Origin of the sequence: Streptomyces sp. NPDC006743 (assembly GCF_040703815.1) — a bacterium.
Lineage (GTDB): Bacteria > Actinomycetota > Actinomycetes > Streptomycetales > Streptomycetaceae > Streptomyces.
The window spans coordinates 1-42,058 of record NZ_JBEYJA010000058.1 but is presented as its reverse complement, the minus strand read 5'-3'; the positions used below and the strand labels follow the sequence as shown (position 1 = coordinate 42,058).

The 42,058-nt window shown below is 72.2% G+C and carries 36 protein-coding genes and 1 tRNA gene; 20 read left to right on the top strand and 17 right to left on the bottom strand.

All coding sequences use genetic code 11. The features are described 5' to 3' along the window. Positions 1 to 125: 125 nt before the first annotated feature. From ABZ719_RS32135 to fasR, 5 genes are all read right to left on the bottom strand, one after another. Complete coding sequence (locus ABZ719_RS32135; RefSeq protein WP_366728669.1) at positions 126 to 1,406, bottom strand: beta-ketoacyl-[acyl-carrier-protein] synthase family protein; 1,281 nt, start codon at positions 1,404 to 1,406, stop codon at positions 126 to 128. Positions 1,407 to 1,493: 87 nt separating this feature from the next. Further along, entirely contained in the window at positions 1,494 to 1,742 is a 249-nt protein-coding gene (locus tag ABZ719_RS32130; protein ID WP_037854199.1) for an acyl carrier protein, read from the bottom strand. Between the two features lie 98 nt (positions 1,743 to 1,840). After that, positions 1,841 to 2,872, bottom strand: coding sequence for a ketoacyl-ACP synthase III (locus tag ABZ719_RS32125; RefSeq protein WP_366728674.1), 1,032 nt, complete (start codon positions 2,870 to 2,872; stop codon positions 1,841 to 1,843). Between the two features lie 28 nt (positions 2,873 to 2,900). After that, positions 2,901 to 3,818, bottom strand: a complete 918-nt coding sequence (locus tag ABZ719_RS32120) for an ACP S-malonyltransferase (protein ID WP_366728668.1) — start codon at positions 3,816 to 3,818, stop codon at positions 2,901 to 2,903. Between the two features lie 89 nt (positions 3,819 to 3,907). After that, positions 3,908 to 5,113 carry a fatty acid biosynthesis transcriptional regulator FasR gene (gene fasR / locus ABZ719_RS32115; RefSeq protein ID WP_366728667.1) on the bottom strand — a complete coding sequence of 402 codons (1,206 nt, stop codon included), beginning with the start codon at positions 5,111 to 5,113 and terminating at the stop codon, positions 3,908 to 3,910. A 140-nt stretch (positions 5,114 to 5,253) separates the two neighbouring features. On the opposite strand from fasR, the gene ABZ719_RS32110 reads away from it, so the two are divergent. Continuing rightward, a complete protein-coding gene (locus ABZ719_RS32110) occupies positions 5,254 to 5,913 on the top strand; it encodes a pirin family protein (protein WP_366728673.1) in 660 nt (219 codons plus the stop codon). 156 nt (positions 5,914 to 6,069) lie between these two features. On the opposite strand, the gene ABZ719_RS32105 is transcribed toward ABZ719_RS32110, so the two are convergent. Both ABZ719_RS32105 and ABZ719_RS32100 read right to left on the bottom strand, forming a co-directional pair. Then, a complete protein-coding gene (locus tag ABZ719_RS32105) occupies positions 6,070 to 6,894 on the bottom strand; it encodes a serine hydrolase domain-containing protein (protein ID WP_366728666.1) in 825 nt (274 codons plus the stop codon). Between the two features lie 104 nt (positions 6,895 to 6,998). Then, positions 6,999 to 7,469 carry a GNAT family N-acetyltransferase gene (locus ABZ719_RS32100; protein WP_366728665.1) on the bottom strand — a complete coding sequence of 157 codons (471 nt, stop codon included), beginning with the start codon at positions 7,467 to 7,469 and terminating at the stop codon, positions 6,999 to 7,001. Positions 7,470 to 7,576: 107 nt separating this feature from the next. Here ABZ719_RS32100 and ABZ719_RS32095 point away from each other — a divergent pair, with 107 nt between their 5' ends. Then, complete coding sequence (locus ABZ719_RS32095; RefSeq protein ID WP_366728664.1) at positions 7,577 to 8,077, top strand: MerR family transcriptional regulator; 501 nt, start codon at positions 7,577 to 7,579, stop codon at positions 8,075 to 8,077. 77 nt (positions 8,078 to 8,154) lie between these two features. Here the strand turns inward: ABZ719_RS32095 and ABZ719_RS32090 are convergent, their stop codons facing one another. The 3 genes from ABZ719_RS32090 to ABZ719_RS32080 form a co-directional block, all read right to left on the bottom strand. Continuing rightward, positions 8,155 to 9,006: a DUF4429 domain-containing protein gene (locus ABZ719_RS32090; protein ID WP_366728663.1), complete on the bottom strand. Its 852-nt coding sequence runs from the start codon at positions 9,004 to 9,006 to the stop codon at positions 8,155 to 8,157. A gap of 66 nt (positions 9,007 to 9,072) precedes the next feature. Then, a complete protein-coding gene (locus ABZ719_RS32085) occupies positions 9,073 to 10,290 on the bottom strand; it encodes an alpha/beta hydrolase (protein ID WP_366728662.1) in 1,218 nt (405 codons plus the stop codon). 138 nt (positions 10,291 to 10,428) lie between these two features. Then, on the bottom strand, positions 10,429 to 11,109 hold the full coding sequence (locus tag ABZ719_RS32080) for a TetR family transcriptional regulator (RefSeq protein WP_366728661.1): 681 nt from the start codon (positions 11,107 to 11,109) through the stop codon (positions 10,429 to 10,431). Positions 11,110 to 11,232: 123 nt separating this feature from the next. Here ABZ719_RS32080 and ABZ719_RS32075 point away from each other — a divergent pair, with 123 nt between their 5' ends. Together ABZ719_RS32075 and ABZ719_RS32070 are read left to right on the top strand one after the other, a co-directional pair. Continuing rightward, on the top strand, positions 11,233 to 12,849 hold the full coding sequence (locus ABZ719_RS32075) for an MFS transporter (RefSeq protein WP_366728660.1): 1,617 nt from the start codon (positions 11,233 to 11,235) through the stop codon (positions 12,847 to 12,849). A 285-nt stretch (positions 12,850 to 13,134) separates the two neighbouring features. Continuing rightward, entirely contained in the window at positions 13,135 to 13,443 is a 309-nt protein-coding gene (locus ABZ719_RS32070) for a small hydrophobic protein (RefSeq protein ID WP_366728672.1), read from the top strand. An 89-nt stretch (positions 13,444 to 13,532) separates the two neighbouring features. Here ABZ719_RS32070 and aceE read toward each other — a convergent pair whose 3' ends face one another. Then, entirely contained in the window at positions 13,533 to 16,280 is a 2,748-nt protein-coding gene (aceE, locus tag ABZ719_RS32065) for a pyruvate dehydrogenase (acetyl-transferring), homodimeric type (protein WP_366728659.1), read from the bottom strand. A gap of 443 nt (positions 16,281 to 16,723) precedes the next feature. On the opposite strand from aceE, the gene ABZ719_RS32060 reads away from it, so the two are divergent. From ABZ719_RS32060 to ABZ719_RS32025, 8 genes are all read left to right on the top strand, one after another. Next, a complete protein-coding gene (locus tag ABZ719_RS32060) occupies positions 16,724 to 17,161 on the top strand; it encodes a DUF3052 domain-containing protein (protein WP_037854185.1) in 438 nt (145 codons plus the stop codon). A gap of 147 nt (positions 17,162 to 17,308) precedes the next feature. Further along, on the top strand, positions 17,309 to 17,767 hold the full coding sequence (locus tag ABZ719_RS32055; protein WP_366728658.1) for a peroxiredoxin: 459 nt from the start codon (positions 17,309 to 17,311) through the stop codon (positions 17,765 to 17,767). Positions 17,768 to 17,927: 160 nt separating this feature from the next. Next, the gene (locus ABZ719_RS32050) at positions 17,928 to 18,503 is read left to right on the top strand and encodes a TerD family protein (protein ID WP_366728657.1); all 576 of its coding nucleotides are present in this window, start codon (positions 17,928 to 17,930) and stop codon (positions 18,501 to 18,503) included. A gap of 97 nt (positions 18,504 to 18,600) precedes the next feature. Further along, positions 18,601 to 19,179 (top strand): TerD family protein, encoded by a 579-nt coding sequence (locus ABZ719_RS32045; RefSeq protein ID WP_037854182.1) that lies wholly within the window; start codon positions 18,601 to 18,603, stop codon positions 19,177 to 19,179. Positions 19,180 to 19,229: 50 nt separating this feature from the next. After that, positions 19,230 to 20,378, top strand: a complete 1,149-nt coding sequence (locus ABZ719_RS32040; protein WP_366728656.1) for a DUF475 domain-containing protein — start codon at positions 19,230 to 19,232, stop codon at positions 20,376 to 20,378. Between the two features lie 139 nt (positions 20,379 to 20,517). Further along, complete coding sequence (locus ABZ719_RS32035) at positions 20,518 to 21,255, top strand: Tellurium resistance (protein ID WP_366728655.1); 738 nt, start codon at positions 20,518 to 20,520, stop codon at positions 21,253 to 21,255. Between the two features lie 428 nt (positions 21,256 to 21,683). Further along, positions 21,684 to 25,556 carry a polymorphic toxin-type HINT domain-containing protein gene (locus tag ABZ719_RS32030; RefSeq protein ID WP_366728654.1) on the top strand — a complete coding sequence of 1,291 codons (3,873 nt, stop codon included), beginning with the start codon at positions 21,684 to 21,686 and terminating at the stop codon, positions 25,554 to 25,556. Next, a complete protein-coding gene (locus ABZ719_RS32025) occupies positions 25,549 to 25,896 on the top strand; it encodes a hypothetical protein (protein WP_366728653.1) in 348 nt (115 codons plus the stop codon). The genes ABZ719_RS32030 and ABZ719_RS32025 overlap by 8 nt, the downstream gene beginning before the upstream one ends. Before the next feature lie 27 nt (positions 25,897 to 25,923). Here the strand turns inward: ABZ719_RS32025 and ABZ719_RS32020 are convergent, their stop codons facing one another. After that, positions 25,924 to 26,757, bottom strand: a complete 834-nt coding sequence (locus ABZ719_RS32020; RefSeq protein ID WP_366728652.1) for a TerD family protein — start codon at positions 26,755 to 26,757, stop codon at positions 25,924 to 25,926. A gap of 170 nt (positions 26,758 to 26,927) precedes the next feature. Here ABZ719_RS32020 and ABZ719_RS32015 point away from each other — a divergent pair, with 170 nt between their 5' ends. From ABZ719_RS32015 to ABZ719_RS32005, 3 genes are read left to right on the top strand one after another with little or no spacing between them, the layout of a single operon-like run. Next, positions 26,928 to 28,112 carry an HpcH/HpaI aldolase/citrate lyase family protein gene (locus tag ABZ719_RS32015; protein WP_366728651.1) on the top strand — a complete coding sequence of 395 codons (1,185 nt, stop codon included), beginning with the start codon at positions 26,928 to 26,930 and terminating at the stop codon, positions 28,110 to 28,112. A gap of 49 nt (positions 28,113 to 28,161) precedes the next feature. After that, positions 28,162 to 30,663, top strand: coding sequence for a phosphoribosyltransferase (locus ABZ719_RS32010; protein ID WP_366728650.1), 2,502 nt, complete (start codon positions 28,162 to 28,164; stop codon positions 30,661 to 30,663). Continuing rightward, positions 30,663 to 31,475, top strand: a complete 813-nt coding sequence (locus ABZ719_RS32005; protein ID WP_366728649.1) for an HAD family hydrolase — start codon at positions 30,663 to 30,665, stop codon at positions 31,473 to 31,475. The genes ABZ719_RS32010 and ABZ719_RS32005 overlap by 1 nt, the downstream gene beginning before the upstream one ends. 44 nt (positions 31,476 to 31,519) lie before the next feature. Here ABZ719_RS32005 and ABZ719_RS32000 read toward each other — a convergent pair whose 3' ends face one another. Continuing rightward, the gene (locus ABZ719_RS32000; RefSeq protein ID WP_366728648.1) at positions 31,520 to 31,735 is read right to left on the bottom strand and encodes a zinc ribbon domain-containing protein; all 216 of its coding nucleotides are present in this window, start codon (positions 31,733 to 31,735) and stop codon (positions 31,520 to 31,522) included. Positions 31,736 to 32,392: 657 nt separating this feature from the next. Between ABZ719_RS32000 and ABZ719_RS31995 the strand changes: the two genes are divergently transcribed. The 3 genes from ABZ719_RS31995 to ABZ719_RS31985 all read left to right on the top strand — a co-directional run bounded on the left by ABZ719_RS31995 (position 32,393) and on the right by ABZ719_RS31985 (position 37,288). Beyond that, entirely contained in the window at positions 32,393 to 34,582 is a 2,190-nt protein-coding gene (locus ABZ719_RS31995) for a transglycosylase domain-containing protein (RefSeq protein WP_366728671.1), read from the top strand. Between the two features lie 95 nt (positions 34,583 to 34,677). Next, positions 34,678 to 35,979 carry a hypothetical protein gene (locus ABZ719_RS31990; protein WP_366728647.1) on the top strand — a complete coding sequence of 434 codons (1,302 nt, stop codon included), beginning with the start codon at positions 34,678 to 34,680 and terminating at the stop codon, positions 35,977 to 35,979. 175 nt (positions 35,980 to 36,154) lie between these two features. Beyond that, the gene (locus ABZ719_RS31985; RefSeq protein WP_366728670.1) at positions 36,155 to 37,288 is read left to right on the top strand and encodes an amidase domain-containing protein; all 1,134 of its coding nucleotides are present in this window, start codon (positions 36,155 to 36,157) and stop codon (positions 37,286 to 37,288) included. A gap of 52 nt (positions 37,289 to 37,340) precedes the next feature. On the opposite strand, the gene ABZ719_RS31980 is transcribed toward ABZ719_RS31985, so the two are convergent. From ABZ719_RS31980 to ABZ719_RS31965, 4 genes are all read right to left on the bottom strand, one after another. Beyond that, positions 37,341 to 38,633 carry a hypothetical protein gene (locus ABZ719_RS31980; protein ID WP_366728645.1) on the bottom strand — a complete coding sequence of 431 codons (1,293 nt, stop codon included), beginning with the start codon at positions 38,631 to 38,633 and terminating at the stop codon, positions 37,341 to 37,343. 496 nt (positions 38,634 to 39,129) lie between these two features. After that, positions 39,130 to 39,900: a DUF4097 family beta strand repeat-containing protein gene (locus ABZ719_RS31975; protein WP_366728643.1), complete on the bottom strand. Its 771-nt coding sequence runs from the start codon at positions 39,898 to 39,900 to the stop codon at positions 39,130 to 39,132. A 240-nt stretch (positions 39,901 to 40,140) separates the two neighbouring features. Further along, positions 40,141 to 40,212 (bottom strand) — tRNA-Val (locus tag ABZ719_RS31970). Positions 40,213 to 40,311: 99 nt separating this feature from the next. Continuing rightward, positions 40,312 to 40,674 (bottom strand): hypothetical protein, encoded by a 363-nt coding sequence (locus ABZ719_RS31965; protein ID WP_366728642.1) that lies wholly within the window; start codon positions 40,672 to 40,674, stop codon positions 40,312 to 40,314. Positions 40,675 to 40,787: 113 nt separating this feature from the next. On the opposite strand from ABZ719_RS31965, the gene ABZ719_RS31960 reads away from it, so the two are divergent. Both ABZ719_RS31960 and ABZ719_RS31955 read left to right on the top strand, forming a co-directional pair. Further along, on the top strand, positions 40,788 to 41,336 hold the full coding sequence (locus ABZ719_RS31960; RefSeq protein WP_366728641.1) for a GNAT family N-acetyltransferase: 549 nt from the start codon (positions 40,788 to 40,790) through the stop codon (positions 41,334 to 41,336). Positions 41,337 to 41,349: 13 nt separating this feature from the next. Continuing rightward, complete coding sequence (locus tag ABZ719_RS31955) at positions 41,350 to 41,583, top strand: DUF2277 domain-containing protein (RefSeq protein WP_037854156.1); 234 nt, start codon at positions 41,350 to 41,352, stop codon at positions 41,581 to 41,583. Positions 41,584 to 42,058: the final 475 nt, after the last annotated feature.

Genomic DNA, 42,058 nt, shown 5'->3' with positions numbered 1-42,058 from the left:
GGCTCGGCTATGCGCGCTCGACGGTCACCAGCCACCTGCAGGGGCTCGAACGCAGCCTGGGCGTCTCGCTGCTGGAGCGGGCCCCCGCGGGGGCCCGGGCCGGCGCCGTTCACGGCGACCGGGACTCAGATCGAGCGGAACGCCAGCACGACGTTGTGGCCACCGAACCCGAACGAGTCGTTGAGGGCGGCGATCCGGCCCTCGACGGGCAGCTTCCGCGCCTCCCCGCGGACCACGTCCGCGTTCGCCTCGGCCTCGGGGTCGATGTTGTCCAGGTTGATGGTCGGCGGTGCCACCCGGTGGTACAGGGCCAGCACGGTCGCCACCGACTCCACGCCGCCCGCGCCACCGAGCAGGTGACCGGTCATCGACTTGGTCGCGGAGACCGCCATGTGGTCCGCGTCGTCGCCGAACACCTTCCGCAGCGCCTTCAGCTCGGCGATGTCACCGGCCGGCGTGGAGGTGGCGTGCGCGTTGACGTGCACGATCTCGGCCGGGTCCAGGTCGTTGCGGTCCAGCAGGTTCTGCAGGGCGTGCGAGATGCCGCGGCCCTCGGGCTCCGGCTGCACGATGTCGTGGCTGTCGGCGGAGATGCCCTGGCCGACCGCCTCCGCGTAGACGCGGGCGCCGCGCGCGGCGGCGTGCTCGGCGGACTCCAGGACGAGCACACCCGCGCCCTCGCCGAGGACGAAGCCGTCCCGGTCGACGTCGTAGGGGCGCGAGGCGCCCTGCGGGTTCCCGTTGTTCTTGGACATCGCCATCATGTTGCCGAACGCGGCGATCGGCAGCGGGTGGATCGCCGCCTCCGTGCCGCCGGCGACGACCACGTCGGCGCGGCCGGTGCGGATCATCTCGATGGCGTAACCGATGGCCTCGGCGCCCGACGCGCAGGCGGAGACCGGGGTGTGCACGCCCGCGCGGGCGCCCACGAGCAGGCCGACGTTGGCCGAGGGGCCGTTCGGCATCAGCATGGGAACGGTGTGCGGGGAGACGCGGCGTACGCCCTTCTCCTTGAGCACGTCGTACTGGTCCAGCAGGGTCGTCACGCCGCCGATGCCGGAGGCGATGACCGCACCGAGCCGGTCGGGGTCGACGGCGCCGTCGCTGCCGTCCTCACCGGCCTTGCCGGAGAAACCGGCGTCCTTCCAGGCCTCCTGGGCGGCGATCAGCGCGAACTGCGCCGAACGGTCCAGGCGGCGGGCCTGCGGCCGCGGAATGGTCTCGGACGGCTCCACGGCGACCGGAGCCGCGATGCGGACGGCCTGCTCGGCCGCCCAGTCCTGGGTCAGCGGCTTGACGCCGGACTTGCCGGCGACCAGGCCTTCCCAGGTAGAGGCTGCGTCGCCACCCAGCGGTGTGGTTGCGCCGATACCGGTGACGACCACGGTGCGATTGGTCGGGCTCACGGGAATTCTTTCTCCAACGGAACGAGGATCAAAAACGGCGCCACCGCCGGGTGGCGGGGCAGTCAGCCCACAGCAGTGATCGGTAGATCAGCTCTGGTGCTTGAGGATGTAGTCGGTGGCGTCCCCGACCGTCTTGAGGTTCTTGACGTCCTCGTCCGGGATCTTGACGTCGAAGCGCTCTTCGGCGGCGACGACGACCTCGACCATGGACAGCGAGTCGACGTCCAGGTCATCGGTGAAGGACTTGTCCAGCTGGACGTCCTCGACGGGGATACCGGCGATCTCGTTCACGATCTCGGCGAGACCGTCGACGATCTCCTTCTGAGTGGCGGCCATGTCGGCGCTCCTTCGTAGTGTTCCAGAGGGTGTGGCGCCCGCCGCGGCAGCGGCAGGTGTGGCGGTGCCGTACCGGAGCATGATCCGGCACGGAGTGCCTAGGGGAGGGTAACGACCGTCGCGGCGTAGACGAGACCCGCCCCGAAGCCGATGACGAGCGCGGTGTCGCCGCTCTTCGCCTCGCCGGTCGCCAGGAGCCGCTCCATCGCGAGCGGGATCGAGGCGGCCGAGGTGTTGCCGGTGGTGCGGATGTCACGGGCGACCGTGACGTGCTCCGGCAGTTTCAGCGTCTTCACCATCGAGTCGATGATCCGCACGTTGGCCTGGTGCGGGATGAAGACGTCCAGGTCGTCCGGGCTGATCCCGGCCGCGTCCAGCGCCTGCTGGGCGACCTTCGCCATCTCGAACACGGCCCAGCGGAAGACCGCCTGGCCCTCCTGCGTGATCGCGGGGAACTTGACGTTGCCCTCGCTGTCCACGGGCAGCTCGGACACGTCGCCGATCCTGAAGCGGTCCCAGGGGACGGTCTGCTTGATCGTCTCGGACTTGTCGCCCTCGGAGCCCCACACCGTCGGGCCGATCGCCGGCTCCGGCGAGGGGCCGACCACGACCGCGCCGGCGCCGTCACCGAACAGGAAGGCCGTGGCCCGGTCCTCCAGGTCGGTCAGGTCGCTCAGCCGCTCCACGCCGATGACGAGCACGTACTCGGCGGAACCTTCCACCACCATGCCCTTGGCGAGGGTGAGCCCGTAGCCGAAGCCCGCGCAGCCCGCCGAGATGTCGAACGCGGCGGCCTTGTCCGTGCCCAGCTTGTCGGCGATCTCGGTGGCGACGGCCGGGGTCTGGCTGAAGTGCGAGACGGTGGAGACGACCACCGCGCCGATCTGCGCGGCCTCGATCCCGGCGTCCGCGATCGCCTTGCCCGCCGCCTCGATCGACATCACCGCGACGGTCTCCTCGGGGCCCGCCCAGTGCCGGGTCTCGATGCCGGAGCGCGATCGGATCCACTCGTCGGACGAGTCGATCTTCTCGAGGATCACCTCGTTGGGCACCACCCGGGTGGGCCGGTAGCCGCCCACGCCGAGGATGCGCGCGTACGGGGCGCCCCTGCTCGGCTTGATCTTCGACATCGGCATGTTCGGTGGGCTCCTTCGGTCGTCAGGCGCTCGCGTGCTCGGTGATGAGCGCGCGGGCCGCGTCGAGGTCGTCGGGGGTCTTCAGCGCGAGCGTCTGGACGCCCGGAAGCGCCCGCTTGGCCAGACCGGTCAGGGTGCCGCCCGGGCACACCTCGATCAGTGCGGTGGCGCCCAGCTCCTTGAAGGTCTCCATGCACAGGTCCCAGCGGACCGGGTTGGCCACCTGGCCGACCAGCCGCTCCACGACCTCGGCGCCGCTCGTCACGGTCCGGCCGTCCTTGTTGGAGACGTAGGTGATCTTCGGGTCGCCCGGTTCGAGCGCCTTGGCGGCCTCGGCGAGCTTGTCGACCGCGGGAGCCATGTGGTGGGTGTGGAAGGCGCCGGCCACCTTCAGCGGGACGACCTTGCGCACGCCCTCCGGCTTGTCCTCGTTCAGCGCGGCGAGCTGCTCCATGGTGCCGGCGGCCACGATCTGGCCCGCACCGTTGACGTTCGCCGGGGTCAGGCCCAGCTTCTCCAGGTGCGCCACGGAGACCTCGGGGTCCCCGCCGAGCAGGGCCGACATGCCCGTCTCGGTGACGGCGGCGGCCTCGGCCATCGCCAGACCGCGGCGGCGCACCAGGGTCAGCGCGGCGGTGTCGCCCAGCACGCCCGCGAAGGCGGCGGCGGTGATCTCACCGACGCTGTGGCCGGCGACGGCATCGGGTGCCACGTCACCGAGTGCCGCGGCCGACAGGATCCCGGCGGCGACGAGCAGCGGCTGCGCGACGGCGGTGTCACGGATCGCGTCCGCGTCGGCCTGCGTCCCGTAGTGGACGAGGTCCAGGCCGATGGCGTCCGACCAGGCGGCCACACGATCGGCGGCACCGGGCAGTTCGAGCCAGGGGGTCAGGAAGCCGGGCGTCTGGGCGCCCTGGCCGGGAGCGACGAGTACGAGCACTCTCACACTCTCTCTTGGGGACGGGCATGGCCGCCCGTGGGGACAGGGACGAAGAACACGGAGGGGTTTTGTGGACCCCCGACAAAAAGCTAGGCCTGGGGATCTCCATCGGCCAGACGCCCCAGGATCAGCGCGATCCGCAGGGTGAACGCGGATCGTACATCGGAGGGCGACCATCCGGTGACGTCAGTCACACGTCGGAGCCGGTAGCGCACGGTGTTCGGGTGAACGAAGAGCATCCGGGCCGCGCCCTCCAGGCTGCTCGCCTGCTCCAGATAGACACTCAGCGTCTCCAGGAGCGCGGACCCGGCCTCCTCCAGCGGTCTGTAGATCTCCTCTACCAACTGGTCCCGCGCGCCCGGATCACCGGCGATGGCGCGCTCCGGCAGGAGATCGTCCGCGAGCACCGGGCGCGGCGCGTCCTGCCAGGCGTAACAGGCTTTCAGGCCCGCCGCGGCGGCCTGCGCGGAGCGGGTGGCGGCCAGCAGGTCGGGCACGATCGGCCCGGCCACCACCGGGCCCGCCGCGTACGGGCCGATCAGCGACTTCGCGACGGCCAGCGGATTGTCGTTCCCGCCCGCGATCACCACCAGGCGGTCCCCGAGGACCCCGGTGAGCACCTGGAGCTTGGCGTGCCGGGCGGCCCGCCGGATGGCCTCCACGGTCAGCTCGGAGTCCCCGTCGGGCGCGGTGCCCAGCACCACGCAGACGTGCTCGGGCGAGTTCCAGCCGAGGGCGGCGGCCCGGGACACGGCGCCCTCGTCGGCCTCCCCGCTCAGCACCGCGTTCACCACCAGCGACTCCAGCCGCGCGTCCCAGGCACCGCGTGCCTCGGCGGCCTGGGCGTAGACCTGCGCGGTGGCGAAGGCGATCTCCCGGGCGTACACGAGCAGCGCCTCGCGCAGCACGGACTCGTCGCCGGGCGCCGCCACCTCGTCGATGGCGGACTCCATGACCTCGATGGTGGTCCGCACCATCTCCACGGTCTGCCGCAGCGTGATCGCCCGCGTCAGCTCGCGCGGAGCCGTCCCGAACACGTCGGTGGAGATCGCCTGCGGGGCGTCCGGGCGCCGGAACCACTCGGTGAACGCGGCGATCCCCGCCTGGGCCACCAGCCCGATCCAGGACCGGTTCTCCGGTGGCATGGCCCGGTACCACGGCAGTGTCTCGTCCATCCGTGCGATCGCCTGCGCGGCGAGCGACCCGGAGGACTTCTCCAGCCGTTTCAGGGTCGCGGAGTGCGAATGGGCGGGGCGGGCTGCGGCTTCGTGGCTGCGGGATTCGGGTTCGGGCACGGGACAAGACTGCCTTATCCGGACGTGCGTGCGTGCCGCGGGTCGCACTGGGGGCCCGCGGCCCGGCCGGCAGGGGCCGGACCGGCCGTCGCGGGCCGAGCGGGAACCGGCCGGCAGGGCCTACGGTGGGGCCCGTGAGGATCGACGTACGACGCGCGGCGGACCGCTACCGGGGCGGCGAGGAGAGCGCCGGGATCACCACCCGGCACGCCTTCTCCTTCGGCCCCCACTACGACCCGGACAACCTCCGCTTCGGCGCCCTGATCGCCTGCAACGAGGAACACCTGGCCCCCGGCGCCGGCTTCGCCGAACACCCGCACAGCCACACCGAGATCGTGACGTGGGTGGTGGAGGGGGAACTGACCCACCAGGACTCCACGGGCCGGCGCACGGTGATCCGCCCCGGCGACCTCCAGCACCTGTCGGCGGCGGCCGGCGTCCGCCACAGCGAACGCAACGACGGCACCGCCCCGCTGGCCTTCGTCCAGATGTGGCTGGCCCCCCGGGAGCCCGGCGGCGAGCCCCGCTACGAGGTGGTACGCGCCCTCGCGGACGCCACGCCGTACCCGGTCCCGGCGGCGGGAGCGGCCCTCCACGTCCACCGCCCGGCCCCCGGCGAGCACACGGCCCTGCCCCCGGCCGCGTCCCTCCACGTCCACGTCGTACGCGGCGAAGTGGAGCTGGCCGGTGAGCGGTTGGGCCCGGGGGACGCGGCCCGGATCACGGCCGCCGACGGGGAGCTGGAGGCGGTGGCGGTGAGCGCGGCGGAGGTGCTGGTGTGGGAGATGCCGGCGGGGTAGGCGCGGACCGTCAGTCCCCGGCCGGGCCCAGGACGTCCGCCGCCGCCGGAGGCCGGACCCCCAGCGGCTCGCCGAAGGCGCTGAAGGACGTCGCCCTTCACGCCGGCGACGGCCTCACGCGCATGCGTGTCCCCTGCCCTTCCCCGCGGCCGGGGTTCAGGCCGCGCGCAGCTCGCTCAGCACCGCGTCCGTGAAGACCGGCCACGCCTCGATCGCCCACGGTCCGAAGGCGCGGTCGGTCAGGGCCACGCAGGCCGCGCCCGCGTCCGGGTCGGTCCACAGGAACGTACCGGACTGGCCGAAGTGGCCGAACGTGCGGGGGGAGGAGGAAGTCCCCGTCCAGTGCGGGGACTTGGCGTCGCGGATCTCGAAGCCGAGGCCCCAGTCGTTGGGGTTCTGGTGGCCGTAGCCCGGCAGGACGCCCTTGGTGCCGGGGTACTGGACGGTCATCGCCTCGGCGACCGTGCGCGGGTCGAGCAGGCGCGGGGCCTGGAGTTCGGCGGCGAAGCGGAGGAGGTCGTCGACGGTGGAGACGCCGTCCTTCGCGGGGGAGCCGTCCAGCGAGGTGTCCGCCATGCCCAGCGGCTCCAGCACCGCCTGACGCAGGTACTCGGCGAAGGGGATGTCCGTCGCCTTGGCCACGTGGTCGCCGAGCTGCTCGAAACCCGCGTTGGAGTACAGCCGCCGCTCACCGGGCGGGGCCGTCACCCGGTGCTCGTCGAAGGCCAGTCCGGAGGTGTGGGCGAGGAGGTGGCGGACCGTGGCCCCGGGCGGGCCGGCCGGTTCGTCCAGCTCGACGGCGCCCTCCTCGTACGCGACCAGCACCGCGTAGGCCGCCAGCGGCTTGGTCACCGAGGCCAGCGGGAAGCGGTGCCCGGCCGGGCCGTGGGTGCCGGCGACCGTGCCGTCCGCGCGGACCACGCCCGCCGCGGCGGTGGGAACGGGCCAGTTCTCGATCGACGCCAGGCTGTTCAACGACATGGCCCGAGCCTACGACGAGGAGCGGGCGACGCCTCGGGTGGGGCGCCGGGCAGGGCCCGCGGCGAGGCGGTGCCCGGCCCGGCGGCGCTACCGGCCGCAAGCTCTCAGAGCCGCAGCTCCAGCAGCGGGTCCGGCTTCGGGAGGAAACCGAGCGAGGCGTACAGGGGCGCGGCCTCCGCGGACGCGGTGAGCTGGATCCGCAGCGCGCCGCGCGCGCGGAACCACTCCAGGAGCGTCTCCATGCACGCGCGCGCGTAGCCGCGCCTGCGGGCGGTGGGGTCGGTGGCGACGCTGAAGACGAAGCCGACCGCGCCGGTGGGGTTGCCGGCCCTGCCGATCCGGTACTCGATCGTCCCGGCCACCAGCGCCGCGAGCGTCCCCGGCCGCTCGGGGTGGTCGATGACGAAGGCCGCGAAGTCGCCCTCCATATCACCCAGGCGTGAGCGCAGGGTGGGCAGCGACTCCGTGTGCCAGCCGGTGGACCGGTCGGCCTGGAACAGCGAGTCGATCATCACCTGGCGCAGACGCAGCACTTCCTCGGCGTCCGCGGGTTCGGCACGTCGTACGAGACTCATGACTGCGCACGCTAGCCACTGCGGCCGGGCCCTGTCCTGCGCTTTCTCCACGGACTTGACGGGTTCTCCTTGCCTGGAGTGCACTCGAAGGCCATAGCGTGGAGGGCATGACGGTGACGCAGACCACGGCCGTGGACATCCGGGACGCGCAGGAGCCCGAGAACGTGCCCGCGAGCGCGCGCAGCCGCGCCGACCTCTGCTCCGGCCCGCCCCGGCGGCATCCGCGCCCCGACGGGCAGGACAGCTACACGATCAGCGAGGTCGTCGCCTTCACCGGGCTGACGGCCCACACGCTGCGCTGGTACGAGCGGATCGGGCTGATGGCGCACGTCGACCGCTCGCACACCGGGCAGCGCCGCTACAGCAACCGCGACCTGGACTGGCTCGACCTCGTCGGCAAACTGCGGCTGACCGGCATGCCGGTGGCCGACATGGTCAGGTACGCGGAGCTGGTGCGCGAGGGCGAGAGCACGTACCCGGAGCGGTTCGAGCTGCTGGAGGCGACCCGCCGGGACGTCCTGGCCCGGATCGCCGAACTCCAGGACACGCTCTCCGTGCTGGACCGCAAGATCATGTTCTACGGAGAGGCCGGGCGCCGGGCGCGCTGAGCATGCGGGCCCCCTGAGCGCCGGCCCGCTGAGCGCGCCGGCCCGTCTCCCCGGACCCGCCGGCGGCGCAGGGGCGTTCACAGCTCGGCGAGCAGTTCCGCCTTCTTCACCGAGAACTCCTCGTCCGTCACCAGCCCCGCCTGGTGCAGCTCCCCGAGGTGGCGGATCCGCTCGGCGATGTCGGCGGGGTCGCGGCGGCCCGCCGTGAGGGACATCGCAGGGGCGGGCGCGGCCACGCGCACCGCCGCCAGCACCGCCGCCGCGAACGGCAGCGATTCGTGCACCGGCCCGTACCCGAGCCCGAAGACGACCGCGGCCGGGTCCTGGTCCGGCTGCGGCGCCGGTGCCCCGTCCGCCTCGCGCGGCAGCAGCCGCAGGTGCCCCTCCAGCACCTCCGGCGAGCGCCAGCGGACCCCGCCCAGCTCGTCGACGGGGAAGCTCTGGTCGCCGGCCTTCCACTTCGTCGACGACGCGCCCGTCCACGACCAGCGGAAACGGACCGCGCCGCCGTCGAAGGACGCCTTGCCGTCGTACGCCTTGAACTGCAGCGGCGGCTCGGGCGCGGCCACCAGGTGGCGGTCGGCCGGGCCGCTCCCGCCGAGCCGGGGGCGCAGCTCGCCGGCGTAGTGCCCGGCGAGCGCCTCCTGTTCGGCGGGCAGCACCAGCCGGTAGGGGTCGCTGCCCTCCTTGAGCTGGCCGTCGGCCGCGTCCATCAGCGGGTCGGCGCCCGGCCGCGGCTCGGCGCGCAGGACCACGGTTCCGCGCCGGCCCGGCGTGAGGGTCACCGACGCGAGCGCGGCCAGCGGAACGCGGCGCTCGCCGAGCGCCTGGAAGAGCTTCGGTGTCCGTATCCCCCGTTCGTAGCGGATGAGCACGGAATCGGACTCGAACTCCCAGGCAGCGTGAAATCCGGTCAGTACGTCACCCATGCGGCTCATCGTAGGCGGCACGAGCTGCTTCGTCCCTCCCCGCGCGGAGCGCACTTCCTGCTGTCTCTACGCGCGTTGGCCCGTCGTCGTGGCGGGCAGACCCGCCCGGCAACCGTCATCGTCATGGGCGCACTGCACCGACCCGTACGCCCCCACACCGATGTCGGCGAGGTTGACGAGGCTGTCGGTGCCCGGCTCGAAGTAGCCGGCGTGGCCCTGGGCCGCCTCGGCCGACACCACCCGGGCGCCGAACGCCGGGGAGACCGGGTCGGCACCGTGGCCGAGGCCGCCGAGTTCCAGGTAGGGCACGTCCCGGATCCAGTCGGTGGCGTCCCGCATCGCCCACACGTTCGCCGAGGTGCGCAGGCGGGCGGCGCTCGCCGCGCGCATGCCGGGGCTCGCGGCGACCGCCAGGTCGGAGACCCGGCCGGGCAGCGCGCGCGCCGCGACGCCGCAGAGCACCGAGCCGTAGCTGTGGCAGAACAGGGCGACGGGCGAGGTGCCGGGCAGCCCGCGCAGCAGTCCGTTCAGCCGGACGGCGCCCTCCTCGGCGCGCATCGCGGTGGCCGCGTCCACGCCGATCCCGCTGGGCGCGGTGTAGTCGGCCCAGGCGATGACGGCCGTCCGGGTGCCGGGGGCGGCGGTGCGCTCGGCGGCGAACAGCGACTGCGCCATGCCGTACGGCGCCGAGTACGGGCGGTACGTCTTGCGGAAGGTGACCAGGTCGGTGTCGACGCCGGGGACGACGACCGAGATCCGCTGGGCCCGGGGCAGGTCCCCGAAGACCTCGGCGATGCGGCCGGAGCCGGCCGGGTCGAAGGCGAGGATCTGGCGGCCCGCCGTCATCAGGTTGCCGAAGCGGTGCATCCGCCGGCCGGCGGCCTGCTGTCCGGCGGGGGAGAGCCTGCTGTCGTGCGTGCGCTCCCGCTCGGCGTCGCGCGCCTGGCCGAGCGCGATGCGGTTGGCCAGGTAGCGCAGCGGGACCGGTGCGCCGTTCATGTTGCCGACCGCGAGCGGGTAGCGGTGGGCGAGCCGGGCGCGGTCCTGGGCGGTGAGCGAGGCGAAGAAGCGGGTCAGCCGGGCGGGGTCGGCGTCCGGGTCCGGCAGCCGGTGCCCGTGCAGGCGGCCGGTGTCCCAGGCGGACAGGGAGGCCTGGAGGGCGGTGGTCCCGCGGTGGTGGCGCACGGCGGTCCAGCCGGTGGTCGCCAGCATCACGAAGACCACGGCCAGCGCGAGCAGCGCGCGCCAGACGTTGAGCTGCGGGGAGGTCTCGAAGGAAGTCACTGGGAGGACACACTAGGAGAACGAGGCGGTCTCGCGTTAACCGAGTGACGGGGATCACGTTTCGCGTGGCGTGACGAAGTCCTCGACCGTACACACGTTCAAGATCGGTGGTGTGTACGGAAGTTCATGATCCGGTGTTCAAGTACCGCAGGGCCGTGCGCCGGTGGTACGCCAGTTCCCGGTCAGCGCCGGTCCCACCTGATCGAGGTACGCGGCCGTGAGCGCGCGGATCGCCTCCAGGCTGAGGTCCGGGCCCGTGCTCCACTGACGGCCCGTCACCCGCATCGCGCCGCCGAAGACGGCCACCAGCAGTCGCGGGCGCGGATCGGCGTCCACGTCGAGCCCCTCGCGGGCGGCGAGCAGCCGGGCGATCTGCTCCTCGGTCTCCACCGAACGGCGCAGGTGGGAGGCGAGCAGGGCGGGGGTCGACTCGATCACCTGGAACATGCGCAGGTACAGCGCGACGGGGACGACGCTCAGCACGGCGTCGCTGATCGTGTCCCAGCCCTCCAGGACGGCGCGGCGCAGCGCCTCCAGCGGGGCCTCCTGGGGCGGACGGGCGCGCAGCGACTCGACGAAGTGCGCCTCGACCATGTCCTGCACGGCGAAGGCGGCCTCCTCCTTGCCGGGGAAATAGCGGAAGAAGGTGCGCTGGGAGACGCCCACGGCCTCCGCGATGTCGTCCACGGTCGTGCGCTCGTAGCCGACGGTGGTGAACAGCTCCAGCGCGGCCCGCAGCAGGGCGTCCCGGGTGCGCTGCTTCTTGCGCTCGCGCAGCCCCGGGCGTGGTGCCGCCTCGGCGGAACCCGCCGTCTCCATGTACCTCTCCGGACCTCTCCAGCGAACTGTTTCCCCAGTTCAGCCTATAGGAGGGTGACGTGTCAGTTACCGACTTGTGAATTGGTTTGTCATTTGTCAGCGGCTGACATTAGCCTCGAATGTATGACTAGTCAGACCACCGTCGACACGACAGGGCCGGGGGACAAGGCGTCAGCCCTGTCGGACCCCGCACCGGCCAAGGGGATGCGCGGACACCCGTGGTTCACGCTGATCACCGTCGCCGTAGGGGTCATGATGGTGGCCCTCGACGGGACCATCGTGGCCATCGCCAACCCGGCCATCCAGAAGGACCTGAAGGCCAGCTTCGCCGACGTCCAGTGGATCACCAACGGCTACTTCCTCGCGCTCGCGGTCTCGCTGATCACCGCGGGCAAGCTCGGTGACCGCTTCGGGCACCGCCAGACCTTCCTGATCGGCGTGACCGGCTTCGCCGCCGCCTCCGGCGCCATCGGCCTGTCCGACAGCATCGCCATGGTCGTCACCTTCCGCGTCTTCCAGGGACTGTTCGGCGCGCTGCTGATGCCGGCCGCGCTCGGCCTGCTGCGGGCCACCTTCCCGGCCGAGAAGCTCAACATGGCCATCGGCATCTGGGGCATGGTCATCGGTGCCTCCACCGCGGGCGGCCCGATCCTCGGCGGCGTCCTCGTCGAGCACGTCAACTGGCAGTCGGTGTTCTTCATCAACGTGCCGGTCGGCGCCCTCGCCCTCGTCCTGGGCACGCTGATCCTGCTCGACCACCGCGCCCAGAACGCGCCGCGCTCCTTCGACATCCTCGGCATCGTGCTGCTCTCCGCCGCGATGTTCTGCCTGGTGTGGGCGCTCATCAAGGCGCCGGCCTGGGGCTGGGGCGACGGCAGGACGTGGGCGTTCCTCGCCGGGTCCGTCCTCGGCTTCGCGCTCTTCGCCGTCTGGGAGACGAAGGTCAAGGAACCGCTGATCCCCCTCGGCCTCTTCCGTTCGGTGCCGCTGTCCGCGGGCGTCGTGCTGATGGTCCTCATGGCCATCGCGTTCCTCGGCGGCCTGTTCTTCGTCACCTTCTACCTGCAGAACGTGCACGGGCTGAGCCCGATCAGCGCCGGCCTGCACCTGCTGCCGCTCACCGGCATGATGATCGTCGGCTCGCCGCTCGCGGGCGCGATGATCACCAAGGCGGGTCCGCGCATCCCGCTGGCCGGCGGCATGGCCCTGACCGCCGTCGCCATGTTCGGCATGTCCACCCTGGACACGGGGACGGGCAGCGCCACCATGTCGCTCTGGTTCGCCCTGCTCGGTCTCGGTCTCGCCCCCGTCATGGTGGGCGCCACCGAGGTCATCGTCGGCAACGCCCCCATGGAGCTGTCCGGCGTGGCGGGCGGTCTCCAGCAGGCCGCCATGCAGATCGGCGGCAGCCTCGGTACGGCCGTGCTGGGCGCCGTGATGGCCTCCAAGGTCGACAACGACCTCGCCGGCAACTGGAAGGACGCGGGTCTCCCGCCGCTGACCCCCGCCCAGTCGGCCCAGGCCTCCGAGGCGGTCCAGGTCGGCGTCGCGCCGGTGCCGAAGGGCGTTCCGGCGGAGGTCGCCGCGAAGATCACCTCCGTCGCGCACGACACGTTCATCTCCGGCATGAGCCTCGCTTCGCTGGTCGCCGCCGGGGTCGCGGTGGTGGCCGTCCTGGTGGCCCTGCTCACCAAGCGCGGGGCCAACGCCGAGGCGGGCGCGGGCGTCGGGCACATCTGACCGGCGCGGTCCGGGGCGTGCGGCCGAGGCGGCGCGGGCCGGTGCGGTTCCCCTATCAGGGTGACCGCACCCCGGAAGCGTCGCCTCCGGTCCGTGCCGCAGGTGACAGTGGGTCAAGTCCTCCGCAGGGGAACGGAGGCGACGGCTGCGGCGCGCTGCTGGAGGGGGGCAGCGCGCCGGGCAGCCCGACGCGGACGGCGGTGCGATAGTCCGCCCGGACCCGGGTACCCGCAGAGACGAACCCCGATGGAACTCCAACCCGACCCGGGGTTCAGGGAGTTGATGATGGCGGGCTTCGGACACGGAACGCGCGGGTACCCCCGTTCACGGGGTCGGATGTGGCGTCGGGAAGGGCCGGACCGCGCGACGCTCGGAATCATCGGAACCGTCTGCGCGGTCGCGGGCTTCTTCGCCCTGGGTATCGTGCTCGGCCCGGTGGCGGTGGTCTGCGGCTGGCTGGCCATGGGCCGCAGCTGGGCGGGCGCGAGCCGCTCGGTCCCGGCGCTGGTCGCCGTGGCGCTCGGCGCCGTCGACACGCTCCTGGCCCTGGTCGCGCTCGCCGGAGCGGCGGCCTGGGGCCACGGCGTGCTCTGAGGCGGCCGGCCGGTCCCCGCGCGCATCGGGTGAACACGCGGGGGCGGTGGAGCGGCAGCTCCACCGCCCCCGCGGCCTTTCCGGAACCCCTACGCGTCGCCCCCGGCCGCTCCGGGATCCGCTGCCGTGACGTCGAGCAGCCGGTAGCGGTCGACGGCCTGCTTGAGGGCCGAGCGGTCCACCTTGCCCGCGCGGGCCAGCTCGGTCAGTACGGCCACCACGACCGACTGGGCGTCGATGTGGAAGAACCGCCGGGCCGCCCCACGGGTGTCGGCGAAGCCGAAGCCGTCGGCGCCCAGCGACTGGTACGGGCCCGGCACCCAGCGCGCGATCTGGTCCGGTACCGACCGCATCCAGTCCGAGACGGCCACGAACGGCCCCTGCGCGCCGCTCAGCTTCCGCGTCACCCACGGCACCCGCTGCTCCTCCTCCGGATGCAGCAGGTTGTGCTCCTCGCAGGCCACCGCCTCGCGCCGCAGCTCGTTCCAGGAGGTGGCGGACCACACGTCCGCCTTGACGTTCCACTCCTCGGCGAGGATCTTCTGCGCTTCCAGCGCCCAGGGCACGGCCACGCCCGAGGCCATGATCTGGGCCGGGATCTCACCGCCGGTGCCCTCGCTGATCCGGTGGACGCCCTTGAGGATGCCCTCGACGTCCACGTCCTGCGGCTCGGCGGGCTGACGGATCGGCTCGTTGTAGACGGTGAGGTAGTAGAAGACGTCCTCGCCGTGCGGGTGCCGCTCGTCGCCGCCGTACATCCGGCGCAGGCCGTCCTGCACGATGTGCGCGATCTCGTACCCGTACGCGGGGTCGTAGGCCACGCACGCCGGGTTGGTGGAGGCGAGCAGCTGCGAGTGGCCGTCCGCGTGCTGGAGGCCCTCGCCCGTCAGTGTCGTGCGCCCGGCGGTGGCACCCAGGACGAAACCGCGCGCCAGCTGGTCGGCCATCTGCCAGAACTGGTCGCCGGTGCGCTGGAAACCGAACATCGAGTAGAAGACGTAGACCGGGATCAGCGGCTCGCCGTGCGTGGCGTACGCCGAACCGGCCGCGATGGCGGAGGCCGTGCAGCCCGCCTCGGAGATGCCGTCGTGCAGCATCTGGCCGGTCGGGGACTCCTTGTAGGCGAGCAGCAGCTCGCGGTCGACGGACTCGTACTGCTGGCCGAGCGGGTTGTAGATCTTCGCGCTCGGGAAGAACGAGTCCATGCCGAATGTGCGGTACTCGTCCGGCGCGATCAGCACGAACCGGCGGCCGATCTCCTTGTCCCGCATGAGGTCCTTCAGCAGCCGCACGAAGGCCATGGTGGTCGCGATCGACTGCTGGCCCGAGCCCTTCTTCACGGACGCGTACGCCTTGTCGTCGGGCAGTGCGAGCGGCTTCGCGCGCACTATCCGGGTCGGGACGTAGCCGCCGCAGCCCCTGCGGCGGTCGTGCATGTACTGGATCTCGTCCGAGTCGCGGCCCGGGTGGTAGTACGGCGGCGCGCCGGACTCCAGCTCCCTGTCGGAGATCGGCAGGTGCAGGCGGTCCCGGAAGCGCTTGAGGTCGTCGACCGTCAGCTTCTTCATCTGGTGGGTGGCGTTGCGGCCCTCGAAGTTGGGGCCCAGCGTCCAGCCCTTGACCGTCTTGGCCAGGATCACCGTCGGCTGGCCCTTGTGGTCCAGGGCCGCCTTGTACGCCGCGTAGATCTTCCGGTGGTCGTGACCGCCGCGGCCCAGGTGCAGGATCTGCTGGTCGGTCATGTTCTCGACCATCTTGCGCAGCCGGTGGTCGTCGCCGAAGAAGTGCTCGCGGATGTAGGCCCCGGACTCGGTGGCGTACGTCTGGAACGCGCCGTCCGGCGTGGTGTTCATCTTGTTGACCAGCACGCCGTCGCGGTCCTGGGCGAGCAGCGGGTCCCAGGTGCGGTCCCAGATGAGCTTGATCACGTTCCAGCCGGCGCCGCGGAAGACGGACTCCAGCTCCTGGATGATCTTGCCGTTGCCGCGCACCGGGCCGTCCAGGCGCTGGAGGTTGCAGTTGACCACGAAGGTCAGGTTGTCCAGGCCCTCGCGGGCGGCGATGGACAGCTGGCCGAGCGACTCCGGCTCGTCCATCTCGCCGTCCCCCAGGAACGCCCACACGTGCGAGCCGGAGGTGTCCGCGATGCCGCGCGCCTGCATGTACCGGTTCATCCGGGCCTGGAAGATCGCCCCGATCGGGCCGAGGCCCATGGAGACCGTGGGGAACTCCCAGAAGTCCGGCATGGAGCGCGGGTGCGGGTAGCTGGAGAGGGCGTACGGGGCCTTGGACTTCTCCTGGCGGAAGCCGTCCAGGTGCTGTTCGCCGAGCCGGTCCAGCAGGTACGCGCGCGCGTAGATGCCCGGTGAGGCGTGGCCCTGGAAGAAGACCTGGTCCCCGCCGCGGCCGTCGTCCTTGCCGCGGAAGAAGTGGTTGAAGCCGACGTCGTAGAGCGAGGCGGAGGAGGCGAAGGTCGCGATGTGGCCGCCGACCCCGATGCCGGGGCGCTGGGCGCGGGAGACCATCACCGCGGCGTTCCAGCGGGTGGCGTTGAGGATCTTGCGCTCGATCTCCTCGTTGCCCGGGAAGAACGGCTCGCTCTTGGTGGGGATCGTGTTGACGTAGTCCGTGCTGCGCATCTCCGGCACGGCCACGCGCCGCTCACGCGCGCGTTCGATCAGCCGGAGCATGAGGTAGCGGGCCCGTTCGCGGCCCCGCTCGTCGACGGCGGCGTCGAGCGAGTCGAGCCACTCCTGGGTCTCCTCGGGATCGAAGTCAGGAACCTGACTCGGAAGGCCGCCAATGATGATCGGGTTTCGATCGGATCCGGAAGCCACGCTGTTCCTTACCTGTCAGAGGGATGACATGTCTCGGGCGTTCTGGGGCGTTTCCTGCTGATTTCCTGGGATTTGCGTCGGTCTGCCAGTGTGTGCCTGCACCGTTCCCCATCGTGTACCTCGGGTGAGGCAAACGTCATCTTTACTCACCGGTAACAGGGGTCGCGGGCGCCGCCGGGCCCCGATTCGGGGGTTCTCTTCCTGATCTCCTGCCGGGGGAGGGTTCCCAAACACGCAAAAGCGGGCAGAAGGGTGTGGTGTGTGTCACCGCTGATCGCGATACCGTGTCAGGAGTTGGGGCGACACAGCCGGGAACGTCACCGTTTCGGCGGTCCGGACCGCCGGGTACTTGCGCGATCCGGCCCGCCCGTGTGGACTACGGCCAACGCTTCGCGCACGCGCGGGGCTGAAGACCCAATCGCAACACCATCAGGAGGCAACCCGTGAGCGCGACCGCGGACCACGCGGAGGAGCGGACTAACCCGGCCGCCAGGCTGGGATTCCAGCCCGGGCAGGTGGTCCAGGAGATCGGCTACGACGAAGACGTCGACCAGGAGCTCCGCGAGTCCATCGAGGAAGTCATCGGCAGCGAACTCGTCGACGAGGACTACGACGACGTGGCCGACGCCGCGGTGCTCTGGTTCCGCGACGAGGACGGCGACCTGACGGACGCGCTGGTCGACGCCCTCGGGTTCCTCGAGGAGGGCGGCGTGATCCTGCTCCTGACGCCGAAGACCGGCCGGGACGGGTACGTCGAGCCCAGTGACATCGGCGAGGCCGCGACGACGGCCGGCCTGTCGCAGACCAAGAGCGTCAGCGTCGGCAAGGACTGGAACGGCACCAGGCTGCTGACGCCCAAGGTCGCCAAGCCCAAGAAGTAGCCCTCGCCCGCCCGCCCCGGACCCCGTGTCCGGGGCCCGGGCGCGCCTCCGGACGGGCCGGCCGCGTGTCGGCCCGTCCGCAGGCCCGCGGTGGTCGCTGCGTAGGGTGGTCTCACCCGAACAGCCCCACCGAAGGGAAGCAGCACGATGGCGATCCAGGTCGGCGACAAGGCACCCGACTTCGAGCTGAAGGACAACCACGGCCGCACCGTGCGGCTGTCCGACTTCCGCGACGAGAAGAACGTGGTGCTGCTCTTCTACCCCTTCGCCTTCACCGGCGTGTGCACCGGCGAGCTGTGCGCACTGCGCGACAACCTGCCCGAGTTCGTCAACGACGACACCCAGCTGCTCGCCGTCTCCAACGACTCCATCCACACCCTGCGTGTCTTCGCCGAGCAGGAGGGCCTGGAGTACCCCCTGCTGAGCGACTTCTGGCCGCACGGCGACACGTCGCGCGCCTACGGCGTCTTCGACGAGGACAAGGGCTGCGCCGTGCGCGGGACCTTCATCGTCGACAAGGAGGGTGTCGTGCGGTGGACCGTGGTCAACGCACTGCCGGACGCGCGCGACCTGAACGAGTACGTGAAGGCGCTCGGCAGCCTGTGAGCCGTCCTGTGCGCCGGCCGGGGGTTCGGGAGACCCGACACCTGGGAATCTTCGGCCACAGGGCCTGCGTGGGGCGGGAACCCGTCACTAGGATCGAAACGTTGATCCCATATCCGATGCACGACGGGGCTCCCCGCCCCCGGACACCAATGGAGGACTCGTGGGAGTCAGCCTCAGCAAGGGCGGCAACGTTTCGCTTTCGAAGGAGGCGCCGGGCCTGACCGCGGTCCTCGTCGGTCTGGGCTGGGACGCCCGCACGACGACCGGCACCGACTTCGACCTCGACGCCAGCGCCCTGCTGCTGAACAACGCGGGCAAGGTCGGCAACGACCAGAACTTCGTCTTCTTCAACAACCTCAAGAGCCCCGACGGCTCGGTCGAGCACACCGGTGACAACCTCACCGGTGAGGGCGAGGGCGACGACGAGGTGATCAAGGTCAACCTCGCGGGCGTCCCCGCCGACGTGGACAAGATCGTCTTCCCGGTCTCCATCTACGACGCAGAGAACCGCCAGCAGTCCTTCGGCCAGGTCCGCAACGCCTACATCCGCGTGGTGAACCAGGCCGGCGGCGCGGAGATCGCCCGGTACGACCTCAGCGAGGACGCCTCCACCGAGACCGCCATGGTCTTCGGCGAGCTGTACCGGCACGGCGCGGAGTGGAAGTTCCGCGCCATCGGCCAGGGGTACGCCTCGGGCCTGCGCGGCATCGCCCAGGACTTCGGCGTCAACGTCTGAGCGAGGAAGCACCCCCGCCGTCCGGCGCCGCGCGTTCTCGCGCGGCGCCGGACGCGCAGGAACCCACACACGCACCATCCACGGGGAGGACCAGATCATGGGCGTCACGCTCGCCAAGGGAGGCAACGTCTCCCTGTCCAAGGCCGCACCCAACCTGACCAACGTCATGGTCGGGCTCGGCTGGGACGCGCGCTCCACCACCGGAGCCCCCTTCGACCTCGACGCGAGCGCGCTGCTGTGCGGCGCCGGCAACCGGGTGCTGGGCGACGAGTGGTTCGTCTTCTACAACCAGCTCACCAGCCCCGACGGCTCGGTCGAGCACACCGGCGACAACCTCACGGGTGAGGGCGAGGGCGACGACGAGTCGATCCTGGTGGACCTTTCCCGGGTCCCCGTCCAGTGCGAGAAGATCGTCTTCCCGGTCTCGATCCACATGGCCGACGAGCGCGGGCAGACCTTCGGGCAGGTGAGCAACGCGTTCATCCGCGTGGTCAACCAGGCCGACGGGCAGGAACTCGCGCGCTACGACCTCAGCGAGGACGCCTCCACCGAAACGGCGATGATCTTCGGCGAGCTCTACCGCTACCAGGGCGAATGGAAGTTCCGGGCCGTGGGACAGGGGTACGCGTCCGGACTGCGCGGCATCGCTCTAGACTTCGGAGTCAACGTTTCGTAAAGCCGGGTACGGCGACGGGGGAGACCCGTACACAACGGATTGGGTAGCCAGTGCTTCTGAAAACCTTCGGCTGGTCGTTCGCGATCACCGTGCTCGGCTTGATCGCGGCAGTGTTCTACGGGGGCTGGACCGCCTTCGGGGTGGTGGCGATCCTCGCGGTCCTGGAGATCTCGCTCTCGTTCGACAACGCCGTGGTCAACGCCGGGATCCTGAAGAAGATGAATGCCTTCTGGCAGAAGATCTTCCTCACGGTGGGCGTGCTGATCGCCGTCTTCGGTATGCGGCTGGTCTTCCCCGTGGTCATCGTCGCCATCACCGCCAAGATGGGACCCCTCGAAGCCGTCAGACTGGCGTTCGACGACAAGGACCGGTACCAGCAACTGGTCACCGACGCCCACCCGTCGATCGCCGCCTTCGGCGGCATGTTCCTGCTGATGATCTTCCTCGACTTCATCTTCGAGGACCGGGACATCCAGTGGCTGCGCTGGATCGAGCGGCCGCTGGCCAAGCTCGGCAAGGTCGACATGCTGTCGGTCTGCATCTCCCTGATCGTCCTGCTGATCACCTCCTTCACCTTCGCCACCCACGCCCACCAGCACGGCGGTGCGCACGCCGACAAGGCGCAGACGGTCCTGATCGCGGGGATCGCCGGCCTGATCACGTACATGATCGTGGGCGGTCTGTCCGGGTTCTTCGAGGACCGGCTGGAGGAAGAGGAGGAGCGTGAGCACGAGGAGGAGGAAGAGGCCGCCCGCAGCGGCAAGCAGCGCTCGGCGGTCAAGCTGGCCGGCCAGGCCGCGTTCTTCATGTTCCTCTACCTGGAGGTCCTGGACGCGTCCTTCTCCTTCGACGGCGTGATCGGCGCCTTCGCCATCACCAACGACATCGTCCTGATGGCCCTCGGCCTCGGCATCGGTGCCATGTACGTCCGGTCCCTGACCGTCTACCTGGTCCGCCAGGGCACCCTCGACGACTACGTCTACCTGGAGCACGGCGCCCACTACGCGATCGGCGCCCTGGCCGTGATCCTCATGGTCACCATCCAGTACGAGATCAACGAGGTCATCACCGGCCTGGTCGGTGTCGTCCTGATCGCCTGGTCCTTCTGGTCCTCCGTCCGCCGCAACAAGGCCCTGGAGGCCGCCGAGGGAAAAGCGGCGGGCTCGGGAGAGAAGACTGAGGTCGAGTCCGGGGTGTGACGCCCCACCCGGTACGGGAACGCTCTGAGCGGGGCGGCCGACGGGACCACACGGCGAGCCGGGCCGGGTGGTCTCCGCACCGGCCGTCCCGCTCCATGCGTGCGGGGGTGGCCGAACGCGGTGAAGGTGGGGGCAGGAGATGGGTTTCTTCGACGGTCTGCGGGGCGGACGCCCGGCCGAGTTCGACTCGGGCAGCGCCGCGTCCAACGCGATCGAACTGACCAAACGGCACAGCCAGGTGTCGCTGACCAGACAGGGCGCGGCCACCGGGAACCTGCGCATCAACCTGAACTGGCGGATGCGCACCTCGGACATCGGCGGCGCCGCCCGGCAGAGCCTGCTGCGCCACCCCTTCAGGGCGCTGAAGCCGCCGGAGGTGCTCGGGCACAGCCAGTCGATGGTCAACGTCGACCTGGACCTCGGCTGCCTGTACGAGCTGGCCGACGGCACCAAGGGCGTCGTCCAGCCCCTCGGCGGCCTCCTCGGCGACGTCAACGCACCGCCGTACGTCAAGCTCAGCGGCGACGACCGGTTCGGCTCCGCCTCCGGTGAGACGATCTACGTCAACCTCGACCACCGCGACGACATCAGGCGGCTGCTGGTCTTCGTCTACATCTACGACCAGACCCCGGCCTTCGACCGCACCCACGCGGTCGTCACGCTCTACCCGAGCAACGGCCCGCGCATCGAGATCGGTCTCGACGAGCGCCACCCCCAGGCCCGCTCCTGCGCGGTCGTCCTCATCGAGAACGTGAAGGGCGAACTCACCGTCCGCCGCGAGGTCAAGTTCGTCTACGGCTTCCAGTCGGAGCTGGACCGGCTCTACGGGTGGGGACTGCAGTGGGGCAGGGGCTACAAGTCGAAGGCGGACCGCTAGGCCGCGCCGGGCCGGACGGCCGCTGGGCCGCGCCCCCGGGGAGGACCGCCGGGCCGCCCTCGGCCCGGGCGGACCGCTGGAGTCCGCTCGCCCGCGGAAGGCGGCGCGAGGCCGCCGCTGCCGATCGTATTCAGTCATGGCATGGCCGGTTCTGGCTGATAAGTTGCTGTGCACATGATCAAGCGCAGGTAATGATCACCAAGTTTGTCGTGCCTGTTTCCGTGTGCTCGCGCACGTCGGGGCAGGGGGGTGCGGGTCACAGCGGTTCGCACACGGGGGAACACACAAGGTGTCGCACGGACTGTCGGTGATCGACCGGATTCCTGGCCGCAAGGGCACCCTCCAGGAAGCGCCGCGCCGCCGAGCCCCCTGAACCGCTGCCCGTCCGCCGCACACCGCGGTGGACGGTCAGGGAGAAGGAGAAGGCATTGGCAACCGGATTCCGGGCTGTGCCGGGCGGGCGTGGCGTCGTGGTGACGCTCGTGGCCCTGGCGCTGCTCCTGGGACTGGATCTGCGCCCGGCGGCGGCCGACACCGCGCCGGCGTACGACAGAGCGGACGTCCTGGAGGTGTGGGGGACCGCGGGCCCGGGCGTGAAGCGGGCGGCGGAGGCCGCCCTGGTCGGCTCCGACCAGGACATCCAGACGTTCATGGGCAAGGACCTGCCCGTCCTGGAGGAAGAGGACCTGCGGGTGCAGGTCGCCCAGGTCATGGCCATCGGCGGCCCCGGTGTGCGGGCCGCGGCCAACACCGCGCTGAGCGGCGGGACCGACCAGCTCAAGGCGTTCCTCGACGAGGGCTTCGAGGCGCCGTACGACGAGGACCTGCGGGTGCAGGTCGCGCAGATCATGGCGTACGGCGGTCCGGGTGTGAAGGCCGCGGGGAACACGGCGCTGAACGGGACGCCCGACGACTGGCAGGCGTTCATCGACAAGGGCCAGTTCCGGCCCCGTGAGGACGACAACCGGATCCAGGTCCTGCGGCTGATGTCCGCGGGCGGTCCGAACGTCAAGCAGGTCGCGCAGCAGGCGCTGGACGGGACGCCGGAGGACGTGCAGGCGTTCCTGGACGACGGGTGGCAGGTCGCTTCCGCCCGGGACCAGGAGACGCTGACCGTCGCCCAGCTGGCCGACCTGGCGGACCACGCGCAGAAGCAGGCCAAGGAGCTGACCGACCAGGCCAAGGAGGAGGCGGCCAAGGCGGCGGCGGCCACCGCGGCCGCCAAGGCGGCGGCCCAGGTCGCCGCGCAGGAGGCGCTGGAGGCCAAGTCGTCCGCCGGGAAGGCGGCGGCCGCGGCTTCGCGCGCCGCGGCGGCGGCGGACCGGGCGGCGCAGGCGGCCCGTACGGCGGTGTCGGCGGCGGCAGCGGCCAACCGGGCGGCCCGGGTGGCCGCCAGTGCCGCGGCGCAGGCTGCGTACGCGGCCTCGCGCGCGGGCAGCGCCGCGTCCTCGGCGCGGGCGGCCGCCGCGGCGGCGGCCGGTGACGCCAACCAGGCGAAGCAGGCCCGCGAGGCGGCGGAGAACGCGCGCAAGGCCGCATCCGGCGCCAAGAAGGCGGCGGACGCCGCCGACCAGGCGGGTATCGCCGCGGACAACGCGGCGAAGGCGGCCGGTGCCGCCGCGTCGGCCGGCGCCAACGCGGCTGCCGCGGCCGCCGCCGCCGCGGACGCGGGCCGGTGGGCCGGTGAGGCCGGTTCCAAGAGCACCGAGGCGCAGCAGGCGGCGGCGCGTGCCAAGCGGCTGGCCGACCAGGCCACCCGGGCGGCCGGTGCCGCGCAGGCCAACGCCAACCAGGCCGCGACGGCGGCACGGCAGTCGCGCGACGCGGCCAACGCCGCCGCCGCGCACGCCGAGGCCGCCGCGACGGCGGCGGACAAGGCCGCCGACGAGGCGGGCAAGGCGGTGGACGCCGCGCAAGCGTCGACGGACGCGGCGAACGAGGCGAGCAAGGCGGCCGACGACGCGCAGACCGCGGCCGACCAGGCGGCGACCGTGGCCGACCTGGCCCGCAAGGCGGACGCCGAGCGGCTCGCCGAGCAGCAGGACGAGGACGTCCTCGCCGCGGAGGAGGCCAACAAGGAGCACGAGGCGCAGGTCGCCCAGGCCGCGTGGGAGGCGGGCCGGGTCCAGCAGCTGGACACCGAGACCCGGCAGCTCGTGCAGGACGCCGCCGCCTCCACCGACCCGCAGGTCACGGCCGCCAAGGGCCGCCAGGCCGCGGTCAACCTGCTCACCAGCGGGGGCACCTGGGTGAAGGACGCGGCCGAGACGGCCGTGACCGGCACCGACGAGGACGTGGCCGAGTTCGTGCGCACGGGGCTGGACATCGCCCTGGAGCAGGACGACCGCGTGAGCGTGGCGAACATCGCAGAGACCAGCGACAAGCCGGCGCAGCGGCAGGCCGCGCTGGACGTGCTGGACAAGCCGATCGACCAGGTCCGGGAGTTCCTGCGCACCCGCGCCTACCCGGGCAAGGAGGACGACGACCGGATCGCCGTCGGCAAGATCATGGCCGAGGGCGGCCCGGGCGTGAAGGCCGCCGGCAGCAAGGCGCTGGACGGCACCGCCGCCGATCTCCAGGAGTTCCTGGAGAGCGGCCAGTACAAGGCGCGCGAGGACGACGACCGGGTCGCCGTCTCCGCGGCCCTGGCCAGCGGCGGGCCCGAGGTCCAGGCCGCCGCGCAGGCGGCGCTGACCGGGCCGCCGGCCGGCCTGCGGTCCTTCCTCCAGACGGGCCTGTACCGGGCGCGGCAGCGTGACGCCAACGCCGCGTCCCACATCGCGGAGATCAACACCCTGCTGAGCGCCGCCTACAAGTCGGCCGCGCTCGCGCACGAGGACGCCGCCGAGGCGCAGCGCGTGGCCGCCAACGCCCGCAAGGACGCCGCCAAGGCCCTGGAATGGGCCGACAAGGCCAAGCACTCGGCCGAGCAGGCCTCCGACTACGCCGCGCAGGCCGACAAGTCCGCCGACGACGCGGCGGCCTCCGCCACCCGCGCCGCCGAGTCCGCGAAGACCGCCAGGGACGCGGCGGCCTCGGCCCAGAAGGACGCCCAGTCGGCCGCCCACTCCGCCCAGCAGGCGGAGCACTCCGCGGCGGTCGCCTCGGGCTACTCCGCCCAGGCGAGCACGTCCGCGTACCAGGCCGCGGCCTCCGCGAGCGCCGCGGGCAAGGACGCCGCGGCGGCGGCCAAGGCCTCCTCGGAGGCGCTGAAGATCGCCGCCGACAAGCTCGTGGCGGAGCTGAAGGCGCAGGTCCAGGAGGAGTCCAAGGACCCGAGCAAACCGCTCTCGGACAAGGAACTGCGCAAGGCCCTGGAGAAGCGGCTGTTCCAGTTCCGCAGGGAGCACGCCTTCAACGGCGACATCAAGGCCGGCGACACCATCCTGGTCTGCGGCGGTGACGGCGCCGGTGGCATGGGCTGCATCACCACCACCTACCTGGACCGCCTGATCGCCTGGTACGTCGGCATCGACGAGATCGAGAAGTGCTTCGACAAGTTCGACTCGTCGTGCATGAAGGACCTCGCGCTGCACGCTCTCAGGTACAAGTTCCTGAGAAAGTCGCCGTGCAACAGCTTCGCGCCCGGCACCCGGGTGCTGCTGGCCGGCCGGCGGACCAAGCCCATCGAGGACGTCAGGGTCGGCGACCGCGTGGTGGCCACCGACCCGGAGTCCGGGCGGACGGTGGCCGAGCCCGTCGAGGCGACCATCACCGGCAGGGGGCGCAAGGCACTCGTCGACGTCACGGTCGGCCGGTCGGCGGCCGGGCACGGCGGCACGGTGGTCACCACCGACAAGCACCCCTTCTGGGTGGCCGACGGCCGCGGCGCCTGGCGTGACGCGGACCAGCTCACCCCCGGCATGCGGCTGCGCACCGACGCCGGCAAGCGGGCGCGGATCACGGCGACCCGCGCCTGGACCGCCCCCGACCAGCGGGTCTACAACCTGACGGTCGCGGAACTGCACACCTACTACGTCCTGGCCGGCGACACCGCGGTGCTGGTCCACAACGCGGGCAAGTTCTGCGGGGCCGACGCGGACGCGCTCCAGCACTGGGACAAGGCGACCTTCAGCAGCGCGGAGGAGACCGCGGTCTACCATCTCGACAAGCACGGCAAGGGCAGGACCCTCGCCGAGTACACCAAGGAAGCGATGGATCTCTGGAACAAGACCAGGCCCGAGGACCGCATCCCGTGGAAGCTGAGGAACGGCGAGATGGGGTGGAAGATCCGCGGCGGCCTGTTCGGCGGCGAGGGGATCTACACCAAGGACGGGAAGATCGTCACCTGGCATGACTGACACAGCAGCCGGGTTCCGCGCGGCCTTCGAGGCCTTCCGGGCCCTGCCCTACCCCGACTACCCCCGTGAGGAGGCGCTGCGCGACTGGAACTCCCGCCTGCTCGACCTCGACGGGTACGTCGCGGGGTACGCGACACGGGTGTACGACGGCCGGATCGGCGCCGCCGAGGTGCCCGGCACCGAGGCGCTGGTCCTGGAGGCCGAGACCCTCCGGCAGGACCTCGACGCGATCACCCCGCACGGGGCGGACGAGGCGCGGCTGGTGAACGACTACCGCGCGTACACCGAGGCGCTGGAGCGGATGGTCCGGCTGCTCGCGGCGCTCGCCCGGACGGCGTGAGCGCCGGGGCCGCGGTTCACCGGCGGGTCACCGTCCGATGAACTGCGGCCCCTGCGGGGGCAGCCGGAAGTCCGGGTCGGGGACCGCCGCCACCGGCGGCGGGTACCCCTGCCCGGAGGGTGCCCCCGTGGGCTGCGCGCCGAAGCCGTACGCCGGCTGCGGATACCCGTAGGCCGGCTGCGGCGCCGTGGCCGGCGGCGTCTGCGGCTGCCGCGGATACGCGTACGTGGGGGGCTGCTCGGGCGGCAGCGGCTGGGCCGCCGAGGGCGCCGCCCCCACCGCCGTGCCGTCCGTGCCGGCGCTCCCGGCGGACTCCTCCGTCTCGTCGACCGAGATGCCGTAGTCCGTCGCGAGCCCCATCAGCCCGTTCGAGTAGCCCTCGCCCAGCGCGCGGAACTTCCACGACTCGCCCCGGCGGTACAGCTCACCGCAGATCAGCGCGGTCTCCTGGCCGGTCTCGGGCTTGATGTCGAAGGACGCCAGCGGCTCGGCGTCGGCCACCGCCGCGTCGTACAGCAGGATGCTCAGCTCCCGCACCCGCTCGAAGGCGACGCCGTCCGCCGAGGCGACCAGCAGGATCCGGCTCACCTCCGGCTCCACACCGAGCAGGTCGGTCTGGATCGTGTCGGTCAGCGCCTGGGCGGTCCGCCGCTTGCCCAGCCGCCAGACCTTCCCCGACGGGTGCCGCGGCTGGTTGTAGAAGACGAAGTCCTCGTCGGAGCGGGCACGGCCGCCGGGGCCGAGGAGCAGCGCCGACGCGTCGACGTCCGGCACCCCCTGGCCGGGCGTCCACCGCACCACGGCCCGTACCGTGGCGGCCTCCAGCGGGACGTTCGACCCCTTCAGCATCGCGCGCGTCATGCGGTCATCCTGCCCTCTCGGTCCTGGTCACGACAACGCGGCCCGGACACCGCACGGCCGCCCCCGCCCCGTTACCAGAAGTTCATGCCCCCCGGGAACCACCGACACCGACTCGTACGTACTATTACCGGCCACCTTTTCCACGTCGCGCGCCACCACGAGGGAGCTACATGCGTCATTTCGGGCACCTCGCTCCGCAGGTGCGTCAGCGCCTCTTCCACCGGGAGCCGGGGGAGTTCACCGCCGACTCGCCGGCGCGGCTGCTCTCCGCCGCCCTGGGCGCCACCCTCTACAGCCCGGCCACCCGCCTCCGCCTGGCCGACGACGTCGTCAAGCAGGCCGCCCGCGGCGTGGTCTCCATGGTGCTGTGCCTGGAGGACTCCATCGACGACGCGGAGGTGGAGCAGGGCGAGGCGAACCTCGTGCGGCAGTTCGCGGCCCTGGCCGCGCTCCCCGCGCCCGTGACGCTCCCGCTGCTGTTCGTCCGGGTCCGTACCGCCGGGCAGATACCCGACCTGGTGCGGCGCCTGGGACCCGCGGTCCGGCTGCTGTCCGGATTCGTCCTGCCGAAGTTCACCGGCGACCGCGGACTGCCGTTCCTGGAGGCGGTGCAGGCCGCCGAGGCGGCCTGCGGACGGCGGCTGTTCGCCATGCCCGTCCTGGAGTCGCCCGAACTGCTCTACCGGGAGAGCCGGGTGGAGACCCTGGAGGGGATCTTCCGCGCGGTCGACAAGTACCGCGACCGGGTCCTCGCCCTGCGCCTGGGCGTCACCGACTTCTGCTCCTCCTACGGGCTGCGCCGGGCCCCCGACATGACGGCCTACGACGTCCAGATCGTCGCCTCCGTCATCGCCGACGTCGTCAACATGCTCGGCCGCGCCGACGGCACCGGGTTCACCGTGACCGGCCCGGTGTGGGAGTACTTCCGGGCACAGGAGCGCATGTTCAAGCCGCAGTTGCGGCAGAGCCCCTTCCTTGAGGTGCAGGCGGCCGGGCTGCGCGAGACACTGATCGAGCACGCCATGGACGGGCTGCTGCGGGAGATCTCCCTGGACCAGGCCAACGGGCTGCTGGGCAAGACCTGCATCCACCCCTCGCACGTGCTCCCCGTGCACGCCCTGTCCGTCGTCAGTCACGAGGAGTACAGCGACGCGGCGGACATCCTGCGGCCCGAGCGCGGCGGCGGGGGCGTGCTCAGGTCGGCGTACACCAACAAGATGAACGAGGTGAAGCCGCACCGCGCCTGGGCCGAGCGGACCCTGCTGCGCGCCGAGGTCTTCGGCGTCGCCCGTGAGGACGTCGGCTTCGTGGAACTGCTCGCCGCGGGCATCCCCGGCGGACCGGCCGCCCCCTGACCGCCGCCCGCCCCGGCCTCCCCGGCCCCGCCCCCACCCCAAGGAACGCATGAACAAGGCAGTGCACGACGGCATATGGTCCGGCACCTGGGTCGCCGAGCGGCTCGGCGTGGAACTGGTGGGCGGCGGTGAACTGACCGGCCTGCTCGGTCTCGCGCTGCGCCGCAACCCCAAGCGCGCCCACCTCCTGGTCTCCCACGTCCTCGGCAAGCACGTACCGCAGTCGCCGTCGGTGGTCTACGGGCACGGGCTCGCCCTGGGCCGCCGCGTCCGGGACCTGCTCGGCGAGGACGAGGCCGCCCGCGCCGTCGTCCTCGGGTACGCGGAGACCGCGACCGGCCTGGGCCACTCGGTCGCCGACGGCCTGGGAGCGGTCCCCTACCTGCACTCCACCCGCAGGCCCGTCCCCGGCGTGCGGCCGGCCGGCGGCTTCGAGGAGTCCCACTCGCACGCCACCTCCCACCTGCTGCTGCCGGAGGACCCGGGGCTGCTGGCCACGAGCGGCCCGCTGGTGCTGGTGGACGACGAGTTCTCCACCGGCAGCACCGTCCTGAACACCATCCGCGACCTGCACGCCCGCCACCCGCGCACGCGGTACGTGGTGGTCGCCCTGGTGGACATGCGCTCGGCGGCCGACACCGCCCGCCTGGACGACTTCGCCCGCGCCATCGGCGCCCGCGTCGACCTCGTCGCCGCCGCCTCGGGCACGGTCCGCCTCCCCGAGGGCGTCCTGGCGAAGGGGCAGGAACTGGTCGCCCGGTACGAGAAGGCGGCGCCGCACGCGCAGGAGCCCGCCGCGTCCCCCGCCCCGCACCCGCCCGGCCAGGTCGTCCGGGTCGGCCTGGACTGGCCCCGCGGCCTGCCGGACGGCGCCCGGCACGGCTTCACCCCGGCGCACCGCGAACGGCTGGAGCGCGCCCTGCCCGCCATGGCGGACCGGCTCGCCCGCGCCCTGCCCCCCGGCGCCCGCCGGATCCTGGTCCTCGGCTGCGAGGAACTGATGTACGCGCCGCTGCGGCTCGCCCACGAGCTGGAGCGGACCACCGGCGCCGAGGTGCGCTTCTCCACCACCACCCGCTCACCCGTCCTCGCCGTCGACGACCCCGGCTACGCCATCCGCAGCCGCCTGGTCTTCCCCGCGCACGACGACCCGGCCGACGGCCCGGGCGAGCGCTACGCCTACAACGTGGCGGACGCCGGCTTCGACGCCGTCATCGTCGTCGTCGACTCGGCCGCCGACACCCCGTCCCTGCACGCGCCCGGCGGCCTGCCGGCCCGCCTCGCCGCCCACACCCCGCACGTCCTGCTCACGGTCGTGCCGTCCTACGTCCCCGCCCTCGCGCAGGAACCCCGGCCGGCCCGGGGCGCCCGGGAGAGTCAGGAAAGTCCCCCCATGCTGCCCGAGCCCCTGCGCGGCCCCGCCTTCTCCTCGTACGCGCCCGAGGAGGTCGGCTGGCTGCTCCAGGACCTCTCGGACGTCACCCTGGAGGCGCCGACCGAGGAGCGCGAGGAGGCCATCCAGAGCGGCGGCGCCCACTACGCCGAGTCCCTGCCGGTGGAGTACCAGCCCAGCGACCAGTACCAGGAGCTGTTCCACGCGGCCCTCGGCGCCTCGGCGGGCCGGCTCGCCCAGGCCGTCGGCGCGGTCACCGAACTCGTCCTCGCCGAGCGCTCCCCCCGCCCGGTCCTGGTCTCCCTGGCCCGCGCCGGAACGCCCGTCGGTGTGCTGATGCGCCGCTGGGCCGCCTTCCGGCACGGACTCGAACTGCCGCACTACGCCGTCTCGATCGTGCGCGGCCGGGGCATCGACGCCAACGCGCTGCGCTGGCTGGCCGCCCACCACGACCCGGCCGACGTCGTCTTCGTCGACGGCTGGACCGGCAAGGGCGCCATCACCCGGGAACTGGCCGAGGCGATCCGCGCGTTCGAGGAGACGGGCGGCGCCACCGGCTTCGACCCGGAGATCGCCGTGCTCGCCGACCCGGGCTCGTGCGTACGCACCTACGGCACCCGGGAGGACTTCCTCATCCCCTCCGCCTGCCTCAACTCCACCGTGTCCGGGCTCGTCTCGCGCACCGTGCTCCGCGCCGACCTGGTCGGACCGCGCGACTTCCACGGCGCGAAGTTCTACCGGGACCTGGCAGGCGCCGACCTGTCGAACGTCTTCCTCGACACCGTCGCCGCCCGCTTCGGTGAGGTCACCGACGCCGTCGAGGTGACCGTCAAGGAACTGCTGGCCGGCGACCGCGCACCGACCTGGGCGGGCTGGGCGGCGGTCGAGCGGATCAGCGAGGAGTACGGCATCCACGACGTGAACCTGGTCAAGCCGGGCGTCGGCGAGACCACGCGCGTACTGCTGCGCCGCGTGCCGTGGAAGATCCTGGCGCGGGCCGGGGCCGGCGCGGACCTGGACCACGTGCGCCTGCTGGCCGGGCAACGAGGAGTGCCCGTCGAGGAGGTGGCCGCGCTGCCGTACACCTGCGTGGGACTGATCCACCCCCGCTTCACGCGCGGGGCGACCGGCGCCGACGGGAAGGCGGTGGCGCTCTGATGCCGGTACTGGTGGCCAGCGACCTCGACCGCACGCTCATCTACTCCGCCGGGGCGCTGGCCCTGACCGTCCCGGACGAGCGGGCACCGCGGCTGCTGTGCGTGGAGGTGTACGAGGGAAGGCCGCTGTCGTTCATGACGCAGACCGCGGCCGGGCTGCTCGGCGACCTCGCGGACACGGCGCTGTTCGTACCGGCCACGACCCGCACCCGCGAGCAGTACCTGCGCGTCCGCCTCCCCGGCCCGGCCCCGGCCTACGCGGTCTGCGCCAACGGCGGCCACCTGCTGGTCGACGGTGTCGCGGACCAGGACTGGCACCGGCAGGTCACCGGCCGGCTGGCCGAGGAGTGCGCGCCGCTCGACGAGGTGCGCGAGCACCTGCTGCGGACCGCCGACCCGGCGTGGGTGCGCAAGCACCGCACCGCCGAGGACCTGTTCGCCTATCTCGTCGTGGAGCGCGAGCTGCTGCCCGAGCAGTGGGTGAAGGAACTGGTGGCGTGGGCCGGGCAGCGCGGCTGGAAGGTCTCGCTCCAGGGCCGCAAGGTCTACGCCGTCCCCGAGCCGCTCACCAAGGGCGCCGCCGTCCGCGAGGTCGCCCGCCGCACCGGGGCCGGCCTGGTGCTCGGGGCGGGCGACGCGCTGCTGGACGCCGACCTGCTGCTGGCCGTGGACCGCGGCTGGCGGCCGGGCCACGGGGAACTGGCGGAGACGGGCTGGACGGCGCCCGGCATCAGCGCGCTGCCCGAGCGCGGGGTGCTGGCGGGGGAGCGGATCGTACGGGAGTTCGTCGCGGCGGCCGCCGCACCGCGCTGACGCGGGCCGGGCGGGTGCGGACGCCGCCCGGCCGGCCGCCCCGCTCAGCCGCAGCAGCCCCCGCCGCAGCAGCCGCCCCCGCCGCCCGGTCCCTGGGCGCGCGGGGCGCTCGCGGAGCCGCCCACGGCGACCGTGGACAGCAGCTTGACCGTGTCGTCGTGCCCGGCGGGGCAGGTCGCCGGGTCGGCGGACTGCGCCATGGGACGGTTCAGTTCGAAGGTGTCGCCGCAACTGCGGCAGCGGTACTCGTAGCGAGGCATGCGTCCAGGTTAGGACAGGCCCCGACGGGCGTGACCGGAGACACAGAGCTTGGTGATTCTTGTGTGTTCGCTTCTGTCCCGTTCTCATGCGGAGGAATTGAAAAGACGGCTGATAATTTTGTCTCGCCGTGAGAGCCGCGAAGCGGCTGGGAGTGAGGGGGCAGGCGGCCGCGGTTGCGGCGGCTGTGTCGACCCGCGCGAGCAACACGGGGTGCGGAGGGAGACGCAGTCGTGAGCGAGGCAGGGCAGGGGGAGGGCCTTCCGGAGGAAGGCCGCCCACCCCGGGCGCGCCGCGCCGGGCCGGGCAGTGCCCCGGACGCGCCGGACACCGGAGGGGACGGGTCCGGGACGCGCGGACGCGCGGACGAGACCGTCCAGTTGAACGTCGACGCGCTGCGCCGCGAGGAGCGCGCGGCACGGCGGGAATCCGGCGCCGTCCCGCGCCCGGACGAGACGATGCAGCTGAAGGTCGACGCCCTGCGCGCGCGCCTGCCCGGACGCCCGAGGCGGCCGCGGGAGCGCAGCGAGCGGGAATCCGGCGAGCCGCGCCGGCGGCAGACGGACGAGCGGGGCACGCGGGAGACGGACGGCCGGGGCACGCGGGAGACGGACGGCCGGGGCACGCGGGAGACGGACGAGCCGCAGCTGCACGAGACCATGCAACTGCGCGTGTTCCGGCCGAAGTCGGACCCGACCCGCGCCTCCGGTCCGAGCGCGTCGGACCCGACCCGCGCCTCGGAGGCGTCCCCTGCGTCCGAGGCGTCCCGCGCCTCGGACGGCGCCCGCACGCCCCGGCGGCGGGCCGGTCGCCGCAAGCCGAGCCGGCCGCGCATCCTGCCGCACGCCGTCACCCGCCTCACCGGCCCCCTCGCCCGGCGCCTGGCCCCCTTCCTCGCGGTGCTCGCGCCCTGGGCCCGCAAGCTCAAACCGGTCTACCCGCGCCGCGGACGCACCGGCTGGCGCCGCTGGATGCCCTCCTGGCGGCAGTGGATCGGCCTGGCCTTCTCCGGCATCGGCCTGACCACCCTCTTCCTCGTCGTCGCCTACGCCGCCACGGACATACCGGAGAACCTGAACTCGTACGCCACCCAGCAGGACAACGTCTACTTCTGGTCCGACGGCACCCCGATGGCCCGCACCGGCTGGGTGCAGCGCCAGGCGATGCCGCTGAAGGACATACCCGAGGACGTCCGCTGGGCGGTGCTCGCCGCCGAGAACGAGAGCTTCTACAGCGACCCGGGCATCTCCTTCAAGGGCATCACCCGCGCCCTGTGGCGGACCGTCGGCAAGGGCGACACCGAGGGCGGCTCGACCATCACCCAGCAGTACGTCAAGAACGTCTACCTGACGCAGAACCAGACCGTCAGCCGCAAGTTCACCGAGGCGATGATCTCCCTCAAGCTCGACAACAAGATGAGCAAGGACAAGATCCTCGAGGGCTATCTGAACACCAGCTGGTTCGGCCGCGGCACCTACGGCATCCAGCGCGCCGCCCAGGCCTACTACGGCAAGGACGTCAGCGAACTCAACGCCAGCGAGGCCGCGTTCCTCGCCTCCCTGCTCAAGGGCGCGGGCCTGTACGACCCCACGCTCGGCCCCTCGAACCACGCCCGCGCCGTCAAGCGCTGGAAGTGGACCCTGGACCGCATGGTCAAGATCGGCAAGCTGTCCAAGGACGAGCGCGCCAAGTACACGACGTTCCCCGAGCCGCTCAAGCGCAACCCGCTCTCCGACACCGGCCGGCAGAGCGACTACCTGGTCGAACTGGCGTCGCAGTACGCCAAGGACACCGCGCACCTGTCCGACAAGGACTTCGACCTGGGCGGCTACCAGATCTACACGACCTTCGACCGCAAGCGGGAGACCGCCCTCACCGACGTCGTCACCAAGGCCCGCAAGAAGGCCCGGGAGAGCGCCCCGAAGACGACGAAGACCGCGCACTACGGCGCCGCCTCGGTGGCCGCCGACGGCCGGATCGTCGCCGTCTACGGCGGCCCCGACCACCGCACGCAGGGCTACAACGAGTCCAACGCCGCCACGGTCCCGGCCGGTTCGGCCTTCCAGCCGTTCGTCTACGCGGCCGGCCTGGAGCACGGTGTCGTCAAACAGCGCGACGCCCCCCGCGTGCCGATCTCCCCGGACACCGTCTACGACGGGGACGACGCCGTGCCCGTCCACACACCCGAGGGCCCCTACTGGGACCGCAGCGGCCGCAAGGTGGCCGCCCACAACGACGGCAAGAAGTCCTTCGGCCCCGTCACCCTGCGCAAGGCGCTCGCGCAGTCCGTGAACACGCCGTTCATGCAGCTCGGCATGGACACCGGCCTGGACAAGGTCAAGGAGACCGCCGTCGCCTCCGGGCTGCTGTCCTCCAGCGTGGGACCGCAGGTGCCCGCCCTGTCCACGGGCAACGCCCGGCCCAGCGCCATCCGCATGGCCAGCGGCTACGCCACCTTCGACGCCGCGGGCGTGCACACCGAGCCGTACTCGGTGCTGCGCATCACCCGCAACGGCTCCGACGTGCCGGTGGACCGCCCGCTGAGCGGGCAGGCGGTCAGCACCCGTGTCGCCCAGCAGGTCGACGACGCGCTCGCCGACGCCTTCCGCACCGCCCACCCCGGGGCGGCGCCGGCAGCGGCCCGGGTCACCGGCAAGGCCGGCACCACCGAGGACGACACCGCCGCCTGGTACGTGGGCAGCGCCCGGAAGGTGACCACGGCGGTCGTCCTCTACCGCATGGACCTGGCCAAGAGCCTGGAGCCGCTGCCGCTGAAGGGGATCGACACCACCGGAACCGGCAGCGTCCCGTACGCCATCTGGGAGGGTGCCATGAAGCCACTCGGCTGACCCGTCTCGTGAGCCGCCCCCGCTGCCGGCGTCCCCCGCCCGGCGGAGCCCGCGCCAGCCTCCCGCAGCCCTCCCCACGCAGATTCGAGCCGCCCATGAAGCCGCCCCCCGGCCGCCGTCGCAAGGCCCCCGCGCGCCGCCGCCCCTCCCGACCGCACTTCATCACCCTGGCCGCCTTCCTGGTCGTCGCCTCCGTGGTGGCCGGCTTCCTCGCCCTGACCCGCCCCGACTCCACCACGCCGACCGCCTCCGACGGCGTGAAGGGCACCGCCCGCAAGAGCCCCGCCCCCGCCCCCTCGCCCACGGGGAGCAAGGAGCCCGAGTGGGACGGCAAGGTCAAGGTCCTCGGTGACGGCTCCACCTCCTACACCGGGCCGCAGAAGGGCGAGTTGAAGCCCGTACCGCTCAAACCGGGCGAGAAACCGCCGCAGTTCGTGGTGTTCTCCTGGGACGGCGCGCTGGAGGGCAGCGACCACCTGTTCTCGCACTACCGGGAGCTGGCCAAGGAGTACAACGCCCACATGACCTTCTTCCTCACGGGCATCTACCTGCTGCCCAAGAGCAAGAAGAGCCTCTACCACCCGCCGATGCACAACCCCGGTGACGCCGCCATCGACTACGCCACCGACGAGCACATCCGCGACACGCTGGGGCAACTGCGCCTCGCCTACGAGCAGGGCAACGAGATCGGCACCCACTTCAACGGCCACTTCTGCGGCTCCAAGGGCGGCGGCGACTGGAGCGTCAAGGAGTGGAAGAGCGAGATCGACCAGTTCTACGACTTCGTGGAGAAATGGAAGACCAACACCGGCTTCAAGGACGTCGCGCCGCTGCCCTTCGACTTCCGCAAGGAGGTCACCGGCGGCCGTGCGCCCTGCCTGGAGGGCCAGCCCAACCTGCTGAAGGCGATGAAGGACTACGGCTGGCGCTACGACGCCTCCTCGCCCGGTGACTTCCAGATCTGGCCCACGAAGAAGAACGGCATCTGGGACTTCCCGCTCCAGATGCTCCCCTACGAGTCCGGCAAGTACCAGGGCCTGTCCATGGACTTCAACTTCCTCTACAACCAGTCCGAGGGCGAGACCAAGGGCGACCCCGCCAAGTACCCGCAGTGGGAGAAGCAGACCGTCGACTCCTACATGGCGGGCTTCAACCGTGCCTACTACGGCAGCCGGGCGCCGCTGTTCATCGGCAACCACTTCGAGGACTGGAACGGCGGTATCTACATGAAGTCCATCGACCAGGTCATCAAGAACGTCTGCACCAAAGAGGGCGTCAAGTGCGTGTCGTTCAAGGAGCTGGCGGACTGGATGGACGTGCAGAAGCCCGAGACGCTGCAGGCCCTGCGCGGACTGGATCCGGCGCAGTCGCCCGACTGGTCCTCGGTGGTCAAGTGAGCCCGGTAACCCCTTGGTTGCACTTGCGCACACCCTCTTCACAACCGGCGCGCGTGTCATGCGAAGATGCGACCGCCCGGTAGGTGTACCGGCGTAGAGGGGAACATCATTGAAATCCAGAAAACTGAGCCGTAAGCGGCGTCGCGCCACCATAGTCACCGCCGCTGCCGCCTCGGTGGTCGCGGGCGTGGCCCTGGTGCCCAACTGGAGCGCGGGCGCGGCGGTCACCGACGACCCGACGGTGGACGCGGCCACCAAGGCCACCTTCCAGAAGCTCGCGGACGCGGTCTTCACCGACCGCACCCAGGCCCTGGTCGACGGCGGCACCGGCGGCGCGCAGGGGAAGAAGGGGCACCACGAGCGGCTGTCCTCGCGCTTCTCCGGCAAGGTCCGCATGTCCGGCACGCAGTCCCACCACGAGGACTCCGCGCTGTCCGAACTGCGCGGCCGCAAGGACCGCCTGGAGAAGCTCGGCGAGAAGTACAGCGCGGGCAGCACCACCGTCACGCTGGACGCCACCCAGGTCAAGGGCCACGACGCCAAGGTCGCGGTGACCGAGAGCACGACCCTGACCTACGAGAAGGTCCGCGGCAACGAGCCGAAGAACACCGGCTTCCAGGCGCACCACGAACTGTCGTTCCACGCCGACAAGCACGGCAACTGGCAGCTCACCGGCATCCGCGACACCGACGACGGCGTGGCCGTGAACCAGCCCGCCGCCCCGCCGGCCGCGAAGCCCGCCACGGCCGCCGACGACGGCAACCCGCCGGACGCGCCGCGCTCGTCGACGGCGAAGAGCGCCCCGGCCAACAAGAAGAACCTCACTTCGGGCACGTACGACTACCAGGCCATGGCGGCGTACGCGAAGAAGTACTGGAGCAACTACAACCCGGACTACCCGAACTTCAACGGGCAGGGGGCCGGCGGCGACTGCACCAACTTCGTCAGCCAGTCCCTGAAGGCCGGCGGCTGGAAGCACGTCCCCGGCTACACGACCGACTTCCACAAGTGGTTCGGCAACAACGAGATCCAGTCGGACTCGTTCGTCGGGGTCAACGAGTTCTCCTGGTTCGCCCTGTCCTCCAAGCGGGTCACCAGCCTGCCGTACGTCTACCAGATGGACGTCGGTGACGTGCTCCAGGTGGACTTCAACCGGGACGGGTCCAAGGACCACTCCATGATCGTCACCTACCGCAGCCCGCAGGGCGTGCCGTACGTGTCGTACCACTCCACCAACACCTACAACAGGTCGGTGGCGAGCCTCATCGCGTCGTACCCGAACGCGTACTACTACGCCTACCGCACGTGACCGCTGCCGGTGCGTTAACGGAGCGGGGGCCGGGCCACCGCGGGCCCCGGCCTCAGTGACCGGCTCCCCGCTCCTCCCGGATCTGCGACACCACCCGGGCCGCCGTCCGCCGGACCGCGTCGGTCTCCGTCAGGAAGTGCCAGTAGTCCGGATGGCGGCCCTCCAGGCCCGTGACCGCCCGTTCCAGCCGGGCCACCGCGTCGTCCAGCGGACGCGCGTGCCGCGGATCCGGCGTCGTACGGCCCGTCATCGCCAGCCGCTGCGCGTCCCGGATCGCGAACCGGGTCTTCTCGATCTCTCCCTGCGGGTCCTTCTGCACGGCGTTCAGCCGGGCCAGCCGGTCCCCGGCCGCCGAGACCGCCTCGTCGGTGGTGTTCAGCAGCGCCCGCACCGTCGACAGCAGCGCGGTCGCGTCCGGCCAGCGCTGCGCGTCCCGGGCGGCCTGCGCCTCCTTCAGCCTCGCCTCGGCCTGCCGCACGTTCTGCGCGGCCTGCTCGGGGACGTGCTGGAGGTCCTGCCAGCAGGCGGCCGTGAACCGCCGGCGCAGCTCGCTGAGGACCGGCTCCACCTGGCCGCTGCGGGTGGTGAGCGCCTGCGCACGGGTGCGCAGGGACACCAGCCGGTGGTCGATCTCGGCGGCCTTCTCCGGCAGCCGCCCGGCCTCGGCCCGGATCGCCTCCGCCTCCCGCGACACCCGCTCGGCCCGCTCCAGCGTCGCCTGCACGCCGTGCTGCCCCGCCCCCTGGTTCAGCTTGGTCAGCTCGGGGGCGAGCGCGGCCAGCCGGGCCGCGAGGTCGTCCGCCCTGAGCCCCGCGCCACGGGTCGCGTCCAGCGCGCTGCTGGCGGCCAGCAGCGCCTGCCGGGCGCGCTCGACGGCGGGCGCGAGCCGGGCCAGCTGGGTCTCGGCCTTGCCGAGCAGCGGCCCGAGCCCACTGCTGAAACGGTCCAGCTCGCGCTTGACGTTCAGCAGTTCGTCCTTCGCGGCGGTCAGGTCGGCGCGGGCCCGGGCGGCGGCGGAGGCCTCCAGGTCGTCGCGGTCCAGGTCGGTCGCGTCGACGGCCTGGATGTAGCGCCGGCTGGCCTCGTCGATCCGCAGGCCCAGCGCCTCGAAGTCGGCGACGGCGCGGCGGGCGGCCGGCGAGGCGTCGACGGCGGTGATGGTCTCCATCGAGATCCGCAGGTCGCGCTGGGCGGTGTCCAGTTCGTAGAAGGCTGACGCCGCCGCGTCCTTGGCCGCCTGCGCCTCGGCCCGCTGGCTCTCGGCCCGGCCGCCGAACCAGCGCCGGGTGCCGCCCCCGGCGAAGGCGCCGGGCAGCGCGAGCACGGCGAACAGGGGCAGCGCCACGAGGGCGAGGACGTCACCGGCGGGCCGGGCCCCGGAGCGGGACCGCGGGGAGGCCGCGCGCGGCCGGCGGGAGGGGCGGGGCGCGGGCGGGGTGGCTGGTTGTGGCGGGGCGGCCGGTCCTGCCGGGGTGGCTGGTTTCCCCGCGGGGGCCGGTCCTGCCGGGCCGGCGGCCGGTCGCCGCGCAGTGGCCGGTGCGGCGGATGCCGTCGTGTCCGGGGCCGTGACCGGTGGGGTCGGGACGGCCGGTGCCTTCGTGGCCGTGGCCGTGGTGGCTGCGGCCGGGGTGGCCGCTGCCGTGACCGTGGCCGGTGCGGTCGGGGTGGCCGGTGGCGGTGGGGAGGCCGGTCCTGTCCGCGTGGCAGGAGTGGCCGGAGTGGGCGGTGTCGCCCCTGCCGCCGGTGTGGCCGTCATCCCTCTCCCCGTGCCGTCGTCCGCCCCGCGTGGAATCAGCGTGGAAATCATTCTCCCACCTGTGCAGGACGAACACACGGGCCGATCAGTTCGCCGTACGCACCGTGATGCTTCCGTCGGCGGTCCGCGCGGACACGACGTGGGCGCTGGAGCCGTCGCGGGGCACCGACACATGGGTGGAGCCGTCGTGGGTCTTCGCCGTCACCCGGTACGGGGCCCGGGGCAGCGCCACGGTGACGGAGCCGTCGGAGGTGTGCGCGTCGACCAGGTCGGGCACGGCGCCGAGGTCGAGGTGGACCGAGCCGTCGGCGGTGGTGGCCCGCACCCGGCGCGAGGAGACCTCCGCCCGCACGGAGCCGTCGTGGGTGCGCAGTTCCAGCGGTCCGGTGCTGCCGGTGACGCGCACGGACCCGTCCGAGGTGCGGATGTCCAGCGGATCCTCGAAGCCGTGCGCCCGCACGCTGCCGTCCTTCTCCCGCACCTTCACGGTGACGCCGCGCGGCACCTCGATCCGGTGCCTTGCGTCGCAGTCGGCGACGATCCCGGAGCACTTCAGGCGCAGCACCAGCCGGTCGTCCTTCATCGACCAGGTCACCCGCGGGTCGTCGCCCACGAGCACATGGCCCTTGAACCACCGCGTGACCCGGACGGTGCGCGCCTTGACGTCGTCGGCGGCGACGAGTTCCAGCGCCGAGTCGTCGGAGTCCACGGTCAGGGTGCGGCCGTGCAGGGCGAAAGAGCGGTGGTCGGGGTCCTTGTCGTCCCCGGCAGAGCCCCCGCAGGCGGTCGCCGTGGCGAGCAGGGCCGCGACCACGCCGGTGACGGCGGCGGCACGGACGGGAACGGTTCGGGACATGACGGTCTCCCCCTGGGACAGGCCGGTACGGGCTGACGCGGACGGTTGCGGTGGGTGTCTTCCGCTGTGGTCACCATCGACCGTAGGGGGAGCGGGCGGGGCGGAGAATCCGGTGCACCGGCGGATCGGGGGTGGGGAAAACCCCCGTGTGCCCGGTGCGTGCGCCGCCGGGGACGCCGAAGGCCCAGGTCCTCGGGGGCACCCCGTGGACCTGGGCCTTCGCTCGCGTGTCGCGACCGGTGGGCGCGGACGGTTTCGAACCGCCGACATCCTGCTTGTAAGGCAGGCGCTCTACCCCTGAGCTACGCACCCGGGACGAGTGGACAGCCTACCCTGCCAGGGGGACTGCCCCGCAAACCCGTTGTGCGCCCCGGGGAGCGGTGCGGCGGGCCAGGGCCGGGCCGCGGCGGATCACGCGCCGTCGTCCCCGCCCCCGCCCGCGGGCCCGGTGTTCTCGTGGGCGTGCTTGAGCCGGCTGCGGGCGGTGACGGCGTCGGTGCCGGTGAACTCGGACCAGTACCGGTGGGTGGTGACGAACACCGCCAGCTCGTGCTCGCGGCGGCGGAGTTTCTCCACCTCGGCCTGTTCGTCGGCGGTCCAGCCGGGGGAGGCGGGGCGTTCCACCTTGCGCCAGCCGCCGTCGTCGCTGAACCCGTCCAGCGGTTCGACCGACCACGGCAGCCGTTTCAGCAGGGCGGCCAGCTCGGCCCGGACCTGATGCAGCTCCTCCTGGCCGGCGAGGAGGTCACTCGGGAAGTCATAGGGCGTAGCCACGGCGCAATGCTACGCCTGTTCGATTTTGGGTCGCGACTTGCTTCGGTGGGCTCATCCGTTCGAGAAATCGCCGGTCGCGGCCCGTTGTCAGACCCCTGTCCTACGGTGGCGGAATGGAGAAGACGGACGGCGGCACGGACAAGACGGCGGTACGGCTGGAACCCTGGGGCGAGGACGACTTGTGGCTGCTGCGGCTGCACAACAGCCCCGAGATGACCGCGCACCTGGGCGGTCCGGAGAGTGAGGAGAAGCTCGCCGAGCGCCACCGGCGCTACCTGGAACTGCCGGCCGGGCGGATGTACCGGGTGGTGTCGGCGGCCGACGGGGCCACCGCGGGCTCGATCGGCTTCTGGGAGCGGTCCTGGCGGGGCGAGACCGTGTGGGAGACGGGGTGGGCGATATCGCCCGCCTTCCAGGGGCGGGGACTGGCGGCGCGCGCGGCGTCGGCGCTGGTGGCACAGGTGCGCGCCGTCGGCACGCACCCCCGGCTGCACGCGTACCCGCGTGTGGACCACCCCGCCTCCAACGGCGTCTGCCGCCGGGCCGGCTTCACCCTGCTGGGAGAGGTCGAGTTCGAGTACCCGAAGGGCCACTGGATCACGTCCAACGACTGGTGCCTCGACCTGACGGCACCGGCGGGCCTCACCGACGGCCCGCAGTGAGGAGACCGCAGACATGTGCCGGAGCATCAAGACGCTGCGTCCGCCCGCCCTGCCCGAGGAGGCGACGGGTGACGAGATCCGCGCCGCCGCGCTGCAGTACGTCCGCAAGGTGTCGGGGTTCCGCGCGCCCGCCGCGCACAACCGCGAGGTCTTCGACCACGCGGTCGAGGTGATCGCGGCGGCCACGGAGGAACTGCTCGCGGGACTGGAGGTGCGGGGACAGGGGACGCGCGCGGCGGCCGGGTGAGGCCCGTCCGCCGGACCGGGCGGACGGAAACCGATGACAGCGCCGGGGGTGCCTGGGAGTCCGGTGCCGCGGCCGGACCGAGGGTGCCGGGGAGTCCGGTGCCGCTGGTGGGACCGGGGGTGCCTGGGGCGCCCGGTGCCGCGGGCCGGAAGGTCTGCCGTGCGCCGCGAGCCGGGGAACCCGTCCGCTCACGGCACCGGCTGTGGTCCTGTCGTCACCTTCCCGTCGTCGCCCGGACGGCGGCCCGGCGGCGTCCGGTGCGTGCTCTCGGCGTGCGGGGCGGAAGTCCTCGTACCGGGCCGTACCCGGGTTTTCGTCCGGTGCGGCGAGAAGGCGTGCCAGGCGTGGCGGGGCAAGCGGGAATTCGACGGCAGGGCCTGCTAGTACTCCAGCAGCGTTTCGCTATCTGGCCTGGTCAGAGGCGTCGTCTGGAGTGTAGTCGGCTGGTGTTGTGTCAGGGGTGGTCTTGCTGGAC

Bases quoted from the DNA above. Each gene is read 5' to 3' on its own strand.
- ABZ719_RS32130 (WP_037854199.1), bottom strand. From the start codon at position 1,742: ATGGCCGCCACTCAGAAGGAGATCGTCGACGGTCTCGCCGAGATCGTG.
- ABZ719_RS32125 (WP_366728674.1), bottom strand. From the start codon at position 2,872: ATGTCGAAGATCAAGCCGAGCAGGGGCGCCCCGTACGCGCGCATCCTC.
- ABZ719_RS32105 (WP_366728666.1), bottom strand. From the start codon at position 6,894: ATGTCGTTGAACAGCCTGGCGTCGATCGAGAACTGGCCCGTTCCCACC.
- ABZ719_RS32100 (WP_366728665.1), bottom strand. From the start codon at position 7,469: ATGAGTCTCGTACGACGTGCCGAACCCGCGGACGCCGAGGAAGTGCTG.
- ABZ719_RS32095 (WP_366728664.1), top strand. From the start codon at position 7,577: ATGACGGTGACGCAGACCACGGCCGTGGACATCCGGGACGCGCAGGAG.
- ABZ719_RS32090 (WP_366728663.1), bottom strand. From the start codon at position 9,006: ATGGGTGACGTACTGACCGGATTTCACGCTGCCTGGGAGTTCGAGTCC.
- ABZ719_RS32080 (WP_366728661.1), bottom strand. From the start codon at position 11,109: ATGGAGACGGCGGGTTCCGCCGAGGCGGCACCACGCCCGGGGCTGCGC.
- ABZ719_RS32075 (WP_366728660.1), top strand. From the start codon at position 11,233: ATGACTAGTCAGACCACCGTCGACACGACAGGGCCGGGGGACAAGGCG.
- ABZ719_RS32070 (WP_366728672.1), top strand. From the start codon at position 13,135: ATGGCGGGCTTCGGACACGGAACGCGCGGGTACCCCCGTTCACGGGGT.
- ABZ719_RS32055 (WP_366728658.1), top strand. From the start codon at position 17,309: ATGGCGATCCAGGTCGGCGACAAGGCACCCGACTTCGAGCTGAAGGAC.
- ABZ719_RS32045 (WP_037854182.1), top strand. From the start codon at position 18,601: ATGGGCGTCACGCTCGCCAAGGGAGGCAACGTCTCCCTGTCCAAGGCC.
- ABZ719_RS32035 (WP_366728655.1), top strand. From the start codon at position 20,518: ATGGGTTTCTTCGACGGTCTGCGGGGCGGACGCCCGGCCGAGTTCGAC.
- ABZ719_RS32025 (WP_366728653.1), top strand. From the start codon at position 25,549: ATGACTGACACAGCAGCCGGGTTCCGCGCGGCCTTCGAGGCCTTCCGG.
- ABZ719_RS32020 (WP_366728652.1), bottom strand. From the start codon at position 26,757: ATGACGCGCGCGATGCTGAAGGGGTCGAACGTCCCGCTGGAGGCCGCC.
- ABZ719_RS32015 (WP_366728651.1), top strand. From the start codon at position 26,928: ATGCGTCATTTCGGGCACCTCGCTCCGCAGGTGCGTCAGCGCCTCTTC.
- ABZ719_RS32010 (WP_366728650.1), top strand. From the start codon at position 28,162: ATGAACAAGGCAGTGCACGACGGCATATGGTCCGGCACCTGGGTCGCC.
- ABZ719_RS32005 (WP_366728649.1), top strand. From the start codon at position 30,663: ATGCCGGTACTGGTGGCCAGCGACCTCGACCGCACGCTCATCTACTCC.
- ABZ719_RS32000 (WP_366728648.1), bottom strand. From the start codon at position 31,735: ATGCCTCGCTACGAGTACCGCTGCCGCAGTTGCGGCGACACCTTCGAA.
- ABZ719_RS31995 (WP_366728671.1), top strand. From the start codon at position 32,393: ATGCAACTGCGCGTGTTCCGGCCGAAGTCGGACCCGACCCGCGCCTCC.
- ABZ719_RS31990 (WP_366728647.1), top strand. From the start codon at position 34,678: ATGAAGCCGCCCCCCGGCCGCCGTCGCAAGGCCCCCGCGCGCCGCCGC.
- ABZ719_RS31975 (WP_366728643.1), bottom strand. From the start codon at position 39,900: ATGTCCCGAACCGTTCCCGTCCGTGCCGCCGCCGTCACCGGCGTGGTC.
- ABZ719_RS31960 (WP_366728641.1), top strand. From the start codon at position 40,788: ATGGAGAAGACGGACGGCGGCACGGACAAGACGGCGGTACGGCTGGAA.
- ABZ719_RS31955 (WP_037854156.1), top strand. From the start codon at position 41,350: ATGTGCCGGAGCATCAAGACGCTGCGTCCGCCCGCCCTGCCCGAGGAG.